Raw genomic sequence first — 57,266 nt, 5'->3', positions numbered from 1 at the left:
GCTGGCATCCGGCCAACTGAAGGAGAGAGGGATGGGAGACATTGAGTGCGTGTTTTTTGATTGCGACGGTACGCTGGTAGACAGCGAAACGCTCTGCTGCCGGGGCTTTGTGCTGATGTTCGCCCACTACGGCATCACGCTGCCGCTGGAGGAGGCGATGACGCGCTACAAGGGCATCAAACTCTACGAGATTATCGATCAGGTCTGCCGCCGCCACGGCATGGAGCCGAAGGTCAGCGAGATGGAGGCGTTCTACCGCCAGACTATCGCGCAGTTGTTTGAGCAGGAGCTGGTGGCGATTGACGGCGTGGCCCCGCTGCTGGCGCAGATCAACGTGCCGATCTGTGTGGTGTCAAATGGCCCGGTGAGCAAGATGCAGCACTCCCTCGGCCTGACTGGCCTGCTGCCGTTCTTTGTGGATGGCGATCGCCACCGCCTGTTCAGCGGCTATGACGTGCAGCGCTGGAAACCCGATCCGGCGCTGCTGCACCATGCCGCGCGCCAGATGGGCGTGGACATCAGTCGCTGCATTCTGGTGGAGGACTCGCTGTATGGCGCGCAGGCCGGGATTGCCGCTGGCATCCCGGTCTTCTACTACTGCGCCGATCCGCGTAACCCGGTGATTGACCACCCGCTGGTGACGCCGTTCCACGATATGCACGCCCTGCCGGGGCTATGGCGCCAGCAGGGCTACCGCCTGACGCGCTAGGGCTGCTGCTGCATGGTCAGCCGCACGCCAGCATTGGCGGCACCGTACTGCCGGTAGCCGCCACGGCGCTCCAGCAATTCGAAGAAGAAACGCCCCTCCGCCGCGGGCCGGGTGTAAGCGTGCAGCAACTCGCCACCCTCGTCGTCGCGGTCATACAGCACCTGATGCGCCTCCAGCCGTTGCAGGAATTCAGCGGACAGGCCAAAGCGCGCCGCCAGATCCTCATAGTAGTTTTCCGGCACCGGCAGCAGGGTCAGGCCACGGGCGCGGGCGGCCTCAACGGCGGCAAAGATGTCTGTGGTAGCGAAGGCCGCATGTTGCAGGCCCGCCCCCCGATAGGAGGCCACGGCGCGGGCAATCAGCGTCTCCTCGCTCTGGGAGATGTTGAGCGGCAGGCGTACCCGGTTCTCCGGGTCATGCGCCACCTGGCTGCGCACAATGCCAAACGGGTCGTTCAGCTCCTGCGTCTCATCCAGCGTGAAGCCGAGCACGCTGCGCAGGAACATCACCCAGTTCTGGCGCATGGCGGCTGGGATCGCCAGCGCCAGATGGTCAATACCCTGCCAGCCCGCCGCTGGCGCGCTCTCTAGCTGGAAATCCTGTGACCAGCCATCCTCTTCCACCAAATAGATCAGGCTGCCATCCGGCGCGCAGAGCGCCGGAATGGGGCGCTCATTGGGGCCGCACTCCGGCGGGAAGAGGGCGTAGCCAAACGCCTGCGCCCGCTGCAACAGCGGGGCGGCCTGATCCACCCGCAGCGCCAGCGCGCACATCGATAGCCCGTGGCGCTCGTGCCAGTCGGCGGCCATGCTGTGCGGCTGGCGGTTGATGATGACGCTCGCCACGCCATTCTGGTATAGGGAGACGGCCTTCGAGCGGTGCTCGCCACGCTTCTCCAGCCCCAGTTGCGTCAGGCCCTGCGCCAGCGGCGCGGCCTCACGCTCATTCACGGTGAACTCGATGAACTCCACGCCGTGGTAGCCCGGCGCGGCGGGGGCGGTGAACAGCTCGTCGGGTGCTGGCTCGCCCGCCTGCTCCAGCGCACGGCGGGTCTGCTCCTCCAAATAGAGCAGCGAACGGTAGCCATCCCGCGCGGTGGGCGCGGCCGGTTCGGCGCGGAAGGTGTCATTGAAGATCTCCAGCGACCACGGCCCACGGTAGCCGCGCTGCGTCAGTTGGGTGGCAAATTTCTCCAGCGGCAGCCCGCCCTGTCCGGGGAAGCAGCGGAAGTGGCGGCTCCACTCCAGCGTATCCATCTTCAGCAGCGGCGCGTCGGCCATCTGCACGAAGGTGATCTTCTCAAGCGGCACCTCCCCCAGCCGGTCGAGGTTGTCCCCCAGCGACAGCACATGGAAGCTGTCGAGCACGATGCCCATCGCCGGGCTGTCCACCTCACGCACCCGATCCCACGCCTGCTGGTAGTGGTTGACGTGCGCGCCCCAGGCCAGCGCCTCATAGCCGAGGGCGATCTGGTGCTCCTGCGCCAGCGCCGCCAGCCGCGCCAGATCGGCCACCTGCACCTCGCGCTCGGCGCTGCTCTCCGGCGAGACGTTGCTACACACCAGCATGGTGTCGCAGCCCAGCTCATGCATCAGTTCAAACTTGCGCCGCGCCCGCTCCAGGTGGTTTGGCAACTGGTCGCGCGGGTTGCCCTCAAAGTTGCGGAACGGCTGGAACAGGGTGATCGCCAGCCCCAAATCCGCCGCGCGCTGACGGATCTCTGCCGGTTTGCCGGGATAGTAGAGCAGGTCGTTCTCAAAGATCTCAATGCCATCAAAACCGGCGTCAGCAATGGCCTGCATTTTTTCCGGCAACGAGCCGGACACTGACACCGTGGCGATAGAGCGAAGCATAGATTTCCCCTTTTTTCATACGAATAGGAACCAAAACCGGCTGGCGCGCATCAGGGGTGGGGGGCCGCAGCATATGCATTAAGTTTTGAACCAGAGGGTTCGTTTAGTCAAGGCGACGCACGGCGACGGGCGTTTCGTTTGTATCGCCCGGCCAGAATCGTTACTCTTTCTCCCCAGAGAAAAGAGTGTTAATGACCACGCGAGGAGCCGAGTCTGAGCAGCCAAGAGATGCCCGTCGTCGGACGTAAAAATGATCCGGTGGGATTGAAAAACCGCATTTTTCACAGCGCGCTGACCGAGTTTGCCGAGTCAGGGCTGAATGGCGCCCGGATGGAGAAGATCGCCGAGCAGGCGGGCACCACCAAACGGATGGTGGTGTACCACTTCAAGAACAAAGAGACGCTCTATATCAACGTGCTGGAGCACGTCTACAGCCAGATCCGCCAGCATGAGGTGGGGCTGAACCTCGCCACGCTGCCGCCGGCGGAGGCGCTGGTGCGGCTGGTGGAGGCGAGCTTTAACTTCCATGTGCAGAACGCCGACTTCATCCGCATCATCTGCATGGAGAACATGATGCGCGGGCGCTACATCCGCCAGTCGACGCAGATTAAGGCGTTGAACCGCAGTGCGCTGACGGTGCTGGAGGATATTTTGAGCAGGGGCAAGGCGAGTGGGCTGTTCAAGGCGGATGTGGCGGCGCGCGACGTACACCGCCTGATCAGCAGCCTGAGCTTCCATCAGGCTGCCAACCAGTACACCTTCGACACGCTGTTCGAAGGCAACTCCCAGGATGAGAATTACATCGCCCACTTCCGCCGGATGGCAGTGCAGGTGACGCTGCGGTTCGTCACCCTGTAGGCATCAATCTGCCGGCGCGTTGTCCTTGTCGCCGGCCAACAGCACATCCAGCGCATCGCCGCCCAAGTGGCGGAAATCCTGCCCTTTCACGAAGTAGAAGATAAATTCGCAAATGTTTTGGCAGCGGTCGCCGATGCGCTCAATCGAGCGGGCGCAGAACAGCGCGGTCAGCACGCTCGGAATGGTGCGCGAATCTTCCATCATGTAGGTCATCAGCTGGCGCACGATCCCTTCGTACTCCTGATCGACCTTTTTATCCTCGCGGTAGATGCGGATCGCCTCATCCAGATCCATGCGCGCAAAGGCATCCAGCACGTCATGCAGCATCTGCACGGTGTGGCGGCCCAGCGACTCCAGGCTGACCAGCAGCGGCTGGTGCTGGTGAGAGAACTTCTCCAGCGCGGTGCGGCAAATTTTGTCCGCCACGTCGCCGATGCGCTCCAGCTCCGAGATGGTCTTGATGATCGCCATCACCAGACGCAGGTCGCTGGCGGTAGGCTGGCGCTTGGCGATGATGCGCACGCACGCCTCATCGATGGCCACCTCCATCATGTTCACCTGGCGGTCGCCCTCAATCACGCGCTGGGCGAGATCGCCATCCTGATTGTGCATGGCGGTGATGGCGTCAGTCAGTTGCTGCTCCACCAGACCGCCCATGGTCAGAACCTGGGTGCGGATGTGCTCCAGCTCGGCGTTGAACTGGCCGGAAATGTGTTTATTGAGATTCAGATTGTCCATGTGCTAGTCCTGTTAACCTGCAAAAGGTGACGCGCAACCCTGTACCTGGCGCGGGATCAGCCGTAGCGGCCGGTAATGTAATCTTCGGTCTGTCTCTGCGCCGGAGACGTGAACAGGGTGTCAGTATCACTGAATTCGATCAACTCACCCAGGTACATAAAAGCGGTGTGGTCTGAACAACGTGCCGCCTGCTGCATGTTGTGCGTCACGATCACCACGGTGTAGTCCTGCTTCAGCTCGGTGATCAGCTCCTCAATCTTGCCGGTGGAGATGGGGTCAAGGGCCGAGCATGGCTCATCGAGCAGCAGCACTTCCGGGCGGATGGCGATGCCACGCGCGATGCACAGGCGCTGCTGCTGGCCGCCGGAGAGGCTGTAGCCGCTCTGGTGCAGCTTGTCTTTCGACTCATTCCACAGCGCCGCCTTGGTCAGCGCCCACTGCACGCGCTCGTCCATGTCCGCGCGGGAGAGGTTTTCAAACAGGCGCACGCCGAAGGCGATGTTGTCATAGATCGACATCGGGAACGGAGTCGGCTTCTGAAACACCATGCCCACCTTGGCGCGCAGCAGGGCGATGTCCTGCTTGTCGGTCAGGATATTTTCGCCATCCAGCAGGATGCCGCCCTCGGCGCGCTGGTCTGGGTAGAGCTGGTACATCTTGTTGAAGGTGCGCAGCAGGGTCGATTTGCCGCAGCCCGAGGGGCCGATAAACGCCGTCACCTTGTTCTGGGCGATATCCAGCGAGATGTTTTTCAGCGCGTGGAATTTGCCGTAGTAGAAGTTGAGGTCACGGACCTGGATTTTGCCTGCGGTGGCGTCAGTTGCGATGCTCATCTCTCTGTCTCTCAGTTTGCCGGCGCCGCCTTGGCGCGCCGGGCGAATAGGGTGGCCAATCAGTGCTTCTGCTTGGCGAAAATCACGCGCGCCACAATGTTCAGCAACAGGACGCAGAGGGTAATCAACAGGACACCGGCCCAAGCCAGCTCCTGCCACTCCGCGAACGGGCTCATGGCGAACTTAAAGATGGTGACCGGCAGGTTGGCGATCGGCTGCATCAGGTCGGTGCTCCAGAACTGGTTGGAGAGCGACGTAAAGAGCAGCGGGGCGGTTTCGCCGGCGATGCGCGCCACCGCCAGCAGAACGCCGGTGATGATGCCGGAGACCGAGGCCTTCAGTGTAATGGCCGAGATCATCTTCCATTTCGGCGTGCCGAGGGCGTAAGCCGCCTCGCGCAGGCTGTCCGGTACTAGCTTCAGCATGTTTTCAGTGGTGCGAATAACAATCGGGATCTGCAACAGCGCCAGCGCCAGGATGCCCGCCAGACCGGAGAAGTGGCCCATCTGTGCCACCACCAGCGTATAGACGAACAGGCCGACCACAATGGAGGGCGCGGAGAGCAGGATGTCGTTGATGAAGCGAATCACCTCAGCCAGCCAGGATTTGCGCCCATACTCGGCCAGGTAGATGCCGGCCATCACGCCCAGCGGCGTGCCCACCAGCGTCGCCCAGCCAATTAGCAGGCCACTGCCGATAATGGCGTTCAGCAGCCCGCCACCGGCGGTGTTCGGCGGCGGCGTCATCTCGGTGAACAGTGCCATCGACATGCCGTCAAACCCGCGCACCAGCGTGGTAAACAGGATCCAGCAGAGCCAGAACAGACCAAAGGCCATGGTGCTCATGGAGAGGAACAGCGCGAAGCGGTTCTTCTGGCGGCGCCATGCCTGTTTTTTGCGGCGTGACTCACGCAGCGCCGCACTTTGTTGTATGTCCATCGTCGCCATGCTAGCGGCCCTCATTCTTTGCCAGGCGCATCACCATCACTTTCGACAGCGCCAGGACAATAAAGGTAATCACGAACAGGATCAGGCCCAGCTCCATCAGCGCGGCGGTGTGCACGCCGGATTCCGCTTCCGCAAATTCGTTGGCCAGTGCCGAGGTGATGCTGTTACCCGGCATGTAGAGCGACAGGCTGTCGAGCTGGTAGGTGTTGCCGATGATGAAGGTCACCGCCATGGTTTCACCGAGCGCACGCCCCAGCCCCAGCATCACGCCGCCTATCACGCCGTTTTTGGTGTAGGGCAGCACGATGCGCCAGATCACTTCCCAGGTGGTGCAGCCGATGCCGTAAGCCGACTCTTTCATCATCACCGGGGTCTGTTCGAAGACGTCACGCATCACCGCCGCGATGTACGGGATGATCATGATGGCGAGGATCACGCCAGCGGCCAAGATACCGATACCGAAGGCCGGGCCGGAGAAGAGTACGCCGACAAACGGGATGCTGGAGAGTACGTTGCCCACCGGCTCCTGGAAATAGGTGGCAAACAGCGGGGCGAACACGAACAGGCCCCACATGCCGTACACGATACTGGGGATGGCCGCCAGCAGCTCAATCGCGATACCCAGCGGGCGCTTCAGCCAGTTGGGGGCCAGTTCCGTCAGGAACAGGGCGATGCCGAAACTCACCGGCACCGCGATAATCAGGGCGATCACGGAGGTCACGACCGTACCGTAGATCGGCACCAGCGCGCCGAACTGCTCGGCAGGCGCGTCCCACTCTTTGGTCCAGAGGAAGGCGAACCCAAATTTTTGGATGCTTGGCCAGGAGGAGATGATCAGCGAGACGATGATGCCGCCGAGCAGCATCAGGGTGATCAGGGCGGCCAGCTTAACCAGCGCCCCAAACAGGATGTCACCGTTTTTGCTCGGTGGCTTAATAGCCGGCTTGTACTCAGCCATACGACACTCTTCTCATTAACAAGATGGCCCGGCCGCAGGCCGGGCTTGGTAACCCGGCGAAGCCGGGCCGCGGTAGCCGGATCAGTACAGGGCTTTTCCGCTGCTGTCTTTGATGCTCTCTTTCCAGGAGGCGCGGATCTGCGTGACTACCTGCTCCGGCAGGGTAGCGTAGTCAAGATCGTTGGCGATCTGGTTGCCGTTCTTGTATGCCCAGTCGAAGAACTTCAGCACCTCGGCACCCTGTTGGGCATTCGGCTGGTTCTTGTAGATCAGGATGAAGGTGGTGGAGGTGATCGGCCAGGCGTCGCCACCCTTCTGGTTGGTCAAGTCCTGCGCGAAGGAGGTGCTCCAGTCGGCGCCCTTGGCAGCCGCGCTGAAGGCCTCTTCCGTCGGGGAGACAGCCTGGCCATCGGCGTTCACCAGCTTGGTGTAGGCCAGTTTGTTCTGCTTGGCGTAGGCATACTCAACGTAACCGATGGAACCCGGCAGACGCTGGACGAAGGCGGCGACGCCGTCATTACCCTTGCCGCCCAGACCGGTCGGCCAGTTCACGGTGTTGCCCGCGCCCACTTTCTCTTTCCACTCGCCATTCACCTTCGCCAAATAGCTGGTGAAGACGAAGGAGGTGCCGGAACCGTCAGCGCGGCGCACCACAGCGATGTTCTGGTCTGGCAGTTTCACACCGGGGTTCAGCTTGCTGATGGCCGGATCGTTCCACTTCTTGATTTTGCCCAGGTAGATGTCGCCCAGGGTGGCGCCATCCAGCGTCAGGTCGCCCGATTTCAGGCCCGGCAGGTTCACGGCCAGCACCACGCCGCCAATCACGGTCGGGAACTGGAACAGGCCGCTGCTGTTCAGCTTGTCTTCCGCCATCGGGGCATCAGAGGCACCGAAATCCACAGTCTTGGCAATGATCTGCTTCACGCCACCTGACGAGCCGATCCCCTGGTAGTTCACCTGGTTGCCGGTCTCTTTCTGGTAGCTATCGGCCCACTTGGCATACACCGGAGCCGGGAAGGTGCCGCCGGCGCCGGTCAGGCTGGCTGCGGCAAAGGCGGACATTGTCGTGAACGAAAAGGTCGCTGCCACAATACCGGCGACGGTGGTACGCATCAGTTTCATAATCTCTCCTGGGGATGGCAAATCCGGCTTAGGCCGTTTTTTGAGTATGTGAATCGCTGCAGGAGGGAAAATAGGACAGTTTGGTGACAGTAAAATGTAGTTAGTATGACAGTTTTATGACGAATGATTTTCAATCAGCCCCATTACCCAGCTTAGGCGGGACAGGGCAAAGATATTAATTAAAAATAATACAATCCACAGAAATTCATCAGATAAATCAATGTATCGCCGTGGCTGGCTTTTCAGCCCGTTCACCGGCGGCACTCCGGCTTGGTTTGATTGCCATCAACATCCCACGCCAGCGTGATGGCTAAGCTATTCCCTTTTTTGGAAGCAGCTTATGACCACACACAAGCCTTCTGGCCTGAAGGGCGGCCTGGCGCTCAGCCGGCGACGTTTCGTGCAGGCAGGCAGCGCCCTGCTGGCGGTGCCTTTCATCGCCAGCAACAAGGTCACCGCCGCACCGGCGACGGAACCCGCCTCCCCTGCCCCTGCCACCCGCGTTGTGCCAACCTGTAGCACCTTCGATTGCGGCGGCAAATGTGACATCCGCGCCCATGTTTCGCAGGGCATGGTAACGCGCATCACCACCCGCCCGGATAACGAGCTGGACCCGGAGATGCCGATCATGCGCGCCTGCGTACGCGGCCGCGGCTACCGCAAGTTTGTCTATCACCCCGATCGCCTCAAGTACCCGATGAAACGGGTCGGACGGCGTGGCGAGGGCAAATTCGAGCGCATCAGTTGGGACGAAGCGACCACCCTGATCGCCGACAACCTGAAGCGCATCACTGAACAGTACGGCCCGGCGGCGCGCTTTGCCCACACCAACACCGCCGTCAGCGGCGGCGCGTTTTCGGGTGACAAGATGCTGCGCCGGCTGTTCAACCTGACCGGTGGCTACCTTGAGCACTACCACTCGGTCAGCATGGGCAACACCGCGGCCGCCACGCCCTACACCTATGGCACCCACGCCAGCGGCAGTTCGCTCGACACGCTGGCGGACACCAAGCTGGTGATCCTGTGGGGGCACAACCCGAATGAGACGGTTTTCGGCCACACCAACCACTACTACCAGCAGATGAAGGCCAACGGCACGCGCTTTGTGATCGTTGACCCGCGCTACTCCGACACCGCCGCCTCGCTGGCCGATGAGTGGATCCCGCTGCTGCCGACCACCGACAACGCGATGATGGACGCCATGATGTACGTCATCATCAGCGAGAACCTGCACGACACGGCGTTCATTGCGCGCTACACCCTCGGGTTTGATGAGGCCTCCATGCCAGAGGGCGTGCCGCCGCACGAATCCCTGATGGCCTACCTGTTTGGACTGAAAGATGGCATTGAGAAGACGCCGGAATGGGCGGAAAAGATCACACGCGTCCCGGCGCAGACAATTCGCCATCTGGCACGGGAGTACGCCACCACCAAACCCGCCGCGTTGATTCAGGGCTGGGGGCCGCAGCGCCACAACTGTGGCGAGCGCACGGCGCGCGGCTCCACGCTGCTTGCCACCCTGACCGGCAACGTCGGTGTGCATGGCGGCTGGGCCGCTGGCTACGGCGGCATCGGCAACCGCAAGTTCATGGCCGAGGCCACCAGCCTGGATAACCCGGTGCAGGCCAAAATCTCCATCATGAACTGGGTGCAGGCCGCCGAGGATGCCAGCCAGATCACCCCGGAGATGGGGCTGAAAGGGGCGGAGCAGCTGGAGAGCAATATCCGCGCGCTCTTTTCACTCGGCAGCAACTACCTCGCCAACCAGAATCCTGACCTCCATCAGGCGGTAAGCGTGCTGGAGGATGAGTCCAAGATTGAGTTCATCGTCGCCAGCGATCTCTACCTTACCCCGAGCGCGCGCTACGCCGACCTGCTGCTGCCAGAGACCAGCTTTATGGAGCGCTGGAACATCGGCGAGACGTGGGGTACGGGCAACTACATCATTCTGTCAGAGAAGCTGGTGGCCCCGGACTTTGAACGGCGCTCTGACTACGAGTGGCTGCGTGAGGTGGCGGAGAAACTGGGCGTTGAGCGGCAGTTCAGCGAAGGCCGCACTGAGCAGGAGTGGATCGCGCATATCGTTGAAACCACCCGTCAGGCGATGCCGGAAGAGAACTTCCCCACCTTTGAGCAGCTTTGCGTACAGCGCCGCCACCTGTTCAAAAGCGAGCCTTACGTTGCTTTCGCAGAGAACATTGCCGATCCGGAGGCGCACCCCTTCCCTACCCCGTCGGGCAAGATTGAGATCTTCTCGCAGCGGCTGTATGAGATGCAGCACCCGGAGATTCCGGCGCTCTCCCACTATGTGCCCGCCCACGAAGGCCCGGAGGATGCGCTGCGCACGCGCTACCCGCTGCAACTGATCACCTGGAAAGGGAAGAACCGCGCTAACTCCACCCAATACCCTAACCCCTGGATGCAGGAGGTACAGGAGCAGGTGCTGTGGATCAACCCGCAGGACGCCGCCACCCGTGGCATCCAGCCGGGCGATCAGGTACGCATCGCCAATGACCGCGGGGTGGTGGTGATCCCGGCGCACCTGACCATGCGCATCATGCCCGGCGTGGTGGCGATGCAGGCTGGCGCCTGGTGGCAACCCGATGCACAGGGCATCGATCGCGGCGGCTGCCCGAATGTATTGAGTTCAGCGCGCATCACGCCGCTGGCGAAAGGCAACTCCCACCAGACCATGCTGGTCGAGGTAAACAGAGCATGAGTACATTTCAGGACTTCCCGCCGGTCAGCGACCGGCAGTTGGGATTTTTCATCGACTCCTCCCGCTGTTCAGGCTGCAAAGCCTGCCAGGTTGCCTGCAAGGACAAAAATAACCTGGAGGTGGGGCGGCGTTTCCGGCGCGTGTATGAGGTAGAGGGCGGCGGCTTCGTCGCGACCGGCCATGGCGGGCTGCAACAGAACGTCTACGCCTATACGCTCTCCATCTCCTGCAACCATTGCAGCGACCCCGCCTGCACCAAAAACTGCCCCACCACCGCCATGCACAAGCGCCCCGGTGACGGCATCGTGCGCGTCAATACTGACAAGTGCGTCGGCTGCGGCTACTGCGCATGGTCGTGCCCCTACGGCGCGCCGCAGTTCAATGCCGAAAGCGGCCAGATGTCGAAATGCGATTTTTGCGTCGATTTGCTGGCACAGGGGCAGTCGCCGGTCTGCGTCGCCACCTGCCCGCTGGGAGCCATTAAATTCGGCCCCATTGAGGAGCTACGCGCCAAATATGGCAACCTGAACGGCGTGCGGGGGCTGCCTGACCCGGCGCTGACGCAGCCCAATCTGGTGATCCGCGCCCATCTCGGCGCACAACAGGAGGAGCCGCGCCATGAGTGAGTGGCCATTACTGACCTTTACCCTGCTGGTGCAGGCCTCGGTGGGGCTGACCCTGTTCGGCGCCTGGTACAGCTACTGGATGGCGCAGGAGCTGGCGCAGGAACAGCACTTCACTACCTTGCGGCCACTGCTGGTGATGGTGTGCCTGATGGCCGGCACCGGCTTGCTGGCATCGGTGGCGCACCTCGGCTATCCGCTGAATGCCTTCCACGCCCTGCGCCACATCGGCACCTCGTGGCTCAGCCGGGAGATCCTGTTTGCCAGCCTCTACCTCGGCATTATGTGTCTGGTAACGCTGCTGGCGCTGCTGACCCGCCGCATTCAGCCCGCCCTGCTGGCGATTGGTGGGCTGGTCGGGCTGGCAGACGTCTACTGCATGGCGGAGATCTACTTCCATAGCACGGTGATCGGGTGGATGCACATCCATACGCACGTCTCCTTCTATAGCGCCGTGATTGCGCTGGGCGCGGTGCTGGCGCTGCTGTTCGCTAGCCGGGCGGTGCTTAGCGCCCCACTGGTGCGCCGCCTGTTGGTCACGACCCTGCTGATGACCGCCGCGAGCGCTGCCTGCCAACTGCTGGTGATGCCGGATTACCTGCACCAGATGGCGCAGCGGTTGGCCAGCCCGCCAGTGACGCTGCCGTTCGATATGCAGCTGGCCTTCCAGCATGGCGCGGCCCTGCGGTTGTTGAGCTGGATCCTGCTGCTGGGCGGCCTGACCGTGCTGCTGTGGATGCTCTACCGCAACAATCCGCGCGCGCAGTCGCCGTCACGCATCCTGCTTTCGATGGCAGCCGGGCTGGTGATGCTGGCGCATGTGGCCTCCCGCTACGCCTTCTTCACCCTGCACTGATTTGCTATGCGCTTACGCTCGTTACTGGCGTCAGCCTCCCCGATGCCACCCGGCATCGGGGATCGCTGCATCCGCCATAAGACCCGCCACGGGGAGTGCGACGCCTGCGTACAGCATTGCCCGGTTGCGGCCATCATCCTGACTGGAAACACCCCGCGACTGAACGCCGATCGCTGTATTTATTGCGGCCACTGTGTCGTGGTATGCCCCACCGACGCCATTGACTCCCTATCCCCAATAGAAAGGCGATACAAAGATAACTGCCTGTTTAGCCAGGATGATCCGAGGGTGGCGTCGAGGGAAGAATTATTGCTTTGGCACGATCAATACGGCATTCGGCAGATCGCGATCCCAGATATGGCAAGCCGCTGGCTACTGCCGGTTGCCCGGTTAAATCTTCTGCTAAAACAGATCGGCGAACCGATTTGGCAGGTGATCTACCCGCCGGAAACGGCCGATCCGCCGCCCTCGCGCTGGTGGGCGCAAAAAACGGGATCGGTGGGACGGATCGTCGGCGGACAGCGGGCATTGCGCGACGCCTTTCCGGCCATCGCTTGGTTCAAGGTGACCTTGGATCTGGCGACGTGCTCACTGTGTGGTGCCTGCGGGCGCATCTGCCCGGAGCAGGCGATCCAGTTCACCGAAGAGACGTTACAGATCAATACCCAACGCTGCACCAATTGCCGTGCCTGCCTGTCGGTCTGCTTCAGCCAGGCGATCGCCCTACAGCCTTGGGCGGCAGCTGCCAGCCCAGAAACCCATTCGCTCCATACCTGCCGTTGCCGCCAGTGCCGCCAATCTTTTCGACACAGATCGCCGGAGGAGGCGCTTTGTCCACTTTGCCGACGCCACGCCCACGGGATGCGTCATGCCACCTGATGAGAACACCATGTCTGATACGTCAATCACCCTGCCGCACGCCCTAAATGCGCTGGGTTGCTGTTTCTACCTGCCGCCCGATAGCCCAGAGGTCAATGCAGTGCGGCACTTTTTTGCCGAGCCGGCATGGCGCGCGGTGTGGCCGGGTGGCGATGATCCCGCGCAGGCGGCGCTGTTGCCCCACCTGACGCCCACTGCCGCCGCCATGGCGAACGACTGGCAGCGGCTGTTTGCCGGGCCGGAAGCCCTGCCCGCGCCGCCGTGGGGATCTGTCTATCTGGATGCGGAAGGAGTACTGCGTGGCGACTCCACGCTCGCTCTGCGCGGTTTCTTGCAACGTGAGGGGCTGCGCCTGCATACGGCAAGCCCGGAGCCAGAGGATCATCTGGGGCTGCTGCTGTTTCAGGGCGCGGTGCTGGCCGCCGAAGGGCGCGAGGCTGCGCTGCTGGAATTGCTGCGCGATCACCTGCATTGGTTGCCGCTGTTTATCTGCCGCCTGCGGCAGCATGGCGGGGAGGGATTTTATCTGGCGCTGGCGGAACTGACGCACCTCACCCGCCAGACCCTGATGGCGGGATCAAAAAAGCCGGCTTGAGCCGGCTTTTTTTTCGCGTTGCGGATTACTCAACGGTCACGGATTTTGCCAGGTTACGCGGCTGGTCAACGTCCGTGCCCTTGATTAGCGCGACGTGGTAGGCCAGCAACTGCAACGGCACGGTGTAGAAGATCGGGGCGACAATCTCTTCCACGTGCGGTAGCGGAATAATCTTCATCCCTTCGCTGTCGGCAAAACCGGCATCCTGATCGGCGAAGACATAGAGCAGGCCGCCGCGGGCGCGCACCTCTTCAATGTTGGACTTCAGCTTCTCCAGCAGCTCATTGTTCGGTGCCACCACAATCACCGGCATATCGGCGTCAATCAGCGCCAGCGGGCCATGCTTCAGCTCACCGGCCGCGTAGGCTTCGGCGTGGATGTAGGAGATCTCTTTCAGCTTCAGCGCACCCTCCATCGCGATCGGGTATTGATCGCCACGGCCAAGGAACAGCGCATGATGCTTGTCAGAGAAGCCTTCCGCCAGCGGCTCAATGGACTTGTCCAGTGACAGCATCTGCTCAATGCGCGCCGGCAGCGCCTGCAACGCGTGCACCACCTCGTGCTCCACGCTCTCGTTCATCCCTTTCAGGCGACCCAGACGCGCCACCAGCATCAGCAGCACGGTCAGCTGGGTGGTGAAGGCTTTGGTGGAGGCCACGCCAATCTCGGTGCCAGCTTTGGTCATCAGCGCCAGATCGGACTCACGCACCAGCGAGGAGCCTGCCACGTTGCACACCGCCAGCGAGCCAAGATAGCCCAGCTCTTTGGAGAGGCGCAGTGCCGCCAGCGTGTCGGCGGTTTCGCCGGACTGGGAGAGGGTGATGATCAGGCTGCCGGGGCGTACCGCCGATTTGCGGTAGCGGAACTCAGAGGCGATCTCTACGTCGCAAGGCACGCCAGCCAGCGACTCGAACCAGTAGCGCGCCACCATCCCAGAGTGGTAGGAGGTGCCACAAGCAATGATCTGCACATGCTGCACCTGCGCCAGCAGGTCGTCGGCCTGCGGGCCCAGCTCGCTCAGGTCGATCTGGCCATGGCTGAAGCGGCCCGCCAGGGTGTTTTTGATCGCCTGCGGCTGCTCGTAGATCTCTTTCTGCATGTAGTGGCGATAGGCGCCCTTGTCGCCGGCGTCATACTGCACGCTGGACTCAATCTCCGGGCGGGTCGCCGGTTTGCCCTGCTTATCGACGATAGTCACGCTGCGGCGGGTCACTTCCACCACGTCGCCCTCTTCCAGAAACTGGAAGCGGCGGGTCACGGGCAGCAGGGCCAACTGGTCAGAGGCGATGAAGTTTTCACCCACGCCACGGCCAATCACCAGCGGGCTGCCGGAACGAGCGGCCACCAGCACGCTCGGGTCGCGGCTGTCCATCACCACGGTGCCGTAGGCGCCACGCAGTTGTGGGATCACGCGCTGGACGACCTGCATCAGCGAACCGCCCTGTTGCAGCTCCCAATGCACCAGATGCGCGATCACCTCGGTGTCAGTTTCGGACACGAAGCGGTAGCCGCGCTCCATCAGCAGCTCACGCAGCGGCTCATGGTTCTCAATAATGCCGTTGTGCACCACGCTGACGTAGTCAGAAACGTGCGGGTGGGCATTGGATTCAGACGGCTCGCCATGCGTCGCCCAACGGGTGTGGGCGATGCCGGTGCCGCCGGTCAACGGCTCTGCGTCCACCGCCTCGGCCAACTTCTGCACTTTACCGACCCGGCGCACTCGCGCCATGCGGCCTTCGCTGTCTACGACAGCCAGCCCTGCGGAGTCATACCCGCGGTACTCCAGACGACGCAAACCCTCGACCAGGATTTCAGCGATATCACGTTGCGCTACTGCGCCAACAATTCCACACATGGATGTTAATTCCTATTAAGGCCACTCAATGGCCTACGATGTCTTCGACCTGATTTCCCGGCGTTGCCGGGTTCCCCGAGCCTGTAGAGTGGGGATTATTATGTTTTGGCCTGTGCACTTCAGGCAGTACACAGGCCAAAACCGCCTCGGGTGCACCCGAGGCAGGGGGATCAGCGTTTTTTCACCGGGCGCTGCCACTCCGGTTTGTGCACCTGCGGCACGCGGCTCAAGACCAGACCGTTGTCTGGCACATTGCGCGTGACGGTAGTGCCCGCCGCCAGGGTGACGTTGTTGCCCACGCTGACCGGCGCGACTAGCTGGGTGTCGGAGCCAACGAAAACATTATCGCCGATCACCGTTTTATGTTTGTTCGCGCCGTCATAGTTGCAGGTGATGGTGCCCGCGCCAATGTTGACGTTCGCGCCAATCTCCGCGTCGCCCAGGTAGGAGAGATGGCCAGCCTTGGTGCCCTGGCCGAGGTGGGCATTCTTCACCTCAACGAAATTGCCGACGTGGACGCTCTCCGCCAGCTCACTGCCGGGACGCAGGCGGGCAAATGGCCCAATGGTGCAGGCATTGGCCAGCGTCGAATCCTCAATGACCGTGTAGGGGCTGATGTCACAATCATCCCCAATTTCACAGTTCTTCAGCACGCAGCCCGCGCCAATCTTCACCCGGTTGCCCAGTTTCACCTGGCCTTCGATGATCACGTTGGCGTCAATCACCACGTCACGGCCATGCTCCAGCGTGCCGCGCAGGTCAAAGCGCGCCGGATCCAGCAGCATCACGCCGGCCAGCAGCAGCTGCTCCGCCTGTTCCGCCTGATAGACCCGCTCCAGCCGCGCCAGTTGCAGGCGGTTGTTCACCCCCTCCACTTCGCTCAGGCGCGCCGGGTGGACCGTTTCAATCAGTCGCCCCTCAGCGTGGGCCAGCCCGATGATGTCTGTCAGGTAGTACTCGCCCTGAGCGTTGTTGTTCTCCAGCTTCGCCAACCAGCGTTTCAGGTCTGCGCCCTTGGCCACCAGAATGCCGGTGTTCACCTCGTCAATCGCCTGCTGCGCCGGGGTAGCGTCTTTCTGCTCCACGATGCCCGTCACGCGGCCATTCTCCCGCACAATGCGGCCATAGCCGGTGGGGTCGGTTAGCTTGACCGTCAACAGGCCGATGCCGCCCTCAGGTTTGGCACGCAGCAGGTTTTGCAGCGTCGCCACCGAAATCAGCGGCACATCGCCGTAGAGCATCAGCACTTCTTCTTCGTCGGCGAAGTGCGGCGCAGCCTGCTGCATGGCGTGGCCGGTGCCCAGCTGCTCAGCCTGCAACACCCAATTCAGCGGCGCGTGGTGCAGTTTCTCCTGCAACAGGTTGCCGCCATGCCCATACACCAGATGAACCCGTGCCGCGCCCAGTTTCGTTGCCGCATCAATCACATGTTGAACCATTGGCTTGCCGGCCAGGGGATGAAGGACTTTGGGGAGATCGGAATACATGCGCGTTCCCTTGCCGGCGGCAAGGATAACCACGCTCAGTGAGCTGTTCGACATAAGCAATCTGGTAGCCTTATTGAGAAGTCAAAAGTAAACCTGTTCGGTGACAGAATTACTACATATTTTTCAGTGAAAATGCTGCACAAGCCGCGCTGCGCAAGGCTTGCACGCCTAACGATAACAATAACGAATTTTGCCGCAAAGCGCCGGTAAAGCGGGGGATTTTTTTCAGGAAAAATCGGAAAGAAGAGGGCAGGGGGCGCTTTTTTAAAGGCGAAAAAAAAGCGGCCCGTAGGCCGCTTCCGTAATGCATTACATTGCTTTTCTGGTCAACTCGATGACGCGCAATTTTGCGATCGCTTTGGCCAGTTCCGCCGATGCCTGAGCATAGTCGACGTCACCGTGAGAGCTATGGATATGTTCTTCCGCCTTGCGCTTAGCTTCCAGCGCGCGAGCTTCGTCAAGATCCTGCCCACGAATGGCGGTGTCAGCCAGCACGGTTACGCTGTTCGGTTGCACCTCGAGGATGCCGCCGGAGAGGTAGATATACTCCTCTTCACCGTGCTGCTTAACAATACGCACCATGCCAGGCTTAATGGCAGTGAGCAGCGGGGCGTGGCCCGGGAAGATACCCAGCTCACCTTCGCTACCCGTCACCTGAATTTTCTGGACCAGACCGGAAAACATACCCTTTTCCGCACTGACCACATCCAGATGGTAAGTCATTTCAGCCATGTCAGCCTCCTATGAAAGCGTTACAGTTTCTTGGCTTTTTCCACGGCTTCGTCGATGGAACCAACCATGTAGAACGCTTGCTCTGGCAGGTGATCGTAGTCGCCGTTCATGATGCCTTTGAAGCCCGCGATGGTGTCTTTCAGGGAGACGTATTTGCCCGGTGCACCGGTAAATACTTCTGCCACGAAGAACGGCTGGGACAGGAAGCGCTGAATCTTACGAGAACGGGCTACAACCAGCTTGTCTTCTTCAGACAGCTCGTCCATACCCAGAATCGCGATGATGTCTTTCAGTTCCTGGTAGCGTTGCAGCAGGGACTGCACGCCACGAGCCACATCGTAGTGCTCCTGACCAACTACCAGCGGATCCAGCTGACGGCTGGTGGAGTCGAGCGGGTCAACCGCCGGGTAGATACCCAGAGAGGCGATTTGACGGCTCAGTACCACGGTTGCGTCCAAGTGGGCGAAGGTGGTTGCCGGAGACGGGTCAGTCAAGTCATCCGCAGGGACGTAAACGGCCTGTACGGAGGTGATAGAACCGGTCTTGGTAGAGGTGATACGCTCTTGCAGAACGCCCATCTCTTCGGCCAGGGTCGGCTGGTAACCTACTGCAGACGGCATACGGCCGAGCAGTGCGGATACTTCAGTACCGGCCAGGGTGTAACGGTAGATGTTGTCAACGAACAGCAGAACGTCACGACCTTCGTCACGGAACTTCTCAGCCATAGTCAGGCCGGTAAGTGCCACGCGCAGACGGTTACCCGGCGGCTCGTTCATCTGGCCATACACCAGGGATACTTTGTCGATAACGTTGGAGTCGGTCATCTCGTGGTAGAAGTCGTTACCTTCACGGGTACGCTCGCCCACGCCTGCAAACACGGAGTAACCGGAGTGCTCGATCGCGATGTTACGGATCAGCTCCATCATGTTTACGGTTTTACCTACACCCGCACCACCGAACAGACCGACTTTACCGCCCTTAGCGAACGGACACATCAGGTCGATAACCTTGATGCCGGTTTCCAGCAGATCCTGAGAGCTGGAGAGCTCTTCGTAGCTCGGAGCAGAACGGTGGATAGCCCAACGCTCTTCTTCACCGATGTCGCCCTTCATGTCGATTGGTTCACCCAATACGTTCATGATACGGCCCAGGGTTGCTTTACCAACCGGTACTTCGATCGGGTGGCCCAGGTTGGTGACTTTCAACCCGCGACGCAGACCGTCGGAACTACCCATTGCGATACAACGCACAACGCCGCCGCCCAGCTGTTGCTGAACTTCCAGCACCAGTTTGGAAGCGCCGTTTTCAACCTCAAGTGCTTCGTACACGTTCGGTACGGCATCCTGAGGGAACTCGACGTCCACTACGGCGCCGATTACCTGGATAATCTTTCCAGTAGCCATCTTGAATCCTCTACGTAATTCGTAAACCTAGCTTAAACCGCAGCGGCCCCCGAGACGATCTCGGTAAGTTCTTGAGTGATGCTGGCCTGACGGGCTTTGTTGTATACCAACTGAAGCTCTTTGATCAGGCTACCGCCGTTGTCGGTTGCGGCTTTCATCGCGACCATTCGTGCGGCCTGCTCGCTGGCCAGGTTTTCCACGACGCCCTGATAAACTTGCGATTCCACATAGCGACGCAGCAGGGTATCCAGCAACGACTTAGGATCGGGTTCATACAGGTAATCCCACGATTTCTTCTCCAGCGTGCCCTCTTCCGCGGGCGGCAGCGGCAGCAACTGAAGAACTTGCGGAACCTGGGACATCGTATTGATAAACTTGTTACTGACGATGTACAGCTTGTCCAGACGACCTTCGTCGTAGGCTTGCAGCATCACTTTCACCGGCCCGATCAGATCGGACAGGGAGGGCTTGTCGCCCAGACCGGTCACCTGGGCAACAATGTTGCCGCCTACGGCGCCGAAGAAAGAGGCTGCTTTCGAACCAATCACAGCGAGATCGGCTTGTACGCCTTTTTCGGACCAACCTTTCATCTCTGACAGCACTTTCTTGAACAGGTTAGTGTTCAAGCCGCCGCACAGACCACGGTCAGTAGACACCACCAGATACCCAACGCGCTTCACATCGCGGTCGTCCAGGTAGGGGTGTTTGTATTCCAGATTACCCAGCGCAAGGTGACCAATCACTTTGCGCATGGTCTCTGCATAAGGACGGCTGGCTGCCATGCGCTCCTGCGATTTACGCATTTTGGAGGCGGCGACCATCTCCATCGCTTTAGTGATCTTCTGCGTGTTTTGTACGCTTCCGATCTTACTACGTATCTCTTTTGCGCCGGCCATCTCTGCTTCTCCTCATTGCCAGACGGCCTGCTGCTCAGAAGAACAGCAGGACCGTTCAGGCGTTACCAGGACTGGGTTGCTTTGAAGGTTTCCAGCAGGCTTTTCAGCTTGCCTTCAATCTCGTTGTTAAAGTTGCCAGTTTGGTTGATTTCGTTCAGCAGATCAGCGTGCTCGCGGTCAGCGAAGGCCAGCAGGGCAGCTTCAAAAGCAACCACTTTAGGCACTTCAACGTCTTCCAGGAAGCCACGCTCGGCCGCAAACAGCACCAGGGCTTGTTGGGCAACGGACATCGGCGCGTACTGTTTCTGCTTCAGCAGTTCAGTAACTTTCTGGCCGTGGTTCAGCTGCTTACGCGTTGCTTCATCCAGATCAGAGGCGAACTGGGAGAAGGCTGCCAGTTCACGATACTGTGCCAGCGCGGTACGGATACCACCGGACAGTTTCTTGATGATCTTGGTCTGTGCTGCGCCACCCACACGGGATACGGAGATCCCTGGGTTAACCGCAGGACGGATGCCGGAGTTGAACAGGTTGGATTCCAGGAAGATCTGACCATCGGTAATGGAGATTACGTTGGTCGGAACGAACGCGGAAACGTCACCAGCCTGAGTCTCGATCAGCGGCAGCGCGGTCAGGGAGCCGGTTTTACCTTTCACTTCACCCTTGGTGAATGCTTCAACGTAGTCGGCGTTAACACGCGCAGCACGTTCCAGCAGACGGGAGTGGAGGTAGAACACGTCACCCGGATAGGCTTCACGGCCCGGCGGACGACGCAGCAGCAGGGAGATCTGACGGTAAGCAACGGCCTGCTTGGACAGGTCATCGTATACGATCAGCGCATCTTCACCGCGGTCACGGAAGTATTCGCCCATGGAGCAACCGGCGTACGGTGCCAGGTATTGCAGTGCAGCGGATTCAGATGCGGTAGCCACAACCACGATGGTGTTAGCCAGCGCGCCGTGCTCTTCCAGTTTACGCACCACGTTGGAGATGGTGGACGCTTTCTGGCCGATGGCGACGTAGACGCATTTGATGCCGGAGTCGCGTTGGTTGATGATCGCATCGATCGCCAGCGCGGTTTTACCGGTCTGACGGTCGCCGATGATCAGCTCACGCTGGCCACGGCCGATTGGAATCATGGCATCAACGGACTTATAACCAGTCTGTACCGGCTCATCAACGGATTGACGGTCGATAACGCCAGGGGCGATAACTTCAACCGGGGAGAAACCGTCATTTTCAATCGGGCCTTTACCGTCGATTGGCGCACCCAGGGTGTTGACCACACGGCCCAGCAGGCCACGGCCAACCGGCACTTCCAGGATACGGCCGGTGCACTTCACCTTCATGCCTTCAGCCAGGTCCGCATATGGGCCCATGACCACGGCACCCACGGAGTCGCGCTCCAGGTTCAGTGCGATAGCGTAACGGTTGCCCGGCAGTGCGATCATCTCGCCCTGCATAACGTCGGCCAGACCGTGTACGCGGATGATCCCGTCGCTGACGGAAACAATAGTACCTTCATTGTGAGCTTCGCTCACTACATTGAACTGAGCAATGCGCTGCTTGATCAGTTCGCTGATTTCGGTGGAATTCAGTTGCATGCTCCAGTCCCCTTAAGACTGCAAGACGTCTGCGAGGCGTTCGAGACGGCCGCGTACGCTGCCATCAATCACCATGTCGCCTGCGCGGATTACTACGCCGGCCAATACAGACTTATCAATTTTGCAATTCAGCTTAACTTTGCGTGACAGACGTTTTTCCATCGCAGCGGCAATGTTTGCCTGCTGGGCGTCATTCAGTGTGGTGGCGGAAATCACTTCGACTTCGACCGTCGCCTCGAGGGAGGCGCGCAGTGCAATAAACTGCTCTAACACTTCAGGAAGGACGGATAAACGTTTGTTTTCGGCCATGACCTTAATCAGGTTGCGACCGGCGTCGTCGAGTTGATCACCACATACGGCAAAGAACGTTTCAGACAGCGTTTCCGGTGCAACAGCACCGGAAAGCAATGCTTTAATCTGTTCGTTGCGCGTCACTTCTGCGGCAAACGCCAGCATCTGCTGCCAGCGGTCGATACATTGGTGCTCAACGGCAAAGTCAAATGCTGCTTTGGCGTAGGGGCGAGCTACCGTGACAAATTCAGACATCGGCCCCTCCCTCCTTACAGTTCAGCGACCAGTTTATCAACGATGTCGCTGTTAGCAGCTTCATCCACGGAACGTTCAATGATCTTCTCGGCGCCAGCAATTGCCAGTACAGCGACTTGCTTACGCAACTCTTCACGAGCGCGCTTACGTTCGGCTTCGATCTCAGCCTGTGCTTGCGCCACGATTCTGTTACGTTCCTGCTCTGCTTCGGCTTTTGCATCTTCGACAATCTGAGAGCCACGCTTGTTGGCTTGCTCAATGATTACCTGGGCGTCTGCCTTGGCTTTTTTCAGCTGGTCGGTCGCATCGGCTTGCGCGAGGTCCAGATCTTTTTTGGCACGTTCTGCTGAAGCGAGACCGTCAGCAATCTCTTTCTGACGCTTCTCGATGGCAGCCATAATTGGCGGCCATACATACTTCATACAGAACCAGACAAACAGGACGAACGCGATGGCCTGGCCGAGGATTGTTGCGTTAAGATTCACAGCACAATGCCTCTTTTAAAGTTAATAGTTTGTGTGGTTTCACTGTAGAGAAAAATCTCTACTACGCGACAGCAAACATCACGTACAGGCCCAGACCAACCGCAATCATCGGGATGGCGTCAACCAGACCCATAACGATGAAGAATTGTGTACGCAGCAGAGGAATCAGGTCAGGCTGACGAGCAGCGCCTTCCAAGAATTTACCACCCAGGATGCCGATACCGATCGCAGCACCGATTGCCGCCAGGCCCATCATCACAGCGGCAGCCATGTACAGCAGATCCATACTCAGGTTTTCCATGACAGTCTCCAGTTTGTTTCAGTTAAACGCAGTATTGTTGAAAGAAAAATCAGTGTTCTTCAGAAGCCATCGACAGATAAACAATCGTCAGAACCATGAAAATAAAGGCTTGCAGCGTAATGATCAGGATGTGGAAAATGGCCCACGGCACACTCAGAACCCACTGTGACCACCACGGCAGCAATCCGGCAATCAGGATGAAGATCAACTCACCCGCATACATGTTGCCAAACAGTCGCAGACCCAGAGAAACAGGTTTGGACAGCAGGCTGACACCTTCCAAAATTAAGTTAATTGGAATGAATACCGGATGGTTGAACGGCTGCATCGTCAACTCTTTAACGAAGCCGCCAACCCCTTTCATTTTGATGCTGTAGAACAGGATCAGAATGAATACGCCCAGCGCCATCGACAATGTGACGTTCACATCAGCGGTAGGCACCACGCGCAGGGCAGGAAGCCCGAGGACGTGTTCACCGATATAAGGCAGCAAGTCGATAGGCAGCAGATCCATCATGTTCATCAGGAAGACCCAGACGAAGACGGTCAGTGCGAGCGGTGCAATCACTTTGCTCTTGCCGTGATACATGTCACGCACGCTGCTATCGACAAACCCGACAACCAGCTCAATTGCTGTTTGCAGTTTGCCAGGGACGCCACTGGTGGCGTTTTTTGCTACTTTACGGAAAATAACCAGAAAGAGCAGACCGAGGACCACGGAGAAAAACATCGAATCGATGTTTATCGACCAGAATCCCGTCCCCACCTGAAGTTGAGTCAGATGGTGACCGATATACTCTTGAGGAGTAGAGATTTCTCCTGATGCAGACATGATGCCTCTTACCCTTTTGTAGTTAGATACAAAAACCGCTATGCGCGGTAACTGTTAATCACGGCTGGTGCCAATATCTGCGTGAACAACACCGATAGATAGGTTACACCCAGCGGGATAAACACCGCCTTGAGCACTCCCAGGGCGATTATCAACAACACAATGGTGATGACAACCTTCAACGCCTCTCCGATGGCGAACGACCAGGCGACGCGTCCAGAGAGTGGCGTATCCGCCTGGTGGCGCCACGCAAACAGCATAAACAGTGCGTTCGGTAACCAGGCGGATAACCCGCCGGCTAAAGCAGAAACACTCCATTCCAGGCCTTTTAGCCCGAATACGGCACTGAGCAGAACAAAGGTCAGTAACTGCACCAACAGCAGTTTTCTGGCAACCTTCCCGCTGTAAAGGGATGCAGACATGACGTTTGTTCTCTCCGTAACTCAGTGGAGGTATGCTGAGTGTCGTATAAAACTGCCATTGGATGGCAGAGTCAAGCAGCAAAAACCGAGCAAATTATACGGTTCACTCAAGCGAATTCAATCGATAAGTAGCGAAAAGGTGAACAATTATTTAAATCCACGCCTGTGTAGCTATTTTCCTAAGGAAACTATTGCCTCTGGCGAAGATAATAATTGTCTGATTATCACCGGACTATTCATATAAATGTGCTCAAGATCACACAAAATAGCGGCAGAATCCGCCGAGTCGGTTTGCTTCGCCGTCGAACGCGCAAAAGCGGTTTTTTTAAAACCTTAGAAATCAAGGCGCTATTACGTTACGCTTTAAATACAAAGCAAATACCTAAATTAAACCTTTCTTTGACATTTCAACCTAAAAATAAGCAACGAAAATTTTACATTCACATTAGTGATTTGAGAATGAATCTCATTACCAATTTTGCTTATTTTGTCCAAGTTTTTGGCAGTCAAAATAGCACTGCTATCAAACTGTGAAATGTACGTTAATTAGACCGCCGTCACTTTTTTAATTAGCACGCTTATGTTAACGGCGGCAACGGTTAGATGATTTATCTTTTTTTGATATCGCTCAAATTATTCAGGCTTCAATATTACCAGATGCCGCTCACCTTCCAAACCGGGCACCGTCAGGCGAACAATCTGCTCCACCCCTGCCCTGCCCTCAATGGCAGCCAACTCATCATCCGGACGTACGCCCTTAAGCGCGTAGAAACGCCCATGCTGCGCCGCAGGCAGATGGTGGCACCAGGAGACCATATCATCCAGTGAAGCGAATGCGCGGCTAATGACGCCGTCAAAAGGCGGCTCAGCTGGGAACGCCTCGACACGGCTCTGCACCGGCGTAATGTTAGTAAGTCCTAACTCATGCTGTACCTGGCGCAGGAAGCGCACGCGCTTGCCCAAGCTGTCCAGCAGGGTGAAGTGGGAATCGGGTCGCACAATCGCCAATGGGATGCCAGGCAACCCCGGCCCGGTGCCGACATCGATAAAGCGGCTTCCCTTAAGGTGCGGGTTGACCACGATACTGTCGAGGATGTGACGCACCAACATCTCTGCCGGATCACGCACTGAGGTCAGGTTATAGGCTTTGTTCCACTTATCCAGCATACCCACATAGGCCAGCAGCTGGTTTTTCTGCTGATCGGGCAACACAATGCCGGCCTGATTAAGCAGCGAGTCGAGTTTTTGCAGCACGGGAAATTCCTTTGGCAAGCGTAGAGCATGGCAAGAGATGAAGCTTGCCACTGATGATAGTGCAGAGCGCAGCGAAGGCAAAGAGGCCGCCGCCAGCTTTCAGGCTGGCGGCGGGCAGAATCAGGCGCTGCGGCGCAGCAGGCCCTGTTTCTTCAGCCAGACAAGCAGGATGGAGATGGCGGCTGGCGTAATGCCGGAGATGCGTGACGCCTGACCGATGGAGCTGGGTTTGTGGTCGTTCAGCTTGGCGATCACTTCATTCGACAGGCCGGAAACCTGACGGTAATCCAGATCCGCTGGCAGCACGGTGTTCTCGTTGCGCTGTTGGCGCTCGATCTCATCCTGCTGGCGGGCGATGTAGCCTTCATACTTCACCTGGATCTCAACCTGCTCCGCCGCCTGTGGATCGCTCAGCCCTGGGGCGAACGCCGACATGGAGACCATCTGCTGGTAGGTCATCTCTGGGCGGCGCAGCAGCTCCTCACCGCTGGCCTCACGGGAGAGCGGTGCTTTCAGCAGCGCATTGACCTGCTCCACCTGCTCGGCGTGCGGATGCACCCACAGGCTGCGCAGACGCTGGCGCTCCTGCTCGATCTGCTCCACTTTCTCGCAGTAGCGCGCCCAGCGGGCGTCATCAACCAGACCCAGCTCACGTCCCTTCTCCGTCAGACGCAGGTCGGCATTGTCCTCACGCAGCATCAGGCGGTACTCGGCACGCGAAGTAAACATGCGGTACGGCTCTTTGGTGCCGAGGGTGCTCAGGTCATCAACCAGCACGCCGAGGTAAGCCTGATCGCGGCGTGGTGACCAGCCCTCATCCTCGTTGGCGTAACGGCCGGCGTTCAGGCCAGCCAGCAGGCCCTGCGCCGCTGCCTCTTCATAGCCGGTGGTGCCGTTGATCTGGCCCGCGAAGAACAGGCCGTGGATGAATTTGCTCTCCAGCGTCGGCTTCAGGTCACGCGGATCGAAGAAATCATACTCGATGGCGTAACCCGGACGCACGATACGGGCATTCTCCATGCCACGCATGGAGCGGACAATCTGCATCTGGACATCGAACGGCAGGCTGGTGGAGATGCCATTCGGATAGATTTCGTTGCTGGTCAGCCCTTCTGGCTCCAGGAAGATCTGGTGGGCGTTGCGATCGGCAAAGCGCATCACCTTGTCTTCGATCGATGGGCAGTAGCGCGGGCCGATCCCTTCGATGATCCCGGCGTACATCGGGCTGCGATCCAGGTTGTTGCGGATCACCTCATGCGTCTGCTCATTGGTATGAGTGATGTAGCACGGGATCTGGCGCGGGTGCTGGGAGGCATTGCCCATGAACGAGAACACCGGTGCCGGGTTATCGCCATGCTGCGCTTCCAACACGCTGAAGTCGATGGTGCGCGCATCGATACGCGGTGGTGTGCCGGTCTTGAGGCGGTTCACACGCAGCGGCAGCTCACGCAGGCGGCGGGCCAACGGGATCGACGGAGGATCGCCAGCACGGCCACCGCTGTAGTTCTCCAGCCCGATGTGGATCTTGCCATCCAGGAAGGTGCCTACAGTCAGCACCACCGCTTTCGCGCGGAATTTGAGGCCCATCTGGGTGACGGCGCCCACCACCCGATCGTTCTCGACGATCAGATCTTCCACCGCCTGCTGGAAGATCATCAGGTTGGGCTGGTTCTCCAGCGCAGTGCGTACCGCCTGACGATAGAGCACGCGATCCGCCTGAGCGCGAGTGGCGCGAACGGCCGGGCCTTTGCTCGCGTTTAGTATCCTAAACTGGATGCCCGCGTGATCGATCGCCGTGGCCATCAATCCGCCGAGGGCGTCCACTTCTTTAACCAGATGTCCTTTTCCGATGCCACCGATCGCTGGGTTACAGGACATTTGTCCAAGCGTATCAATGTTATGCGTTAACAATAGGGTTTGTCGTCCCATACGGGCAGCCGCCATGGCCGCCTCGGTACCGGCGTGGCCGCCACCGATGATGATGACGTCAAAATGGTCTGGATAAAACATGGTACTGCACCTCGCGGTTATGCGAATGATCGTGGTTTGCCCTGGGGTGGGGGATTCTACTTAAGTTTGGTCTTGCAACCAAGCGACTTAGGATCCTGGGATCGCAGGTAATTAAAAGAAGATCTTTTTTATTTAAAGATCTCTTTATTAGATCTCTTATTAGGATCGCGATCCTCTGTGCATAACTCCCGATTCCTGATGGGATACAGGGCGTTATATACGATCATTAGCTGTGAATGATCGGTGATCCTGGAACGTATAAGCTGGGATCTGATCGCGGTTTTATACACAGGCACTTTTGGAAGGCCAGGTTGTTATCGGGATAACTACCGGTTTTACCCTGCTTTTAACGGTAGTTATCCACAACTGATCGCGTGATCTTTGACCTTATTTGAGTAATTTAACCCAATCGATCAGCCAGGCTTCGGCGGGGTCTTCGGGGATCTCATGCTCCGTCACGTCGATCTCGAGGCGATCGCCGATCTTTTTGGCGCCGCGGGCGATCAATGCGGTTTCCAGCGTCTTGATCGCGCCACAGAAGGTGTCATATTCGCTGCTGCCAAGACCCACTGCGCCAAAACGGATCGGGGAAAGATCGGGTTGTTGCTCCTCGATCTCCTCCAGCAGGGGAAGCAGGTTATCAGGCAGTTCACCTGCGCCATGCGTTGAACTTACCAGCAGCCAGATGCCCGCCGGTGGCAGCTCATCAAGTGCCGGGCCATGCAGGGTCTCTGTGGAGAAACCGGCATCTTCCAACTTTTCGGCCAAATGTTCGGCGACGTATTCAGCACTGCCAAGGGTACTGCCACTGATCAGGGTAATGTCAGCCATAATGATCCCACCTGATATAAAGAGGGCGTATTGTACGCTGTGAATCAGTTGGGATCTACCTGTGGACAATATGGGTATGAACTTTTTCTCGTCAGGGGGCGATCGCACGCATGATCGGGTTCTGCAAGGAGATCAACGTCTCGGTGGACTGGATCTCATCGATGGTTTGGATCTTGTTGATAAGTACTTGTTGGAGTGCGTCGATCGATCGGCACATCACCTTAATGAAGATGCTGTAGTGCCCGGTGGTGTAGTACGCCTCCACCACCTCCTCCAGGCTCTCCAGCTTTTTCAGCGCCGAGGGGTAGTCTTTGGCGCTCTTGAGGATAATGCCGATGAAGCAGCAGACGTCATAGCCCAGCTGTTTGGGGTTTACCTGGATGCAGGCACCGGTGATGATGCCGGCCTGCTTCATCTTCTCTACCCGCACATGGATGGTGCCGGGGCTGACGTTGAACACCTTTGCCAGCTCCGCATAGGCCGTGCGCGCGTTCTCCATCAGGGCATTCAGGATGCCGCGATCAAGATTGTCGATTTGGTACACTTCTGTCACTTTTCCACCTCTGCGTGATGACATGCAATGGGGAGAAGATAGTGGATCTCGACCGGCAGGGCTATGGTTATCAGGCGCTGGCTAGCGGTGCAGACGCCGCACCAGCCGGCTCTTCAGGCTGGTGTCAAAGCGCCAGATATGGTCAAAGATGCGCATGATGCCAGGCTTGCCATAGGCAGACATCGCGACGGCATGGAAGCGTTGCTGCCGTTTCTGCTGATGGCCTCGCACTTTATCCACCAGCGGATCCGGCAGACGTTGGGCGATGAAATCGGAGATCACCACCGCGTCAGCATCGTGCCACTCGCGATCCTCCAGCTTTTTTAGCGTGGCAGAGAGGCAGGCTGCCAGATCCGTGCCGCCGCGGAAGTGCTGGCCGAGGAAACGGATCGCCTGCTCGATCCCGCTGGCGTCCGTCAGCTCATACTGCACGATCTCGGTGGCGAACAGCATCACGAAGCAGCGCCGCTTGTCCGCCAGGGCGATGCGCAATAGCGCCAGACAGAACGCCTTGGCGCACTGTTCATTGAAACCGCCCATAGAGCCAGAGGAATCGACGCAGACCACAAACGGCCCGCGCGGCTGCTCCTCATGGTGGTGGTGGGTGACCGGCCGCATCATGGTGCGCTCCTGCCAGGCGTCGCCCTGGAGCCGGTAGGTCATCAGCCGCTTCTCCAGCAGCCGGCGATAGAACTCAAACTCCAGCTCGCTCAGCCCCAGCATCGCCAGTTCGGTCGGCAGCAGGCGCAGGATGTCGTCGCTCTGGTGCAGGCCGCTGACCTGCTCCGGCACGGTGGCTGGCTCCCGTACTAGCTGGCGGTAAGGCTCCATCGCGGCGTTGTCCTGCGGTACGCTTTTGGCTGCCTGGCTGCGGCCCAACCGCTCTGCCAGCCGGTTCAGCTCCGGTTGCTGTTGCAGGAAGGCGCCATAATCCAGTAGCTGCCGGTAGTTGCCAGCATACAGTTCGCCACGGCTCATGTCCCACAGCCGCCCCGCAGCGCTGTCATTTTCCGCCAGCAGCGGGGCCAGCGCGCCACTCATCGCCAGCCGCTGTTGCAGTTCGGCCAGCAACTGTTCGCGCTCCTGCTCCAGCAACTGGTGGTGCAGGGTAATGGCCTGAAGGGTCAGGCTCATGCGCCAGCGTTGTATAAAGAGGGTTTGCAGGCCGTCACTGTGGCTCTGGCTGGGATCTATCCCCTCCAGCAGCACCTCCGCCTCCGGGGCGAAGGGGGAGTCCATCGCCCGCAGATCGCGCACGATGCCGGGCAGGTGTTGGTAAAATTGGGCGGGACTTTCGGTCATGCTGCGCTGATAGAAGTAGAACTCCTTGGTCAGCGCTGGCGGCACCATGGCCTCATCGACTCGCCGCGCCAGCCGCTGCTTCCAGGCGGGCAGATCCTTGAGCAGCGCCCGTTTCAGCCGCGGGAATTTCTCGAAGAACAGGGCGAGTTGCGGCGTGGCCAGCAGGCCGATGATGATCTCCTCAATCAGCTCGCTCTGGTTGATCGACAGCAGCATATCCAGCGTATGCAGGCTCAGCATCGGCTATTTCCCGCTGAAGGTCTGGCGCTGTTTCTTGATCTGCTCCGCCACCTGCATCAGGCTCCCCTCGATTTTCGCCAGCCAGGCAGCTGGCACAAACAGGCAGGGTTGGTGCGAGGCAAACAGTCGCCGCTGCTGGGCGAGTTTCTCAGTTAGCGTATCCAGCTGGGCCAAAATCTCCGGTGAGACGGCGGCTGACTGCGTGCCCGGCAGTGAGAGCACCGAACGCTGCCGGCTGACATCCAGCACCGCCAGTTGCAGCTTCTCATCCACCTCCAGCTCCACCGTCTGGGCAAAGCCGATGCCATTGAGTTTGCCACGCATCGCGCCGCCCTTTTGTAGCCAGTTGTCCAGCTCGTCGCGCTCCACCAGCAGATGGGTCACCTGGATCTCATGCAGGTGCAGCGGGGTGTGCAGCAACAGGGTCAGCGTCTTCTCTTCGCCTACCAGCTCCAGTACGTAGTGCGGCGTGCGGCTAAAGATGGCGGCTTTTTTGCTGACTTTGATCGCCTTGCTATCGCTGAGTTGCTGCTGCTCGCGTAGCCACTGTTGGTGCAACTGGTGGATTTGTAGGATCAGCGACTGCTGCTGGTAGGCCTGGGTGGTAAGCAACTGCTCCAGCTGTTGCTGGAAAGCGGTGTAGGCGTTCAGGTCGTGCCACAGGCAATCCTTGAGCAGCACCAGATCAACCGGGGTGATGGCCTGCCGGCCACTGAAGAAGGCGCTGGCCTGCAACAGGCGCAGGGCTTTCTTCCAGCGCCGGTCAGAGACATAGGGCGCCTCTTCCTGCGCATCCAGCCGCTCGCGCAGCTGGAAAATCAGCTCAAAGCAGCTGTCCGGCAGGCTGATGGCCGGGATCTCCCGCTGCCACTGGTGGAACTCCTCATCCGTAATAGCGAGGTTCTCCGGCACCGGGTTCTCTTTTTCGCTGGCGCGTTGGGTCAGCAGGGCGCGGAAGTTCTGTTTATCTTGCACCTTGTCGAGCCACAGCCGAATCAGCATTCGGTCATAGAGCGCTTCCAGGCTGCTGTCAGCCTCTGGCAATTCATTCGAGGCAGCCACCAGCAGCCGCAGCGGGATGGCGGTCTCATCGTCGCCATTGCGGAAGCGGCGCTCGTTGATGGCGGTCAGCAGGGTATTGAGGATGGCAGGGCCCGCTTTCCAAATCTCATCGAGAAAGACAATCTCCGCCTCTGGCAGGTAGCCACGTGTCAGGCGCTGGTAGCGCCCCTCATCTTTCAGCGCCTGAATGGAGAGCGGGCCGAACACCTCTTCCGGCGTTGAAAAGCGGGTCATCAGGTACTCAAAGGCGCGGGCATGGCGGAAGGCGTACTTCAGGCGGCGGGCGATCAGGCTCTTGGCGATGCCCGGCGGCCCCAGCAGGAAAACGCTCTCGCCACACAGCGCCGCCAGCAGGCAGAGCCGGATGGCATCCTGACGTTCATACAGTCCGCTCTCAAGCGCATTGCTGAGCCGCGCGATGCGTTCAGCCAGTCCCGTTGTGTGCACCATAATTACCCTTCATTTTCTTTCGGTTAAGGCATTCTGGTTTGCCGCCCGCGATTAATCCACTGTTATTTTTTGCGCCAGTAGCTTGTTGATTCGCAGTAATTTTCTATTCTCATTGAGTTGGCGCTCGCTGTGATTCTGGCAGTAAAGGCCGCGATTTATCGATGGGCATTAGCGGTAATTCATGCATACTGTGTGCTTTTTGATGGGCGTTCTGAAACTGGCGCACGCATCGCTTATAGATGTTCTAGCAAAAGAAACGAGTTATGAGCACAGAGCATAAAAAGTCACTGTCAGCCATGACCCTGGCCGCCATTGGGGTGGTCTACGGCGACATCGGCACTAGCCCCCTCTATACCTTGAGGGAGTGTTTTTCTGAGCATTACGGCTTTGATGTGCGTCCCGATGTGGTATTCGGCTTCCTCTCCCTGATCTTCTGGTTGCTGATTCTGGTCGTCTCGCTGAAGTACCTCTCCTATGTCCTGCGGGCCGACAACGCCGGGGAGGGGGGGATTTTGACCCTGATGTCACTGGCCGGGCGGCACACCTCCGCCCGCCTGACGGCTACGGTGGTCATTCTGGGCCTGATTGGCGGCAGTTTCTTCTATGGTGAGGTGGTGATCACCCCGGCGGTATCGGTGATGTCCGCGATTGAGGGGCTGGAGATCGCCGCGCCATCGCTGGAGGCATATATCGTCCCCTGCTCGATTGTGGTGCTGACACTGCTGTTTATGATCCAGAAGCACGGCACCGGTAGCGTCAGCAAGTTCTTCGCCCCGGTGATGCTGGTCTGGTTTTTGGTGCTGGCGGCGCTGGGCGTGCGCGGCATCATGGGCAACCCGGACGTGTTGCAGGCGCTGAACCCGGCCTGGGCGGTCAGCTTCTTTATTGATCACAAGGCGCTCTCCTTCTTCGCGCTCGGCGCGGTGGTGCTCTCCATCACTGGGGTGGAGGCGCTGTATGCCGATATGGGCCACTTTGGCAAAAAACCGATCCGTTTGGCGTGGTTCATCGCAGTACTGCCCTCTCTGGTGCTGAATTACTTTGGTCAGGGCGCGCTGCTGTTGCAGAACCCCTCGGCGATCAAAAACCCCTTCTTCCTGTTGGCCCCGGACTGGGCGCTGGTGCCGCTGCTGGTGCTGGCAACGCTGGCGACGGTCATCGCCTCGCAGGCGGTGATCTCCGGCGTCTTCTCCCTGACGCGTCAGGCCGTGCGGTTGGGCTACCTGCCGCCGATGCGCATCATCCATACCTCGGAGATGGAGTCCGGCCAAATCTACATCCCGGTGATCAACTGGACGCTCTACGTGGCGGTGGTGATTGTGATTGCCAGCTTCCAGCACTCCAGTAACCTGGCCGCGGCCTACGGCATTGCTGTGACCGGCACCATGGTGCTGACCTCCATCCTCTCTTGTGTGGTAGCGCGCAAGAACTGGAACTGGAATCTGGTGCTGGTGGGCGCGCTGCTGGTGATCCTGCTGGCGATTGATGTGCCAATGTTCTCCGCCAATGCCGCCAAGCTCTTCTCCGGCGGCTGGTTGCCGCTGACGCTGGGGCTGGTGATGTTCGTCATCATGACCACCTGGAAAAGCGAGCGCTTCCGCCTGCTGCGCCGGATGCATGAGCACGGCAACTCGCTGGAGGCGATGATTGCCTCGCTGGAGAAGTCGCCGCCGGTGCGGGTGCCGGGCACCGCGGTCTATATGTCGCGTGCCATCAATGTCATCCCCTTCGCCCTGCTGCATAACCTGAAGCACAATAAGGTGCTGCATGAGCGCGTGGTGCTGCTGACGCTGCGCACCGAGGACGCGCCCTTTGTGCATAACGTCCGTCGCGTCAGCATTGAGCAGCTCTCGCCCACCTTCTGGCGGGTGGTGGCCAGCTACGGGTTCAAGGAGACGCCGAACGTCGAGGAGATTTTCCACCGCTGCGGGCTGGAGGGACTGCCCTGCCGGATGATGGAGACCTCCTTCTTTATGTCCCACGAATCGCTGATCCTTGGCAAACGCCCGTGGTATCTGCGCATCCGCGGCAAACTGTTCATGACGCTGAGCCGCAATGCCCTGCGTGCGCCAGACCAGTTCCAGATCCCGCCCAACCGGGTGATCGAGCTGGGCACCCAGGTCGAGATTTAGTGACTAGGGCCTCCACGGAGGCCCTTTTTCTTGCCTGCTGTCAGACGATGTGGCACTAAGTCAAATTTTGCCGCGTGTTCCCCTGCTGCCAGCGAAACGTTTCGATGGCGATCACACTTCTCTCTCAATCCTTTTGCCTTCTGACGCCGATTTTTTACACTCCGCTATCGAAACGTTTCGCTGACGGAGCACAAAAATGAAAAAGAGCGCCCTACTAAATGCCGATCTCTCCTATGCCGTTGCCCAGCTAGGGCATACCGACCAGCTGGTCATTGCCGATGCTGGCCTGCCTATCCCGGATAGCGCGTGGCGCATTGACCTGGCGCTGACCCACGGCGTGCCTGATTTCATGACCACTCTCGGGGTGATTACCCAAGAGATGCAGGTTGAGCGCGCGCTGCTGGCCGTGGAGATGGTCGAGCAGAACCCGGCCATCCACCAGCAACTGCTGAGCCATCTGGTGCAACTGGGCGAGCGGCAGGGCAAAGCGGTGGTGGTCGACTACATCCACCACGAGGCATTCAAGGCGCAAAGCACCCAGAGCCGCGCCATCGTGCGCACCGGGGAGTGCTCGCCCTATGCCAACGTCATTCTCTGTGCTGGCGTCACCTTCTGAGGTCTTTATGGACGCGTTACTGCAACTTAAAGGCATTGAGAAATCCTTCCCCGGCGTCAAGGCGCTGTCGGGCGCCGCGCTCTCCGTCTATCCGGGCCGGGTGATGGCGCTGGTGGGCGAAAATGGTGCCGGCAAGTCCACCATGATGAAAGTGCTGACCGGCATCTACCAGCCGGAAGCAGGCAGCCTGCGCTATCTGGGAGAGGAGACCCGTTTTGCCGGGCCGAAAGCCTCCCAGGAGGCGGGCATCGGCATCATCCATCAGGAGCTGAACCTGATCCCGCAGCTGACCATTGCGGAGAACATCTTTTTAGGCCGCGAGTTTGTAAACCGGTTTGGTGGCATCGACTGGGCGCGTATGCACAGTGAGGCTGGCAGGCTGCTGGCGCGCCTCAACGTGCGCCACAGCAGCCACCGGCTGGTGGGCGAGCTGTCGATTGGCGACCAGCAGATGGTTGAGATCGCCAAGGTGCTGAGCTTTAACTCGCGGGTCATCATCATGGATGAGCCGACCGACGCCCTGACTGATACCGAAACCGCCTCGCTGTTCAGCGTCATCCGGGAGTTGCGCAGTCAGGGGTGCGGTATCGTCTACATCTCCCACCGGATGAAGGAGATCTTCGAGATTTGCGATGACGTGACGGTCTTCCGTGACGGCCAGTTTATTGCTGAGCGCGCGGTCTCCTCGCTGGAGGAGGAGTCGCTGATTGAGATGATGGTTGGCCGCAAGCTGGAAGACCAGTACCCGCACCTCTCCCAACCACGCGGCAAAACGCGGCTGGTGGTAAACGGCGTACGTGGGCCGGGGGTGGAACAGGCCAGCTTTACCCTGCACAGCGGCGAGATCCTCGGTATCTCCGGGCTGATGGGCGCGGGCCGCACCGAGCTGATGAAGATCCTCTACGGCGCGCTGCCCCGTACCGGCGGCAGCGTGGAGTTGGATGGTCAGCCCGTCACGGCGCGTACCCCACAGGCGGGGCTGGCGGCTGGCATCGTCTACATCTCTGAAGACCGCAAACGTGACGGGCTGGTGCTCGGCATGTCAGTGAAAGAGAACATGTCACTGACCGCCCTGCGCTACTTCAGCAAAGAGGTCGGGCGGCTGCGCCATGCCGACGAGCGGCAGGCGGTCAGCGACTTTATCCAGCTATTCAATATCAAAACCCCTTCAATGGAGCAGCCGATTGGCCTGCTCTCCGGCGGCAACCAGCAAAAGGTGGCCATCGCCCGCGGCCTGATGACGCGCCCAAAGGTGCTGATTCTGGATGAGCCGACGCGCGGGGTGGATGTCGGCGCGAAGAAAGAGATCTACCAGCTGATTAACCAGTTCAAGCAGGAGGGGCTGAGCATCATTCTGGTCTCCTCAGAGATGCCGGAGGTGATCGGCATGAGCGATCGCATTCTGGTCATGCATGAAGGGCGTATCAGTGGCGAGTTTGCCCGTGGGCAGGCGACACAAGAGGTGCTGATGGCCGCGGCCGTCGGCAAGCAACACAGCGCAACACAGGAATAAGCAGAGATGAGTAGTCAAGCACTGCCGGCCAAGCGCTGGTTCAACAAAACATGGTGGCTGGAGCAGAAATCACTGATCGCGCTGGTGGTGTTGATCGCCGTGGTGTCATCAATGAGTCCCAACTTCTTTAGCCTGAACAACCTGTTCAATATCCTGCAACAGACTTCGGTCAACGCCATCATGGCGGTCGGCATGACGCTGGTGATCCTCACCTCCGGCATTGACCTCTCTGTTGGGTCACTGCTGGCGCTGACCGGCGCGGTCGCCGCCTCGCTGGTGGGCATGGAGGTCAACGCCTTCCTGGCAGGCGCGGCAGCGCTGGGACTGGGCGCGCTGGTGGGCGCGGGCACCGGGGTGATTGTGGCGAAGGGGCGGGTGCAGGCATTTATTGCCACGCTGGTGATGATGCTGCTGCTGCGCGGCGTCACCATGGTTTACACCAACGGCAGCCCGGTCAACACCGGTTTCTCTAATGCCGCCGATACCTTTGGCTGGTTTGGCATCGGCCGCCCGCTGGGCATTCCGGCACCGGTCTGGCTGATGGCGCTGGTGTTCCTCGCCGCCTGGTACATGCTGCACCACACCCGCTTGGGCCGCTACATCTATGCGCTGGGCGGCAACGAGGCAGCGACGCGCCTCTCCGGCATCAGCGTCAATAAGGTCAAAATCATCGTCTATGCCCTGAGCGGCATGTTGGCGGCGCTGGCTGGCATCATTGAGGTAGCACGCCTCTCCTCCGCCCAACCAACCGCCGGTACCGGCTATGAGCTGGACGCCATCGCTGCGGTGGTGCTGGGCGGCTCCAGTCTGGCCGGTGGCAAGGGGCGTATCATGGGCACCCTGATTGGCGCGCTGATTCTGGGCTTTTTGAACAACGGCCTAAACCTGCTCGGCGTCTCCTCCTATTACCAGATGATCGTCAAGGCGGTGGTAATACTGCTGGCGGTGCTGGTAGATAACAAAAGCAAATAATTTTCCGATACGTTTAGAGGATACACACATGACAAAGATGAAAAAGTTGGCGACCCTGATCTCCGCCGTGGCCCTGAGCGCAACCTTCTCCACTCAGGCTCTGGCGAAAGATACGTTGGCGCTGGTGGTCTCTACGCTCAATAACCCCTTCTTCGTGACGCTGAAAGATGGCGCGCAGAAGGAGGCGGACAAACTCGGCTACAACCTGGTGGTGCTGGATTCGCAGAACAACCCGGCCAAAGAGCTGGCCAACGTGCAGGATCTGACGGTGCGCGGCACGAAATTGCTGCTGATTAACCCCACCGACTCCGACGCGGTTGGCAATGCGGTGAAGATGGCGAATCAGGCCAACATTCCGGTGATCACCCTCGACCGTGTTGCGACACATGGCAACGTGGTGAGCCACATCGCCTCCGATAACCGCGCTGGCGGCAATATGGCCGGGGAGTTCATCGCGAAGAAACTAGGCAGCGGCGCGAAGGTCATCCAGCTGGAGGGCATTGCCGGGACTTCCGTCGCGCGTGAACGTGGCGAAGGCTTCAAGCAGGCGCAAGAGAAGAATAAATTCACCCTGCTTGCCAGCCAGCCCGCCGACTTTGACCGCACTAAGGGCCTGAACGTCATGCAGAACCTGCTGACGGCCCACCCGGATGTACAGGCCGTGTTCGCCCAGAATGATGAAATGGCGCTGGGCGCCCTGCGCGCGCTGCAAACCGCGGGCAAAAGCGACGTGATCATTGTCGGTTTCGACGGCACCGCCGACGGCGTGAAGGCCGTACAGGGTGGCAAACTGGTGGCTACCGTGGCACAACGCCCTGACCAGATTGGGGTGATTGGCGTCCAGACCGCCGATAAAGTGTTGAAAGGTGAAAAGGTAGCGGCGATCATTCCAGTCGATCTGGAGCTGGTGGCGAAATAAACCTGCCGTGGCGGGCGTGCATCGCGCCCGCCCTGTGGAAGCGGTAATGACATGTCAGGAGTGGCGGGAAGCATCATGAAGAACGGCAAACTAGTGGTTCTGGGCAGCATCAACGCTGACCATATTCTCAATACGACGCACTTTCCGCGTCCCGGCGAAACGCTGATCGGGTCGCACTATCAGGTTGCCTTTGGCGGCAAGGGGGCCAATCAGGCCGTGGCGGCTGGCCGCAGCGGCGCAGAGATCGCCTTTCTTGCCTGCGTGGGCACGGATGATATCGGGGAGCGCATCCGCCAGCAGTTGGCGGCAGACAACATTGATACCCGGCCGATTGAGGCGATTGAGGGAACCACCACCGGCGTCGCGCTGATCTTTGTTAACGGTGAGGGCGAAAACATGATTGGCATCCACGCGGGTGCCAATGCCGCCCTGACCCCCGCCTATCTCGAGCGCTATCAGGATGAAATCAAAAACGCCTCCGCGCTGCTGATGCAGCTGGAGTCGCCGCTGGAGAGCGTGATCGCCGCCGCCACGCTGGCGAGAGCGCACCAGACCCAGGTGATCCTCAACCCTGCGCCCGCCTGTGAACTGCCGGATGCGCTGCTGGCCTGTGTGGACATGATTACGCCCAATGAGACTGAGGCGGAGCTGCTCACGGGCATCGCCATCCGTAACGATCAGGACGCCGCCCGTGCCGCCGCCATCCTGCACGACAAAGGGATTGCGACAGTGCTGATCACCCTTGGCAGTCGCGGCGTCTGGCTCAGTGAGCAGGGCGAGGGCGAGCTGATTCCTGGCTTCCGTGTGCAAGCCGTGGATACCATCGCCGCTGGCGATACCTTTAATGGCGCGTTGCTGACCGCCCTGCTGGAGCAACGCCCGCTGAAAGCGTCGGTACGCTTCGCCCACGCGGCGGCAGCGATTGCCGTGACCCGGCCGGGCGCGCAACCCTCCGTGCCGTGGCGTCAGGAGATCGATGCCTTCCTACAACAACAGGGGTGACGTTTGGCCACCATGAAAGATGTCGCCCGCCTGGCGGGCGTCTCCACCTCGACCGTCTCCCATGTCATTAATAACAACCGTTTTGTCAGCGACAGCGTGCGCGAAAAGGTGCTGGCGGCGGTAGAGTCGCTCAACTATGCCCCCTCCGCCCTCGCCCGCAGCCTAAAGATGAACCAGACCCACACCATCGGAATGCTGCTGACCACCAGTAGCAACCCCTTCTACGCCGAACTGGTGCGAGGCGTGGAGCGCAGCTGTTATGAGCGCGGGTATAGTCTGATCATCTGCAATACCGAAGGGGATGTGGAGCGCATGAACCGCAATTTGGAGATGCTGCTGCAAAAGCGGGTCGATGGGCTGCTGCTGATGTGCACCGAAACCCATCTCCCCTCCGAGGATGCGCTGCGCCGCTACCCCTCCCTGCCGATTGTGATGATGGACTGGGCGCCGTTCCCGGATGCCAATGACATTATCCAGGATAACTCCTTGCTGGGCGGCGAGCTGGCGACCCGCTATTTGATAGAACAGGGCTACCGGCGCATCGCCTGCCTTGCTGGCCCGCAGGACAAAACACCCGCCCGTGCGCGGTTGGCTGGTTTCCTGCGCGCCATGCAACAGGCGGAACTGGCCGTGCCGGCGGAGTACCTCATCTATAGCGATTTTGAATTCGCGGGGGGAATGGCCGCCATGACGCAGTTACTGGCGCTCCCCTCCCCGCCCGAGGCGGTCTTCACCAGCAATGATGCGATGGCGGTCGGCGCGTATCAGGCGCTCTACCAACACGGGCTGTCAGTGCCAGCGGATGTGGCGGTCATCGGCTACGACGACATTGAGCTGGCGCGCTACATGACGCCGCCGCTGACTACGGTGCACCAGCCCAAAGATGATCTGGGCGAACTGGCGGTAGATACACTGCTGCACCGCTTGAAAAACCCGGCAGCTGAACCGCAGCGGCTGGTGCTGACGCCGGAACTGGTAGTGCGCGACTCGGTCACGCGGCGCTAGTCAGGGCGCCTCGGTCAGGAGTGTCAGGCAAGCAATGCGCGCCGCCTCACCATCACCCTCTAATATGGCGGTGACTATTGCGTGGTGATGCGCCAGCTTGATCACTTCATTATCTGTGATGGTTTCGAAATAGCGGTGATAGACCGATCTAAACAGATTGGCGAAAGAGGTCAGGAACGGATTGCCGCTGGCCTCATACAGCAGCTGGTGGAAGTGGCTATCCACTCTTATCCAGCGTTCGCGATCAAAGTTATCATCCAGCGCGCGCATCTCTGCCATATATAAGGAGAGGCGCTGCTTCTGTTCCGCAGTCGCCAGGCTCGCAGCCAGAGAGCAGGCTTGCGGCTCCAACGCAGTACGCATAATAAGGAAGTGCTGCATCACCTCTTCGCTGTTTGCCTGTTTCATCCACCAGGTCAGCAGATCCTGATCGAGGAAGTTCCAGTTTGCCTGAGGCATCACCCGTGTCCCAATACGCGGACGCGGCAGGAGCATCCCTTTCGCCGCGAGAATCTTAACGGCCTCGCGCAATGCGGTACGGCTGACGTGATAGATCTCAGCCAGTTCCATCTCTCCCGGCAGAATGCTCCCCTCTTTATAGACGCCCGCCAGCAGTTGCTGGGCAAGTTTTTCCGCAAGAAGGTATGAAAGGTTACGCTGGGCAGCCTGTTGCTGCGCATTGATGGGCATAATTATCGTCCTGGCTCACCGCGCAAATGCGGCGTTGATACCAGCGATTATGGGCAGAACTGGCCAAAGAGGGTAATAAAAAGCATAAATCTGCTCCTTTATAGTGCAATATGTCTAAACATTCGCCGATTGAATCTTTTTTTGAAATTAGGGGTTGCGGCCTGCCGAGAACTCCCTATAATGCGCCTCCACTGACCGGGAACAACGACCAACACGTCGCCGGGTCAGCGGAGAGGCCCTCAGCGGAGACGCTGAAAACACTAGAAAATAGTGCTTGACTCTCCGGTGGGAAAGCGTAATATGTGCCTCCCACGTTACCGAAACGAAACGGTAACGACTGCTCTTTAACAATTTATCAGACAATCTGTGTGGGCACTCACAAGACGATATCGAGCATCTTCGGATGCACAAAATATTAAGTCTTGAAGAGTGACTAACTGAAGTAAAATTCAAACAGTAACCTTTGAGCATCGCTACCTTGTGTAGCACATCAAGCTTTTAATTGAAGAGTTTGATCATGGCTCAGATTGAACGCTGGCGGCAGGCCTAACACATGCAAGTCGAGCGGCAGCGGGAAGTAGCTTGCTACTTTGCCGGCGAGCGGCGGACGGGTGAGTAATGTCTGGGGATCTGCCTGATGGAGGGGGATAACTACTGGAAACGGTAGCTAATACCGCATAACGTCGCAAGACCAAAGCGGGGGACCTTCGGGCCTCGCGCCATCAGATGAACCCAGATGGGATTAGCTAGTAGGTGGGGTAATGGCTCACCTAGGCGACGATCCCTAGCTGGTCTGAGAGGATGACCAGCCACACTGGAACTGAGACACGGTCCAGACTCCTACGGGAGGCAGCAGTGGGGAATATTGCACAATGGGGGAAACCCTGATGCAGCCATGCCGCGTGTATGAAGAAGGCCTTCGGGTTGTAAAGTACTTTCAGCGAGGAGGAAGGCGGTAAGGTTAATAACCTTGCCGATTGACGTTACTCGCAGAAGAAGCACCGGCTAACTCCGTGCCAGCAGCCGCGGTAATACGGAGGGTGCAAGCGTTAATCGGAATTACTGGGCGTAAAGCGCACGCAGGCGGTTTGTTAAGTCAGATGTGAAATCCCCGAGCTTAACTTGGGAACTGCATTTGAAACTGGCAAGCTAGAGTCTCGTAGAGGGGGTAGAATTCCAGGTGTAGCGGTGAAATGCGTAGAGATCTGGAGGAATACCGGTGGCGAAGGCGGCCCCTGGACGAAGACTGACGCTCAGGTGCGAAAGCGTGGGGAGCAAACAGGATTAGATACCCTGGTAGTCCACGCTGTAAACGATGTCGATTTGGAGGTTGTGCCCTTGAGGCGTGGCTTCCGGAGCTAACGCGTTAAATCGACCGCCTGGGGAGTACGGCCGCAAGGTTAAAACTCAAATGAATTGACGGGGGCCCGCACAAGCGGTGGAGCATGTGGTTTAATTCGATGCAACGCGAAGAACCTTACCTACTCTTGACATCCAGAGAACTTGGCAGAGATGCCTTGGTGCCTTCGGGAACTCTGAGACAGGTGCTGCATGGCTGTCGTCAGCTCGTGTTGTGAAATGTTGGGTTAAGTCCCGCAACGAGCGCAACCCTTATCCTTTGTTGCCAGCGATTCGGTCGGGAACTCAAAGGAGACTGCCGGTGATAAACCGGAGGAAGGTGGGGATGACGTCAAGTCATCATGGCCCTTACGAGTAGGGCTACACACGTGCTACAATGGCGCATACAAAGAGAAGCGAACTCGCGAGAGCAAGCGGACCTCATAAAGTGCGTCGTAGTCCGGATTGGAGTCTGCAACTCGACTCCATGAAGTCGGAATCGCTAGTAATCGTGGATCAGAATGCCACGGTGAATACGTTCCCGGGCCTTGTACACACCGCCCGTCACACCATGGGAGTGGGTTGCAAAAGAAGTAGGTAGCTTAACCTTCGGGAGGGCGCTTACCACTTTGTGATTCATGACTGGGGTGAAGTCGTAACAAGGTAACCGTAGGGGAACCTGCGGTTGGATCACCTCCTTACCTAGAGATATTTGACTGTGCAGTGCTCACACAGATTGTCTGATAGATGTACGAGCAAAGCGTCTGCGAAGCTGACCACGTGTCCCCTTCGTCTAGAGGCCTAGGACACCGCCCTTTCACGGCGGTAACAGGGGTTCGAATCCCCTAGGGGACGCCACTTGCTGATGATGGGTGAAAGACATTATCAACCGATATCTTAAAGCTGACTTACGAGTCAGGTTTACGATATTTGCTCTTTAACAATCTGGAACAAGCTGAAAATTGAAACCTTACAGCCCTGTCTCTCTCCGTAGAAGTCTTGAGAGATGGCGCATGTAAGAGAGTCTCTCAAATAATCACATCCTGATGGAAACATCTTCGGGTTGTGAGGTTAAGCGACTAAGCGTACACGGTGGATGCCTAGGCAGTCAGAGGCGATGAAGGGCGTGCTAATCTGCGATAAGCGTCGGTAAGCTGATATGAAGCGTTATACCCGACGATACCCGAATGGGGAAACCCAGTGTGATACGTCACACTATCTCTGCATGAATACATAGTGCAGTGAGGCGAACCGGGGGAACTGAAACATCTAAGTACCCCGAGGAAAAGAAATCAACCGAGATTCCCCCAGTAGCGGCGAGCGAACGGGGAACAGCCCAGAACCTGAATCAGTTTGTGTGTTAGTGGAAGCGTCTGGAAAGTCGCACAGTAAAGGGTGATAGTCCCGTACACAAAAATACACAGGCTGTGAGTTCGATGAGTAGGGCGGGACACGTGACATCCTGTCTGAATATGGGGGGACCATCCTCCAAGGCTAAATACTCCTGACTGACCGATAGTGAACCAGTACCGTGAGGGAAAGGCGAAAAGAACCCCGGCGAGGGGAGTGAAATAGAACCTGAAACCGTGTACGTACAAGCAGTGGGAGCCTTGATTTATCAGGGTGACTGCGTACCTTTTGTATAATGGGTCAGCGACTTATATTTTGTAGCAAGGTTAACCGAATAGGGGAGCCGTAGGGAAACCGAGTCTTAACTGGGCGTCTAGTTGCAAGGTATAGACCCGAAACCCGGTGATCTAGCCATGGGCAGGTTGAAGGTTGGGTAACACTAACTGGAGGACCGAACCGACTAATGTTGAAAAATTAGCGGATGACTTGTGGCTGGGGGTGAAAGGCCAATCAAACCGGGAGATAGCTGGTTCTCCCCGAAAGCTATTTAGGTAGCGCCTCGTGAATTTATCTTCGGGGGTAGAGCACTGTTTCGGCTAGGGGGCCACCCCGGCTTACCAACCCGATGCAAACTGCGAATACCGAAGAATATTATCACGGGAGACACACGGCGGGTGCTAACGTCCGTCGTGAAGAGGGAAACAACCCAGACCGCCAGCTAAGGTCCCAAAGTCATGGTTAAGTGGGAAACGATGTGGGAAGGCATAGACAGCCAGGATGTTGGCTTAGAAGCAGCCATCATTTAAAGAAAGCGTAATAGCTCACTGGTCGAGTCGGCCTGCGCGGAAGATGTAACGGGGCTAAACCATGCACCGAAGCTGCGGCAGCGACGCTTAGGCGTTGTTGGGTAGGGGAGCGTTCTGTAAGCCTGCGAAGGTGGACTGTGAGGTCTGCTGGAGGTATCAGAAGTGCGAATGCTGACATAAGTAACGATAAAGCGGGTGAAAAGCCCGCTCGCCGGAAGACCAAGGGTTCCTGTCCAACGTTAATCGGGGCAGGGTGAGTCGACCCCTAAGGCGAGGCTGAAAAGCGTAGTCGATGGGAAACAGGTTAATATTCCTGTACTTGGTGTTACTGCGAAGGGGGACGGAGAAGGCTAGGCTGGCCAGGCGACGGTTGTCCTGGTTTAAGCGTGTAGGGGGAGAAGGCAGGTAAATCCGCTTTCTTATTAACCCTGAGGCGCAATGACGAGCCACTACGGTGGTGAAGTAGCTGATGCCCTGCTTCCAGGAAAAGCCTCTAAGCTCCAGGTAACACGAAATCGTACCCCAAACCGACACAGGTGGTCAGGTAGAGAATACTCAGGCGCTTGAGAGAACTCGGGTGAAGGAACTAGGCAAAATGGTGCCGTAACTTCGGGAGAAGGCACGCTGGCACGTAGGTGAAGGGACTTGCTCCCGGAGCTGAAGCCAGTCGCAGATACCAGCTGGCTGCAACTGTTTAATAAAAACACAGCACTGTGCAAACACGAAAGTGGACGTATACGGTGTGACGCCTGCCCGGTGCCGGAAGGTTAATTGATGGGGTTAGCGGCAACGCGAAGCTCTTGATCGAAGCCCCGGTAAACGGCGGCCGTAACTATAACGGTCCTAAGGTAGCGAAATTCCTTGTCGGGTAAGTTCCGACCTGCACGAATGGCGTAATGATGGCCAGGCTGTCTCCACCCGAGACTCAGTGAAATTGAACTCGCTGTGAAGATGCAGTGTACCCGCGGCAAGACGGAAAGACCCCGTGAACCTTTACTATAGCTTGACACTGAACATTGAGCCTTGATGTGTAGGATAGGTGGGAGGCTTTGAAGTGTGGACGCCAGTCTGCATGGAGCCAACCTTGAAATACCACCCTTTAATGTTTGATGTTCTAACTCGGCCCCGTTATCCGGGGTGAGGACAGTGTCTGGTGGGTAGTTTGACTGGGGCGGTCTCCTCCTAAAGAGTAACGGAGGAGCACGAAGGTTAGCTAATCACGGTCGGACATCGTGAGGTTAGTGCAAAGGCATAAGCTAGCTTGACTGCGAGAGTGACGGCTCGAGCAGGTGCGAAAGCAGGTCTTAGTGATCCGGTGGTTCTGAATGGAAGGGCCATCGCTCAACGGATAAAAGGTACTCCGGGGATAACAGGCTGATACCGCCCAAGAGTTCATATCGACGGCGGTGTTTGGCACCTCGATGTCGGCTCATCACATCCTGGGGCTGAAGTAGGTCCCAAGGGTACGGCTGTTCGCCGTTTAAAGTGGTACGCGAGCTGGGTTTAGAACGTCGTGAGACAGTTCGGTCCCTATCTGCCGTGGGCGTTGGAAGATTGAGAGGGGTTGCTCCTAGTACGAGAGGACCGGAGTGAACGCACCACTGGTGTTCGGGTTGTCATGCCAATGGCACTGCCCGGTAGCTAAGTGCGGAAAAGATAAGCGCTGAAAGCATCTAAGCGCGAAACTTGCCTCAAGATGAGTCTTCCCTGGGGCCTTGAGCCCCTGAAGGGACGTTTAAGACGAAGACGTTGATAGGCCGGATGTGTAAGTGCAGCGATGCATTGAGCTAACCGGTACTAATGACCCGTGAGGCTTAACCTTACAACACCGAAGGTGTTTTTAGAGACACGATATTCAGCTTGGTTCAGATATCTGATGGCCCGGTGGGCGGTCAGAGCACAGAATTTGCCTGGCGGCACGAGCGCGGTGGTCCCACCTGACCCCATGCCGAACTCAGAAGTGAAACGCCGTAGCGCCGATGGTAGTGTGGGGTCTCCCCATGCGAGAGTAGGGAACTGCCAGGCATCCATTCACAAAACAGCCTCATGCGACAGCATGGGGCTTTTTTGTTTGTCTAAATTTCGAAAAAACAGTGCAAACCTACACGGATCTCGCCTTTAGATGGCATTAACAAGCGTGTTATCTGCTCTTCTCTGCGCTGAATAGTCTACTGTCGCACCAGCCACTGTTGAATAAACTCTGCTATTTGTCTTGGCTGATTGAGATCCAAAGCCATGATCCCCTCATCTACCAAGCTATCACTCGCTACTGCAATCACATGTTGATCGATCAGGCTCTCCAATGAACGCCCTACGGCTGCGCGGTACAACGCGATCTTGGGAATCGGCTCATGTTTGAATCCCTCCACCAAAATCAGATCGATCTTGTCGCCATCAAAACGGCTCGCGAGATACGCCAGATCTGGCTCCTCAGCATTATCAGGCGTCTCTGTCATTAACGCCCACCGGCGCCCGCTGGCTACCATTGTCTGATTGGCACCTACCTTACGCAGTTCATAACTGTCTTTGCCCGGTGTATCGACATCAACATCATGGTGACTATGTTTAATCAGGCCAACCCGTACCCCGCATTGCGCCAGTAAGGGGATAAGCTGTTTTAGCAACGTGGTTTTGCCGGTACCGCTATAAGCGACAATGCCTAGAAGGGGACGCGTATTCATCTTAATCCGCCGTTGGAAGACTTGGTAAATCTGCTGGAGTGTTGATATTACGGAACGCACTGGCCTGTGGGAAAGTGACAGCCTGAGCATCAAGCTGCTCGAAGAGGAGCATCAACTTACGGTCGCCGTTACGTAAAAACTGCTCCAATGTGTCAGTGACATGCCGGTTCAGTAAGCAGAGCGTCGGATGCGCCCGTTGGCCGTCATGGGCATAGGCTGCCATCGCCTGATGGCGCCCTGACCATAACCGGGCAATCAGGTCAGTTGGCAGAAAGGGCACATCACACGGCACAAATGCCACCCAGTCAGTGTTACTGTTCCGCAGCCCCGCCAGCATCCCAGCCAACGGGCCGGCAAAGCCAGGGAAGGTATCGCGAAAGGTTGGGTAGGCGGCAGAGTAGATCTCCAGATTACGGTTGGCGCTGATCATGATGTGATCGAGCTGTGGTGCCAGCCGCTCCGCGACATGTTGAAAGAGCGGTTTGCCGGCCAATCGCACCAGTCCCTTGTCTTCACCGCCCATTCGGCTGCCCTGTCCTCCGCAAAGAATCACGCCTGTTATGGATAATGCTTCCATATTCATCTCTCTAAATATGTCGTGGCACTGATTGTAGCGCCGATAGTCGGTGGCGCGGCATTTACTTTTATTGACAACTGCGACCCTTTCACTGGGCCGGCATCCCTGCTACTTTGTCGGTTTCTTACGAAAGAGGGATAGGGTGATGAATAGCCATCGGGTGAATGAACTGATCGCGCTGCTTCAACCGGCATGGCAGCAAGATGCCGATCTCAATCTACTGCAATTCCTGCAAAAATTGGCGCAGGAGAGCGGATATCAAGGCGAACTGGCCGATCTCAGTGATGATACGTTGATCTATCATTTGAAGATGCGTGGCAGTGACACGACGGAAGAGATTCCCGGCCTGAAGAAAGATTATGAAGAAGACTTTAAAACTGCCATTCTGCGGGCCCGTGGCGTCATTAAGGATTAGCCTTCCCCCTCCCTTTGAACGCTTCACTGAAGACCATTATGACGACAACCCCTGCTTTTAATTTTCACGCCCTCACGCCGGATCTGATTCTGGACGCCCTGCAACAGACCGGGATCTACGTTGACTCTGGCCTGACCGAACTCAACAGCTATGAAAACCGCGTCTTTCAGTTTATGGATGAGTCACGTAAACGCTACGTGGTGAAATTTTATCGGCCAGAGCGTTGGAATGAGGCACAGTTGCGTGAGGAGCATGAGTTTGCTGCTGAGCTGAATGAGGGGGAGATCCCCCTGATTGCGCCGTTTGCAGTAGCGGGCGAAACTTTGCATCACTATCAGGGTTACTTCTTCACGCTGTTTCCAAGCGCTGGCGGGCGAGCCTATGAGGTGGACAACTTGGACCAACTGGAAATGGTTGGCCGCTATCTTGGGCGCATCCATCAGGTGGGCAGTGAGGGCCTGTTCACTGCCCGGCCTACCATTGGGCTGGAAGAGTACCTAACACAGCCGCGTCAGGTACTGGAGAGCAGCGAGCTAATCCCAAACGGCCAGCGTCGCGCATTTCTGGCGGCGACAGATGATCTGATTCAGGCGACCACGCAACGTTGGCAGCCTGAATGGCAATCGCGCCGGCTGCATGGTGACTGCCATCCGGGCAATATTCTGTGGCGTGATGGCCCTTGTTTCGTCGATCTGGATGATGCACGTAACGGCCCGGCAGTGCAGGATCTCTGGATGCTGCTGCACGGTGACAAAGCGGAGCAGCGGATCCAGCTGGACATCCTGTTGGAGGCTTATGGTGAGTTTAGCGATTTTGATCAGCGAGAGCTGGTGCTGATCGAACCTCTGCGCGCGATGCGCATGGTACATTATCTGGCGTGGGTTGCGCGTCGCTGGCAGGATCCGGCCTTCCCCCGCAGCTTCCCTTGGATGACGGAAAGCCATTTCTGGGAGCGCCAGATGCTCACGTTCAGGGAGCAGATTATTCAATTGCAGGAACCCCCGCTGCAATTAATGCCGATGTATTAATGATTGAATCAACGGAGAACAAGGAATTATGAAAAAGATATTTTTGGCGTTGGTAGGTATGGTGCTGGCTTTCAGCGCTTCAGCCGCGCAGTTCACCAGTGGCGATCAGTATGTCACGTTGGATAAACCTGTTTCTGGCGAGCCTACGGTATTGGAGTTCTTCTCCTTCTATTGCCCGCACTGTTATCAGTTTGAAAATGTTTATCACATCTCTGAGACCATCAAGAAAAACCTGCCGTCGGACGTTAAGGTCACCAAATATCACGTTGAATTCCTGGGGCCGTTGGGCAAAGAGATGACCCAGGCGTGGGCCGTGGCCATGGCGCTGGGCGTTGAGGAAAAAGTCACCCCGCTGATGTTTGACGCGGTGCAAAAAACCCAGACCGTCCAGACTGCGGACGATATCAAGAAGGTGTTCCTGCAAGCTGGCGTGACCGCAGAGCAGTATGACTCTGCCTGGAACAGCTTTGTGGTGAAATCGATGGTCGTGCAGCAAGAAAAAGCGGCGGCTGACATGGAGCTGCGCGGCGTGCCGTCAGTGTTTGTGAACGGTAAATACCAGGTAAAAAATGATGGCCTGGACATGAGCTCTATGGATATCTACGCCAAACAGTTCTCTGATGTGGTCAATTTCCTGCTGACCCAGAAATAACGCCTCCCTCACACAATGTCGGCCCGGCCGGCATTGTGTTCCCCTCCCATGCTGTGATTGCCAAACTCCCCATACCCGTTACGCTTACTATTGCCCTGTCGCTGGAGAGATTACCGCCCGCTATTTCCGGGAAGCCTTCGCCTTGCTCTGGATAATGTATTGCGGCTGACCGTGGCTAAAGCACATGGAAAAGAGTCTGACGGCTGAAAAAAGGAAAACGTATTGGAGTGCCAGTGCCACAAAAAAGGGAGATAAAAACCGGGGGGAATATTCCACGTTCCGCGAAAGGTAAAAATCTCTCTAAACTTATATCCACATTGGCAATACTTTAAAAATTTGCCACCAGAGTCCCAAGATCGCATTTAAGTGTCTGGACTATAAGGATAAAAACGTCGATCCGCGCGTGGATCTGGAAATAGTTTCAAAAGCGCGATCTTTTATGCACAAAGTTATCCACAGTACTGATCTTGGCGATCGCCGCCCCACGGGGTGAATTGATCCTGATGGATGTCCTGCCAATGGTTCGCCTTTCTGGCCAGCTATGGCATCCTTAGAAGATTGACCGAAGACGAAAAAGAGTCGCTATGGCACATATTGCAGAAAATCCCCTGATCCTGGTTGATGGTTCTTCTTACCTCTACCGCGCATACCATGCCTTCCCGCCGTTAACCAACTCCGCTGGCGAACCAACCGGCGCGATGTACGGCGTGATCAACATGCTCAAGAGCCTGTTGCAGCAGTACCAACCAAGCCACGTAGCCGTGGTATTCGACGCCAAAGGCAAAACCTTCCGCGACGAATTGTTCGCCGAGTATAAATCCCACCGTCCGCCGATGCCGGACGATCTGCGCGCGCAGATCGCGCCGCTGCATGAGATGGTGAAAGCCATGGGTTTGCCATTGCTGGCGGTCTCTGGCGTAGAAGCGGATGACGTGATCGGCACGCTGGCGCTTCAGGCGGAACATGCTGGCCACGCGGTGCTGATCAGCACCGGCGATAAAGATATGGCACAGCTGGTGACGCCCAATATTACGCTGATCAACACCATGAATAATGCGATCCTCGGCCCGGATGAGGTGATTACCAAATACGGCGTGCCGCCGAACTTGATCATCGACTATCTGGCGTTGATGGGCGACTCCTCAGATAACATTCCGGGTGTGCCGGGTGTCGGTGAAAAGACCGCACAGGCGCTGCTGCAAGGCATTGGCGGGCTGGATGATCTGTACGCCAATCTGGATGCCATCGCCGGCCTGAGCTTCCGTGGCGCGAAAACCATGGCTGCCAAGCTGGAGCAGAACAAAGAGGTGGCTTACCTCTCCTACAAACTGGCGACCATCAAGACGGATGTCGAGCTGGAGGTGAATGGTGATCAGCTACATGTGATGGCACCCGCCGTCGACGAACTGCATACGCTGTTCAGCCGTTACGAATTCAAACGCTGGCTGAGCGATTTGGAGGCCGGCAAATGGCTGACCAACAGCAAAGCGCCAGCCGCCAACGGTACGGCCAGCCTGGAAGCCGCCACGCCGGAGGTGCCGCGCAACCAGCTGGCGCAGGATGAGTACGTCACCATCCTGACGGAGGCAGAGCTTGATGAGTGGGTGGAGAAGCTGACCGCCGCCGGGCAGTTCGCCTTTGACACCGAAACCGACTCCCTTGATACCCTGACCACCAATCTGGTGGGTCTGTCGTTCGCCATTGAACCGGGCAAAGCGGCCTATCTGCCCGTCGGGCATGATTACATTGATGCGCCCGATCAGCTGAATCTGGATAGCGTACTGCAAAAGCTGAAACCGCTGCTGGAGAGCGACAAGGCGCTGAAGATTGGCCAGAACCTAAAGTTCGACCAAGGCGTGCTGAAGCGCTATGGCATTGAGCTGCGCGGCGTGGCATTCGATACCATGCTGGAGTCCTACGTGCTCGACAGCGTCTCCAGCCGCCATGATATGGATACGCTTGCCGATCGCCACTTGGGCCATAAAACTGTCTCCTTCCAGGAGATCGCTGGCAAAGGCAAAAACCAGCTGACCTTCAACCAGATTGCGCTGGAGCAAGCCAGCCATTATGCGGCGGAAGATGCGGATGTCACGCTGCAACTGCATCAGGCGATGTGGCCGAAGATTGAGTCCAGCGAAGGGCTGCCCGTGGTCTTCAATGAGATTGAGATGCCGCTGGTGCCCGTGCTGTCGCGGATGGAGCGCACCGGTGTGCTGATCGACAAGGCCATTCTGGCGACGCACTCGCAGGAGCTGACGGCGCGGCTGAATGAACTGGAGACTCAGGCACATGAGCTGGCGGAGGAGCCGTTTAACCTCTCCTCCACCAAACAGTTACAGGCAATCCTGTATGACAAACAGAAGCTGCCGATCCTGAAGAAAACTCCCGGCGGTGCTCCCTCGACCAATGAGGAGGTGCTGGCGGAGCTGGCGCTCGACTACCCGCTGCCGAAGGTCATCCTGGAGCATCGTAGCCTGGCGAAGCTGAAATCCACCTACACCGACAAGCTGCCGCAGATGATCAACCCGGCCAGTGGCCGCGTGCACACCTCCTACCATCAGGCGGTGACGGCGACCGGGCGGCTCTCTTCCAGCGATCCGAACCTGCAAAACATCCCGGTGCGCAACGAAGAGGGGCGTCGTATCCGTCAGGCGTTTATTGCACCTGAGGGCTACAAAATCGTGGCGGCGGACTACTCGCAGATCGAGCTGCGCATCATGGCCCACCTGTCACAGGACAAGGGGTTGCTGGATGCGTTCGCCGGCGGTGAGGATATCCACCGTGCCACCGCGGCAGAAGTGTTTGGCGCACCGCTGGAGAAGGTGACGGGCGATCAGCGCCGCAGCGCGAAAGCCATCAACTTCGGCCTGATCTATGGCATGAGCGCCTTCGGTCTGGCGCGCCAGCTTAACATTCCACGCCACGAGGCCCAGCGCTACATGGATCTCTACTTCGAGCGCTATCCGGGCGTGCTGACCTACATGGACAGCACCCGCAAGCTGGCGGCGGAGAAGGGCTACGTCACCACGCTGGATGGTCGCCGCCTCTACTTGCCGGATATCAACTCCAAGAACGCCATGCGCCGTAAGGGTGCCGAGCGTGCCGCGATCAACGCCCCGATGCAGGGCACCGCGGCCGACATCATCAAACGCGCGATGATCGCAGTGGATGAGTGGCTGCAACAGCAGCAGGATCCGCATGTGCGCATGATCATGCAGGTGCACGATGAATTGGTGTTTGAGGTGCATGAGTCCGTGCTAGAGGAGGCTTCCGAGAAGATCCGCACGCTGATGGAGCAGAGCATGGCGTTGGATGTGCCGCTGCAAGTGGAAGTGGGCGTAGGTGATAACTGGGATCAAGCGCACTAAACGGGCAGATCCTAAGCACTTTTTGTAATTAAGCTACACCATAAGCAGAAGATCTGACGCTATATGCCGCTAAAAGTCGCGATTTTGTGTAAGTAAACTACAAAAAATTCTTTTGTGCTCTAAGAAAATGTTGTAGAGTTAACGGTGTAGGGTACAGAGGTAAGATGTTCTATCTTTCAGACCTTTTACTTCACGTAATCGGATTTGGCTGAATATTAGCCGCCCCAGTCAGTTTTGACTGGGGCGTTTTTTATTGGGCCGCGCCAGCAAGTGGCCGCTTTTTCCTGCAAAAAGTGCGTCGCCCGCGGCAACAAAAAAGGCAGCCACGGGCTGCCTTTTTTGATCGGGCGGGGAGGGTTACTCCGCGTCGTCCGTTGACTCTTCCACTACTGCGGGCGGCAGTTCGCTGAACCAGCTATTGAGTTTCTGGCTCAGTTTGTCCACGCCCAGTTTCTTCAGGGAGGAGAACGCCTCAACCTGCACGTCGCCCATAAAGGGCAGCACGGCCTCGCGCACCATGTTCAGCTGCGCCTTGCGCGCGCCAGAGGCCAGTTTGTCGGCCTTGGTCAGCAGTACCAGCACTGGGATCTCTACGGCGACCGCCCACTGAATCATCTGCTGATCCAGATCTTTCAGCGGATGGCGAATGTCCATCAGCACCACCAGCCCCTTCAGGCAGTTGCGCATTTGCAGGTATTCACCCAGCGCCCGCTGCCATTTGCGTTTCATCTCTTCCGGGACTTCCGCGTAGCCATAGCCTGGCAGGTCAACCAGACGCAGGCCGGGCTTAACCTCAAACAGGTTGATCAGCTGGGTACGGCCCGGCGTCTTACTGGTACGGGCCAGGTTTTTTTGGTTGGTCAGGGTGTTGAGCGCGCTCGACTTCCCTGCGTTGGAGCGGCCGGCAAAAGCCACTTCGATGCCTTCATCCGCAGGCAGATGCCGGATGTCCGGAGCACTGGTGACAAAATGGGTCACCTGATAGTTATAAGTTTGGCTGGTCAAAATGGGGTCTCCGTAAGGCTGAGTATCTGGCTGGCGATTATAACTGCATCGTTGCCAAAAGCGGCATGTTTGTCGGTTTTTCTCCCCGCTCGCAGCCTGATTGCAAGGAATTCACCTCGCGCGTGTGAGAGATCTGCCATGCGTGCCGGCAGTTTTTACTTATAATTTGAGTTAATGATTAATCAAAAACAATATATTCAATGAATTAGTAAAAGCCGCCAGCCTGCCGCCCTGTGCGGTAGGTTGTGACACCCAATAAAATCCGTAGAGTAGTCAGGGCAGGAGCAGTGGAGGCGCAGGAGCGCCGCGATCGCAGGATAGGGAAGCGCGATCGCCAGGGAGTGAAGGCAGGGAGCGCATCAATGCTGCCGGGGGCGGCATCCACAGGAAAGGGACCGTCAGGATGACGCTGGCAGGATGCTCCGACTCGTCGCGCCCAGCGCCAGCGCCTGAAGGATCAGGCGGAGCGGGGGGCGATCCCAGACCGGCAAAAAAGGATATTTTGCCGGGTGGCTGGGTAAAAACATCGCTTCTCAGACTGGGAAGCAGATAAAAAGGCGTCAGGGCCTCCTGTCGCCTTTTTTATTTGGCCGCTTTCTGCTAGATTCCGGCGCAATTCTATACTGAAAGTGACCTTCCCCTGAGAGCAGATGCTATGAACCAGTCATCCAAAGCGCCACGCGCGAAAGCAGCGGCACCCAAAACCAAGAAGAAAAGTCGTGTCGAGCTGGATTTAGAAGCGCGCGAACGCAAGCGTCAGAAAAAACGCCGTGGCCTGGTTGCCGGCTCCCGCGCCAACCCGGAGAGCGCACAGAGCAAAGCGGTCGCGCAAGAGAAGCGTGACCCGCGTCTGGGCAGCAAAAAGCCGGTTCCGCTGGTGGTAGAGACGGTCTACGGCAACGCCAAGAAGAAACCAGTCCCCCAGAAAGAGACCAAGCCGCGTCTGTCTCCGGAAGAGGAGCTGGCGATGCTGGAGAACGATCCGCGTCTGGACGCACTGCTCGACAAGCTGGACGACGGCGAGACCCTGAGCGCAGAAGATCAGGCGTTCGTTGACCAGACCCTGGATCGCATCGACGTGCTGATGGAGCTACTGGGCATTGAACTGGGCGATGAAGACGACGAGATCGACGAAGAAGAGCCGAAAGAGGACATGTTCCAGCTGCTCAAGCGCGGGAACCCGAAAGACGCCTTCTAAGCCGTGAGCTGGATTATCCCGGCAATAGCCCTACTGCTTGTGTGTTATCTGGTAGGGTTATTGAGTAAACTGTGGCGGCTGTCGCAACGTAAAGCCCGATTGCGCAGCGCCACCGCAGCCAGAATGATGAGGTCTTCACCTCTCCCCCGACGCGGTAGGCAACGATCCCGTAAGGAGTGAGTGATATGTCTGAACAGGCGGCTATCTGGGATTCGGCCCTGATCCAGAAGTATAACCAGTCAGGGCCACGCTACACTTCATACCCCACGGCGCTGGAGTTCCACTCTGGCTTTGGCGCCGATGCCTTCCAACAGGCCGCGGCCCGTTATCCTGAACGCCCACTCTCCCTCTACGTCCACATACCGTTCTGCCACAAGCTCTGCTACTTCTGTGGCTGCAATAAAATCGTCACCCGCCAATCGCACAAGGCCGAGATCTATCTCGATTATCTGGAGAAAGAGATCCGCCTCCGCGCGCCGCTGTTCGCCGGCAGGCAGGTGAGCCAGTTGCATTGGGGGGGCGGTACGCCCACTTTCCTTAGCCCACGACAGGTTAGCCGGCTGATGGCGCTGCTGCGTGAACACTTTACGTTCCTGCCGGAGGTGGAGCAGTCGCTGGAGGTAGACCCTCGCGAAATCGAGCTGGAGATGCTGGACCACCTGCGTGCCGAGGGGTTTAACCGCCTCAGCATGGGCGTGCAGGACTTCAACAAAGAGGTACAGCGGCTGGTCAACCGTGAACAGGATGAGGCATTTATCTTTGCGCTGGTGGAACGGGCGCGGGTGCTGGGCTTCCGCTCTACCAACATTGACCTGATTTACGGCCTGCCGAAGCAGACGCCGGAGAGCTTTGCCCACACCCTGCACCGGGTAGCGGCGCTCGGCCCTGATCGTCTCAGCGTCTTTAACTATGCGCACCTGCCCACGCTGTTCGCCGCCCAGCGCAAAATCAAGGAGGCGGATCTGCCGACACCGGCGCAGCGGCTGGCCATCCTGCAACAGAGCATCGCCACCCTGACCGGCGCGGGCTACCAGTTCATCGGCATGGACCACTTTGCCCAGCCAGATGATGAGCTGGCGATTGCCCAGCGCGAGGGGCGGCTGCACCGCAATTTCCAAGGCTACACCACCCAGGGCGACGCCGATCTGCTGGGGCTGGGCGTCTCGGCCATCAGTATGCTCGGTGACAGCTACGCGCAGAATGAGAAGACGCTGAAGACCTATTACGCGCGGCTGGATGTCGGGGAGGACGCGCTGTGGCGTGGGCTGGCGCTAACGCAAGATGATTGCCTGCGACGCGATCTGATCCGCACGCTGATCTGCCACTTTCGGCTGGAGATGCCCGCGCTGGAGCACCAGTACGGCATCTGCTTCCGCGACTATTTCGCGGAGGATCTGGCGCTGCTGGCTCCGCTGGCGGTGGATGGGCTGGTGGAGGTGACGGACACGGCGATCCGCGTGACGCCGCGCGGGCGCTTGCTGATCCGCAACGTCTGCATGTGCTTTGACCCCTACCTGCGCCAGCAGGCGCGACAGAGCCAGTTCTCCCGGGTGATTTGAGGATAGAAAAACAGCCGCATCAGCGGCTGTTTTTTCAATGAAAGAGGCTCATCAGCGCATAACAGAGCACCGCCGCCGCGACCGTTTGCGGGGAGTGGCTGAAGGTTGCTGATGTCACTTCAGCGCCTTGCGACAGAAACATCCACACTGCATGAGTCATCGTCTATCTCCCGGTTTAGCGCCTAAATCTTAATACGCCGCACCGGGAAGTAAAGGACAAAAATCGCACAATGTGAGCCGTTGGCGTGCTACTCCATGCCCAGCTCTTTCAGCTTGCGCGTCAGGGTGTTGCGTCCCCAGCCGAGCAGGCGGGCCGCTTCCTGCTTGTGCCCTTGGGTATGGCGTAGGGCGGTGGTTAGCAGGGTGCGCTCCATCTCCGGTTGCGCCTCAGAGAGCAGGTTCTGGTGGCCGGAACGTAGCGCGCGGTCAGCCCACTGCGCCAGCAGCGTCGCCCAGCTATCCGGCAGCGACGGCCCGCCGCTCTC

51 protein-coding genes, 1 tRNA gene, 3 rRNA genes and 1 pseudogene (1 of these 56 running past the window's edge) are annotated in these 57,266 nt (G+C 58.2%); 27 read left to right on the top strand and 29 right to left on the bottom strand.

Annotation, left to right across the window (positions count from 1 at the left end):
• Positions 1-31: 31 nt before the first annotated feature.
• Positions 32-709, top strand: a complete 678-nt coding sequence (gene yieH / locus ACK3SD_RS17765; protein ID WP_481126346.1) for a 6-phosphogluconate phosphatase — start codon at positions 32-34, stop codon at positions 707-709.
• Here the strand turns inward: yieH and ACK3SD_RS17760 are convergent.
• Positions 706-2,562: a bifunctional sugar phosphate isomerase/epimerase/4-hydroxyphenylpyruvate dioxygenase family protein gene (locus ACK3SD_RS17760; RefSeq protein WP_481126345.1), complete on the bottom strand. Its 1,857-nt coding sequence runs from the start codon at positions 2,560-2,562 to the stop codon at positions 706-708. The genes yieH and ACK3SD_RS17760 overlap by 4 nt on opposite strands.
• Before the next feature lie 228 nt (positions 2,563-2,790).
• Between ACK3SD_RS17760 and ACK3SD_RS17755 the strand changes: the two genes are divergently transcribed.
• A complete protein-coding gene (locus tag ACK3SD_RS17755; RefSeq protein WP_137764842.1) occupies positions 2,791-3,420 on the top strand; it encodes a TetR/AcrR family transcriptional regulator in 630 nt (209 codons plus the stop codon).
• A gap of 3 nt (positions 3,421-3,423) precedes the next feature.
• On the opposite strand, the gene phoU is transcribed toward ACK3SD_RS17755, so the two are convergent.
• From phoU to pstS, 5 genes are all read right to left on the bottom strand, one after another.
• Positions 3,424-4,158 carry a phosphate signaling complex protein PhoU gene (phoU, locus tag ACK3SD_RS17750; RefSeq protein WP_481126344.1) on the bottom strand — a complete coding sequence of 245 codons (735 nt, stop codon included), beginning with the start codon at positions 4,156-4,158 and terminating at the stop codon, positions 3,424-3,426.
• 56 nt (positions 4,159-4,214) lie between these two features.
• Positions 4,215-4,991 (bottom strand): phosphate ABC transporter ATP-binding protein PstB, encoded by a 777-nt coding sequence (gene pstB, locus ACK3SD_RS17745; RefSeq protein ID WP_137764840.1) that lies wholly within the window; start codon positions 4,989-4,991, stop codon positions 4,215-4,217.
• A gap of 59 nt (positions 4,992-5,050) precedes the next feature.
• Positions 5,051-5,938, bottom strand: a complete 888-nt coding sequence (gene pstA / locus ACK3SD_RS17740; RefSeq protein WP_137764839.1) for a phosphate ABC transporter permease PstA — start codon at positions 5,936-5,938, stop codon at positions 5,051-5,053.
• 1 nt (position 5,939) lies between these two features.
• Complete coding sequence (gene pstC, locus ACK3SD_RS17735) at positions 5,940-6,896, bottom strand: phosphate ABC transporter permease PstC (RefSeq protein WP_137764838.1); 957 nt, start codon at positions 6,894-6,896, stop codon at positions 5,940-5,942.
• 81 nt (positions 6,897-6,977) lie between these two features.
• Complete coding sequence (gene pstS / locus ACK3SD_RS17730) at positions 6,978-8,018, bottom strand: phosphate ABC transporter substrate-binding protein PstS (protein ID WP_481126343.1); 1,041 nt, start codon at positions 8,016-8,018, stop codon at positions 6,978-6,980.
• A gap of 340 nt (positions 8,019-8,358) precedes the next feature.
• On the opposite strand from pstS, the gene ACK3SD_RS17725 reads away from it, so the two are divergent.
• The 6 genes and pseudogenes from ACK3SD_RS17725 (at position 8,359) to ACK3SD_RS17700 (ending at position 13,690) form a co-directional block, all read left to right on the top strand.
• A complete protein-coding gene (locus tag ACK3SD_RS17725) occupies positions 8,359-10,737 on the top strand; it encodes a DMSO/selenate family reductase complex A subunit (RefSeq protein ID WP_481126342.1) in 2,379 nt (792 codons plus the stop codon).
• A complete protein-coding gene (locus ACK3SD_RS17720) occupies positions 10,734-11,363 on the top strand; it encodes a DMSO/selenate family reductase complex B subunit (RefSeq protein ID WP_481126341.1) in 630 nt (209 codons plus the stop codon). Before ACK3SD_RS17725 ends, ACK3SD_RS17720 begins: the two co-directional genes overlap by 4 nt.
• Positions 11,356-12,216, top strand: a complete 861-nt coding sequence (locus tag ACK3SD_RS17715; protein ID WP_481126340.1) for a dimethyl sulfoxide reductase anchor subunit family protein — start codon at positions 11,356-11,358, stop codon at positions 12,214-12,216. The genes ACK3SD_RS17720 and ACK3SD_RS17715 overlap by 8 nt, the downstream gene beginning before the upstream one ends.
• A gap of 6 nt (positions 12,217-12,222) precedes the next feature.
• Positions 12,223-12,411 (top strand): annotated as a pseudogene (locus ACK3SD_RS17710) (hypothetical protein); the annotation flags it as partial.
• Between the two features lie 114 nt (positions 12,412-12,525).
• A complete protein-coding gene (locus tag ACK3SD_RS17705) occupies positions 12,526-13,095 on the top strand; it encodes an ATP-binding protein (RefSeq protein WP_481127582.1) in 570 nt (189 codons plus the stop codon).
• A 10-nt stretch (positions 13,096-13,105) separates the two neighbouring features.
• Positions 13,106-13,690, top strand: coding sequence for a molecular chaperone TorD family protein (locus ACK3SD_RS17700; protein WP_481126339.1), 585 nt, complete (start codon positions 13,106-13,108; stop codon positions 13,688-13,690).
• Positions 13,691-13,715: 25 nt separating this feature from the next.
• Here ACK3SD_RS17700 and glmS read toward each other — a convergent pair whose 3' ends face one another.
• The 11 genes from glmS to atpI all read right to left on the bottom strand — a co-directional run bounded on the left by glmS (position 13,716) and on the right by atpI (position 24,253).
• The gene (gene glmS / locus ACK3SD_RS17695; RefSeq protein WP_137764831.1) at positions 13,716-15,545 is read right to left on the bottom strand and encodes a glutamine--fructose-6-phosphate transaminase (isomerizing); all 1,830 of its coding nucleotides are present in this window, start codon (positions 15,543-15,545) and stop codon (positions 13,716-13,718) included.
• Positions 15,546-15,715: 170 nt separating this feature from the next.
• Entirely contained in the window at positions 15,716-17,086 is a 1,371-nt protein-coding gene (gene glmU, locus ACK3SD_RS17690) for a bifunctional UDP-N-acetylglucosamine diphosphorylase/glucosamine-1-phosphate N-acetyltransferase GlmU (RefSeq protein WP_481126338.1), read from the bottom strand.
• Between the two features lie 255 nt (positions 17,087-17,341).
• A complete protein-coding gene (locus ACK3SD_RS17685; protein WP_168195903.1) occupies positions 17,342-17,755 on the bottom strand; it encodes a F0F1 ATP synthase subunit epsilon in 414 nt (137 codons plus the stop codon).
• Between the two features lie 29 nt (positions 17,756-17,784).
• Positions 17,785-19,167 (bottom strand): F0F1 ATP synthase subunit beta, encoded by a 1,383-nt coding sequence (atpD, locus tag ACK3SD_RS17680; protein ID WP_137764828.1) that lies wholly within the window; start codon positions 19,165-19,167, stop codon positions 17,785-17,787.
• Positions 19,168-19,199: 32 nt separating this feature from the next.
• Positions 19,200-20,063, bottom strand: a complete 864-nt coding sequence (gene atpG / locus ACK3SD_RS17675; RefSeq protein WP_137764827.1) for a F0F1 ATP synthase subunit gamma — start codon at positions 20,061-20,063, stop codon at positions 19,200-19,202.
• Positions 20,064-20,125: 62 nt separating this feature from the next.
• The gene (gene atpA, locus ACK3SD_RS17670) at positions 20,126-21,667 is read right to left on the bottom strand and encodes a F0F1 ATP synthase subunit alpha (RefSeq protein WP_137764826.1); all 1,542 of its coding nucleotides are present in this window, start codon (positions 21,665-21,667) and stop codon (positions 20,126-20,128) included.
• A 12-nt stretch (positions 21,668-21,679) separates the two neighbouring features.
• Positions 21,680-22,213 (bottom strand): F0F1 ATP synthase subunit delta, encoded by a 534-nt coding sequence (gene atpH / locus ACK3SD_RS17665; RefSeq protein ID WP_481126337.1) that lies wholly within the window; start codon positions 22,211-22,213, stop codon positions 21,680-21,682.
• 14 nt (positions 22,214-22,227) lie between these two features.
• The gene (gene atpF, locus ACK3SD_RS17660) at positions 22,228-22,698 is read right to left on the bottom strand and encodes a F0F1 ATP synthase subunit B (RefSeq protein ID WP_137764824.1); all 471 of its coding nucleotides are present in this window, start codon (positions 22,696-22,698) and stop codon (positions 22,228-22,230) included.
• A gap of 61 nt (positions 22,699-22,759) precedes the next feature.
• Positions 22,760-22,999, bottom strand: coding sequence for a F0F1 ATP synthase subunit C (gene atpE / locus ACK3SD_RS17655; RefSeq protein WP_004093904.1), 240 nt, complete (start codon positions 22,997-22,999; stop codon positions 22,760-22,762).
• Positions 23,000-23,048: 49 nt separating this feature from the next.
• Positions 23,049-23,831, bottom strand: a complete 783-nt coding sequence (gene atpB, locus ACK3SD_RS17650) for a F0F1 ATP synthase subunit A (protein WP_137764823.1) — start codon at positions 23,829-23,831, stop codon at positions 23,049-23,051.
• Between the two features lie 38 nt (positions 23,832-23,869).
• Entirely contained in the window at positions 23,870-24,253 is a 384-nt protein-coding gene (atpI, locus tag ACK3SD_RS17645) for a F0F1 ATP synthase subunit I (protein WP_137764822.1), read from the bottom strand.
• A gap of 213 nt (positions 24,254-24,466) precedes the next feature.
• Between atpI and ACK3SD_RS17640 the strand changes: the two genes are divergently transcribed.
• Complete coding sequence (locus ACK3SD_RS17640; RefSeq protein ID WP_481126336.1) at positions 24,467-24,787, top strand: hypothetical protein; 321 nt, start codon at positions 24,467-24,469, stop codon at positions 24,785-24,787.
• Positions 24,788-24,886: 99 nt separating this feature from the next.
• Here the strand turns inward: ACK3SD_RS17640 and rsmG are convergent, their stop codons facing one another.
• The 6 genes from rsmG to ravA form a co-directional block, all read right to left on the bottom strand.
• Positions 24,887-25,507, bottom strand: a complete 621-nt coding sequence (gene rsmG / locus ACK3SD_RS17635) for a 16S rRNA (guanine(527)-N(7))-methyltransferase RsmG (protein WP_481126335.1) — start codon at positions 25,505-25,507, stop codon at positions 24,887-24,889.
• A gap of 120 nt (positions 25,508-25,627) precedes the next feature.
• Complete coding sequence (mnmG, locus tag ACK3SD_RS17630) at positions 25,628-27,517, bottom strand: tRNA uridine-5-carboxymethylaminomethyl(34) synthesis enzyme MnmG (RefSeq protein ID WP_481126334.1); 1,890 nt, start codon at positions 27,515-27,517, stop codon at positions 25,628-25,630.
• Between the two features lie 387 nt (positions 27,518-27,904).
• Entirely contained in the window at positions 27,905-28,348 is a 444-nt protein-coding gene (gene mioC / locus ACK3SD_RS17625; protein ID WP_481126333.1) for an FMN-binding protein MioC, read from the bottom strand.
• A gap of 91 nt (positions 28,349-28,439) precedes the next feature.
• Entirely contained in the window at positions 28,440-28,901 is a 462-nt protein-coding gene (asnC, locus tag ACK3SD_RS17620) for a transcriptional regulator AsnC (protein ID WP_137764818.1), read from the bottom strand.
• Positions 28,902-28,982: 81 nt separating this feature from the next.
• A complete protein-coding gene (gene viaA / locus ACK3SD_RS17615; RefSeq protein ID WP_481126332.1) occupies positions 28,983-30,443 on the bottom strand; it encodes an ATPase RavA stimulator ViaA in 1,461 nt (486 codons plus the stop codon).
• Positions 30,444-30,446: 3 nt separating this feature from the next.
• Positions 30,447-31,955 carry an ATPase RavA gene (gene ravA, locus ACK3SD_RS17610; protein ID WP_481126331.1) on the bottom strand — a complete coding sequence of 503 codons (1,509 nt, stop codon included), beginning with the start codon at positions 31,953-31,955 and terminating at the stop codon, positions 30,447-30,449.
• 263 nt (positions 31,956-32,218) lie between these two features.
• Here ravA and kup point away from each other — a divergent pair, with 263 nt between their 5' ends.
• The 7 genes from kup (at position 32,219) to rbsR (ending at position 40,114) form a co-directional block, all read left to right on the top strand.
• Positions 32,219-34,087, top strand: a complete 1,869-nt coding sequence (gene kup, locus ACK3SD_RS17605) for a low affinity potassium transporter Kup (protein ID WP_481126330.1) — start codon at positions 32,219-32,221, stop codon at positions 34,085-34,087.
• Between the two features lie 196 nt (positions 34,088-34,283).
• Complete coding sequence (gene rbsD, locus ACK3SD_RS17600) at positions 34,284-34,703, top strand: D-ribose pyranase (RefSeq protein ID WP_481126329.1); 420 nt, start codon at positions 34,284-34,286, stop codon at positions 34,701-34,703.
• A gap of 7 nt (positions 34,704-34,710) precedes the next feature.
• On the top strand, positions 34,711-36,216 hold the full coding sequence (gene rbsA / locus ACK3SD_RS17595; protein WP_481127581.1) for a ribose ABC transporter ATP-binding protein RbsA: 1,506 nt from the start codon (positions 34,711-34,713) through the stop codon (positions 36,214-36,216).
• Between the two features lie 6 nt (positions 36,217-36,222).
• Entirely contained in the window at positions 36,223-37,188 is a 966-nt protein-coding gene (gene rbsC / locus ACK3SD_RS17590) for a ribose ABC transporter permease (RefSeq protein WP_481126328.1), read from the top strand.
• Between the two features lie 28 nt (positions 37,189-37,216).
• Entirely contained in the window at positions 37,217-38,107 is an 891-nt protein-coding gene (gene rbsB / locus ACK3SD_RS17585) for a ribose ABC transporter substrate-binding protein RbsB (protein ID WP_481126327.1), read from the top strand.
• A 75-nt stretch (positions 38,108-38,182) separates the two neighbouring features.
• Complete coding sequence (gene rbsK / locus ACK3SD_RS17580; RefSeq protein WP_481126326.1) at positions 38,183-39,109, top strand: ribokinase; 927 nt, start codon at positions 38,183-38,185, stop codon at positions 39,107-39,109.
• Positions 39,110-39,112: 3 nt separating this feature from the next.
• Entirely contained in the window at positions 39,113-40,114 is a 1,002-nt protein-coding gene (gene rbsR / locus ACK3SD_RS17575) for a ribose operon transcriptional repressor RbsR (protein WP_481126325.1), read from the top strand.
• On the opposite strand, the gene ACK3SD_RS17570 is transcribed toward rbsR, so the two are convergent.
• Positions 40,115-40,804 (bottom strand): FadR/GntR family transcriptional regulator, encoded by a 690-nt coding sequence (locus ACK3SD_RS17570; protein WP_481126324.1) that lies wholly within the window; start codon positions 40,802-40,804, stop codon positions 40,115-40,117. It lies immediately after the preceding gene.
• A gap of 499 nt (positions 40,805-41,303) precedes the next feature.
• Between ACK3SD_RS17570 and ACK3SD_RS17565 the strand changes: the two genes are divergently transcribed.
• The 4 genes from ACK3SD_RS17565 (at position 41,304) to rrf (ending at position 46,323) form a co-directional block, all read left to right on the top strand.
• A 16S ribosomal RNA gene (locus ACK3SD_RS17565) occupies positions 41,304-42,843 on the top strand.
• Between the two features lie 81 nt (positions 42,844-42,924).
• Positions 42,925-43,000, top strand: a tRNA-Glu gene (locus tag ACK3SD_RS17560).
• Between the two features lie 211 nt (positions 43,001-43,211).
• Positions 43,212-46,120, top strand: a 23S ribosomal RNA gene (locus tag ACK3SD_RS17555).
• An 87-nt stretch (positions 46,121-46,207) separates the two neighbouring features.
• Positions 46,208-46,323: ribosomal RNA gene (rrf, locus tag ACK3SD_RS17550) — 5S ribosomal RNA — on the top strand.
• The 16S, 23S and 5S rRNA genes sit together here with 1 tRNA gene alongside, the layout of an rRNA operon.
• A gap of 143 nt (positions 46,324-46,466) precedes the next feature.
• Here rrf and mobB read toward each other — a convergent pair.
• Positions 46,467-46,979, bottom strand: coding sequence for a molybdopterin-guanine dinucleotide biosynthesis protein MobB (gene mobB / locus ACK3SD_RS17545; RefSeq protein WP_481126323.1), 513 nt, complete (start codon positions 46,977-46,979; stop codon positions 46,467-46,469).
• A gap of 1 nt (position 46,980) precedes the next feature.
• Entirely contained in the window at positions 46,981-47,556 is a 576-nt protein-coding gene (gene mobA / locus ACK3SD_RS17540) for a molybdenum cofactor guanylyltransferase MobA (RefSeq protein ID WP_481126322.1), read from the bottom strand.
• Between the two features lie 145 nt (positions 47,557-47,701).
• On the opposite strand from mobA, the gene ACK3SD_RS17535 reads away from it, so the two are divergent.
• The 5 genes from ACK3SD_RS17535 (at position 47,702) to spfP (ending at position 53,231) form a co-directional block, all read left to right on the top strand.
• Positions 47,702-47,971: a YihD family protein gene (locus ACK3SD_RS17535; protein ID WP_137764805.1), complete on the top strand. Its 270-nt coding sequence runs from the start codon at positions 47,702-47,704 to the stop codon at positions 47,969-47,971.
• Between the two features lie 38 nt (positions 47,972-48,009).
• Positions 48,010-48,999, top strand: a complete 990-nt coding sequence (locus ACK3SD_RS17530) for a serine/threonine protein kinase (RefSeq protein WP_481126321.1) — start codon at positions 48,010-48,012, stop codon at positions 48,997-48,999.
• Between the two features lie 28 nt (positions 49,000-49,027).
• Positions 49,028-49,651 (top strand): thiol:disulfide interchange protein DsbA, encoded by a 624-nt coding sequence (gene dsbA, locus ACK3SD_RS17525; RefSeq protein ID WP_481126320.1) that lies wholly within the window; start codon positions 49,028-49,030, stop codon positions 49,649-49,651.
• A gap of 584 nt (positions 49,652-50,235) precedes the next feature.
• Positions 50,236-53,019, top strand: coding sequence for a DNA polymerase I (polA, locus tag ACK3SD_RS17520; RefSeq protein WP_481126319.1), 2,784 nt, complete (start codon positions 50,236-50,238; stop codon positions 53,017-53,019).
• A 164-nt stretch (positions 53,020-53,183) separates the two neighbouring features.
• Positions 53,184-53,231, top strand: coding sequence for a small protein SpfP (spfP, locus tag ACK3SD_RS17515; protein WP_071892919.1), 48 nt, complete (start codon positions 53,184-53,186; stop codon positions 53,229-53,231).
• A 145-nt stretch (positions 53,232-53,376) separates the two neighbouring features.
• Here the strand turns inward: spfP and yihA are convergent, their stop codons facing one another.
• The gene (gene yihA, locus ACK3SD_RS17510) at positions 53,377-54,024 is read right to left on the bottom strand and encodes a ribosome biogenesis GTP-binding protein YihA/YsxC (protein WP_137764801.1); all 648 of its coding nucleotides are present in this window, start codon (positions 54,022-54,024) and stop codon (positions 53,377-53,379) included.
• Positions 54,025-54,679: 655 nt separating this feature from the next.
• Here yihA and yihI point away from each other — a divergent pair.
• Entirely contained in the window at positions 54,680-55,222 is a 543-nt protein-coding gene (gene yihI, locus ACK3SD_RS17505) for a Der GTPase-activating protein YihI (RefSeq protein WP_481126318.1), read from the top strand.
• 185 nt (positions 55,223-55,407) lie between these two features.
• The gene (gene hemN / locus ACK3SD_RS17500; protein ID WP_481126317.1) at positions 55,408-56,781 is read left to right on the top strand and encodes an oxygen-independent coproporphyrinogen III oxidase; all 1,374 of its coding nucleotides are present in this window, start codon (positions 55,408-55,410) and stop codon (positions 56,779-56,781) included.
• 34 nt (positions 56,782-56,815) lie between these two features.
• On the opposite strand, the gene ACK3SD_RS17495 is transcribed toward hemN, so the two are convergent.
• Together ACK3SD_RS17495 and glnG are read right to left on the bottom strand one after the other, a co-directional pair.
• The gene (locus ACK3SD_RS17495; protein WP_481127580.1) at positions 56,816-56,923 is read right to left on the bottom strand and encodes a YshB family small membrane protein; all 108 of its coding nucleotides are present in this window, start codon (positions 56,921-56,923) and stop codon (positions 56,816-56,818) included.
• A gap of 106 nt (positions 56,924-57,029) precedes the next feature.
• A protein-coding gene (gene glnG, locus ACK3SD_RS17490) for a nitrogen regulation protein NR(I) (RefSeq protein WP_481126316.1) crosses the window boundary here: on the bottom strand, positions 57,030-57,266 show its 3' portion. Its footprint extends 1,176 nt past the window's final position; 237 of the gene's 1,413 nt are visible here — the last part of the coding sequence; its start codon lies off the right edge, out of view; its stop codon occupies positions 57,030-57,032.

The organism is Chimaeribacter sp. YP20170169, assembly GCF_056739715.1.
The sequence above is the reverse complement of the archived record's forward strand: the minus strand, read 5'-3'. Positions and strand labels throughout refer to the sequence as shown.

Bases quoted from the DNA above. Each gene is read 5' to 3' on its own strand.
- yieH (WP_481126346.1), top strand. From the start codon at position 32: ATGGGAGACATTGAGTGCGTGTTTTTTGATTGCGACGGTACGCTGGTA.
- ACK3SD_RS17760 (WP_481126345.1), bottom strand. From the start codon at position 2,562: ATGCTTCGCTCTATCGCCACGGTGTCAGTGTCCGGCTCGTTGCCGGAA.
- ACK3SD_RS17755 (WP_137764842.1), top strand. From the start codon at position 2,791: ATGCCCGTCGTCGGACGTAAAAATGATCCGGTGGGATTGAAAAACCGC.
- phoU (WP_481126344.1), bottom strand. From the start codon at position 4,158: ATGGACAATCTGAATCTCAATAAACACATTTCCGGCCAGTTCAACGCC.
- pstB (WP_137764840.1), bottom strand. From the start codon at position 4,991: ATGAGCATCGCAACTGACGCCACCGCAGGCAAAATCCAGGTCCGTGAC.
- pstA (WP_137764839.1), bottom strand. From the start codon at position 5,938: ATGGCGACGATGGACATACAACAAAGTGCGGCGCTGCGTGAGTCACGC.
- pstC (WP_137764838.1), bottom strand. From the start codon at position 6,896: ATGGCTGAGTACAAGCCGGCTATTAAGCCACCGAGCAAAAACGGTGAC.
- pstS (WP_481126343.1), bottom strand. From the start codon at position 8,018: ATGAAACTGATGCGTACCACCGTCGCCGGTATTGTGGCAGCGACCTTT.
- ACK3SD_RS17725 (WP_481126342.1), top strand. From the start codon at position 8,359: ATGACCACACACAAGCCTTCTGGCCTGAAGGGCGGCCTGGCGCTCAGC.
- ACK3SD_RS17720 (WP_481126341.1), top strand. From the start codon at position 10,734: ATGAGTACATTTCAGGACTTCCCGCCGGTCAGCGACCGGCAGTTGGGA.
- ACK3SD_RS17715 (WP_481126340.1), top strand. From the start codon at position 11,356: ATGAGTGAGTGGCCATTACTGACCTTTACCCTGCTGGTGCAGGCCTCG.
- ACK3SD_RS17700 (WP_481126339.1), top strand. From the start codon at position 13,106: ATGTCTGATACGTCAATCACCCTGCCGCACGCCCTAAATGCGCTGGGT.
- glmS (WP_137764831.1), bottom strand. From the start codon at position 15,545: ATGTGTGGAATTGTTGGCGCAGTAGCGCAACGTGATATCGCTGAAATC.
- glmU (WP_481126338.1), bottom strand. From the start codon at position 17,086: ATGTCGAACAGCTCACTGAGCGTGGTTATCCTTGCCGCCGGCAAGGGA.
- ACK3SD_RS17685 (WP_168195903.1), bottom strand. From the start codon at position 17,755: ATGACTTACCATCTGGATGTGGTCAGTGCGGAAAAGGGTATGTTTTCC.
- atpD (WP_137764828.1), bottom strand. From the start codon at position 19,167: ATGGCTACTGGAAAGATTATCCAGGTAATCGGCGCCGTAGTGGACGTC.
- atpG (WP_137764827.1), bottom strand. From the start codon at position 20,063: ATGGCCGGCGCAAAAGAGATACGTAGTAAGATCGGAAGCGTACAAAAC.
- atpA (WP_137764826.1), bottom strand. From the start codon at position 21,667: ATGCAACTGAATTCCACCGAAATCAGCGAACTGATCAAGCAGCGCATT.
- atpH (WP_481126337.1), bottom strand. From the start codon at position 22,213: ATGTCTGAATTTGTCACGGTAGCTCGCCCCTACGCCAAAGCAGCATTT.
- atpE (WP_004093904.1), bottom strand. From the start codon at position 22,999: ATGGAAAACCTGAGTATGGATCTGCTGTACATGGCTGCCGCTGTGATG.
- atpB (WP_137764823.1), bottom strand. From the start codon at position 23,831: ATGTCTGCATCAGGAGAAATCTCTACTCCTCAAGAGTATATCGGTCAC.
- atpI (WP_137764822.1), bottom strand. From the start codon at position 24,253: ATGTCTGCATCCCTTTACAGCGGGAAGGTTGCCAGAAAACTGCTGTTG.
- mnmG (WP_481126334.1), bottom strand. From the start codon at position 27,517: ATGTTTTATCCAGACCATTTTGACGTCATCATCATCGGTGGCGGCCAC.
- mioC (WP_481126333.1), bottom strand. From the start codon at position 28,348: ATGGCTGACATTACCCTGATCAGTGGCAGTACCCTTGGCAGTGCTGAA.
- viaA (WP_481126332.1), bottom strand. From the start codon at position 30,443: ATGCTGAGCCTGCATACGCTGGATATGCTGCTGTCGATCAACCAGAGC.
- ravA (WP_481126331.1), bottom strand. From the start codon at position 31,955: ATGGTGCACACAACGGGACTGGCTGAACGCATCGCGCGGCTCAGCAAT.
- kup (WP_481126330.1), top strand. From the start codon at position 32,219: ATGAGCACAGAGCATAAAAAGTCACTGTCAGCCATGACCCTGGCCGCC.
- rbsD (WP_481126329.1), top strand. From the start codon at position 34,284: ATGAAAAAGAGCGCCCTACTAAATGCCGATCTCTCCTATGCCGTTGCC.
- rbsA (WP_481127581.1), top strand. From the start codon at position 34,711: ATGGACGCGTTACTGCAACTTAAAGGCATTGAGAAATCCTTCCCCGGC.
- rbsC (WP_481126328.1), top strand. From the start codon at position 36,223: ATGAGTAGTCAAGCACTGCCGGCCAAGCGCTGGTTCAACAAAACATGG.
- rbsB (WP_481126327.1), top strand. From the start codon at position 37,217: ATGACAAAGATGAAAAAGTTGGCGACCCTGATCTCCGCCGTGGCCCTG.
- rbsK (WP_481126326.1), top strand. From the start codon at position 38,183: ATGAAGAACGGCAAACTAGTGGTTCTGGGCAGCATCAACGCTGACCAT.
- ACK3SD_RS17570 (WP_481126324.1), bottom strand. From the start codon at position 40,804: ATGCCCATCAATGCGCAGCAACAGGCTGCCCAGCGTAACCTTTCATAC.
- mobB (WP_481126323.1), bottom strand. From the start codon at position 46,979: ATGAATACGCGTCCCCTTCTAGGCATTGTCGCTTATAGCGGTACCGGC.
- mobA (WP_481126322.1), bottom strand. From the start codon at position 47,556: ATGGAAGCATTATCCATAACAGGCGTGATTCTTTGCGGAGGACAGGGC.
- ACK3SD_RS17535 (WP_137764805.1), top strand. From the start codon at position 47,702: ATGAATAGCCATCGGGTGAATGAACTGATCGCGCTGCTTCAACCGGCA.
- ACK3SD_RS17530 (WP_481126321.1), top strand. From the start codon at position 48,010: ATGACGACAACCCCTGCTTTTAATTTTCACGCCCTCACGCCGGATCTG.
- dsbA (WP_481126320.1), top strand. From the start codon at position 49,028: ATGAAAAAGATATTTTTGGCGTTGGTAGGTATGGTGCTGGCTTTCAGC.
- polA (WP_481126319.1), top strand. From the start codon at position 50,236: ATGGCACATATTGCAGAAAATCCCCTGATCCTGGTTGATGGTTCTTCT.
- yihI (WP_481126318.1), top strand. From the start codon at position 54,680: ATGAACCAGTCATCCAAAGCGCCACGCGCGAAAGCAGCGGCACCCAAA.
- hemN (WP_481126317.1), top strand. From the start codon at position 55,408: ATGTCTGAACAGGCGGCTATCTGGGATTCGGCCCTGATCCAGAAGTAT.
- ACK3SD_RS17495 (WP_481127580.1), bottom strand. From the start codon at position 56,923: ATGTTTCTGTCGCAAGGCGCTGAAGTGACATCAGCAACCTTCAGCCAC.